This window comes from Paenibacillus sp. MDMC362, from assembly GCF_003269305.1.
Taxonomy (GTDB): Bacteria; Bacillota; Bacilli; order Paenibacillales; family Paenibacillaceae; genus Paenibacillus_AQ.
In genome coordinates this window covers 1-55980 of the sequence record NZ_QLYT01000065.1, presented here as the reverse complement: position 1 = coordinate 55980, position 55980 = coordinate 1, and the positions used below count along the sequence as shown (strand labels likewise).

General features: G+C 50.0%; 50 protein-coding genes and 1 other annotated feature. All 50 genes read right to left on the bottom strand.

Annotated elements, in window-relative coordinates; all coding sequences use genetic code 11:
* Positions 1–358: 358 nt before the first annotated feature.
* Positions 359–2077: a LysM peptidoglycan-binding domain-containing protein gene (locus tag DP091_RS27220; protein WP_113061217.1), complete on the bottom strand. Its 1719-nt coding sequence runs from the start codon at positions 2075–2077 to the stop codon at positions 359–361.
* Between the two features lie 163 nt (positions 2078–2240).
* A complete protein-coding gene (gene ilvE, locus DP091_RS27215; RefSeq protein ID WP_113061216.1) occupies positions 2241–3125 on the bottom strand; it encodes a branched-chain-amino-acid transaminase in 885 nt (294 codons plus the stop codon).
* Positions 3126–4013, bottom strand: a complete 888-nt coding sequence (pheA, locus tag DP091_RS27210; RefSeq protein ID WP_113061215.1) for a prephenate dehydratase — start codon at positions 4011–4013, stop codon at positions 3126–3128.
* A complete protein-coding gene (gene thrB / locus DP091_RS27205; RefSeq protein ID WP_113061214.1) occupies positions 4010–4978 on the bottom strand; it encodes a homoserine kinase in 969 nt (322 codons plus the stop codon). Before thrB ends, pheA begins: the two co-directional genes overlap by 4 nt.
* Positions 4975–6048 carry a threonine synthase gene (gene thrC / locus DP091_RS27200; protein WP_076323143.1) on the bottom strand — a complete coding sequence of 358 codons (1074 nt, stop codon included), beginning with the start codon at positions 6046–6048 and terminating at the stop codon, positions 4975–4977. Before thrC ends, thrB begins: the two co-directional genes overlap by 4 nt.
* Before the next feature lie 62 nt (positions 6049–6110).
* Positions 6111–7397 carry a homoserine dehydrogenase gene (locus DP091_RS27195; RefSeq protein ID WP_113061213.1) on the bottom strand — a complete coding sequence of 429 codons (1287 nt, stop codon included), beginning with the start codon at positions 7395–7397 and terminating at the stop codon, positions 6111–6113.
* A 54-nt stretch (positions 7398–7451) separates the two neighbouring features.
* Positions 7452–7889, bottom strand: coding sequence for an ACT domain-containing protein (locus tag DP091_RS27190; protein WP_009594028.1), 438 nt, complete (start codon positions 7887–7889; stop codon positions 7452–7454).
* A gap of 274 nt (positions 7890–8163) precedes the next feature.
* On the bottom strand, positions 8164–8817 hold the full coding sequence (locus DP091_RS27185) for a hypothetical protein (RefSeq protein WP_113061212.1): 654 nt from the start codon (positions 8815–8817) through the stop codon (positions 8164–8166).
* A gap of 47 nt (positions 8818–8864) precedes the next feature.
* Positions 8865–9617, bottom strand: a complete 753-nt coding sequence (locus DP091_RS27180; protein WP_113061211.1) for a hypothetical protein — start codon at positions 9615–9617, stop codon at positions 8865–8867.
* Between the two features lie 24 nt (positions 9618–9641).
* Complete coding sequence (locus tag DP091_RS27175) at positions 9642–10400, bottom strand: FlxA-like family protein (protein ID WP_113061210.1); 759 nt, start codon at positions 10398–10400, stop codon at positions 9642–9644.
* A gap of 20 nt (positions 10401–10420) precedes the next feature.
* On the bottom strand, positions 10421–11728 hold the full coding sequence (locus DP091_RS27170; protein WP_113061209.1) for an SPFH domain-containing protein: 1308 nt from the start codon (positions 11726–11728) through the stop codon (positions 10421–10423).
* Between the two features lie 288 nt (positions 11729–12016).
* Positions 12017–13327 carry a GTPase ObgE gene (obgE, locus tag DP091_RS27165; protein WP_071223403.1) on the bottom strand — a complete coding sequence of 437 codons (1311 nt, stop codon included), beginning with the start codon at positions 13325–13327 and terminating at the stop codon, positions 12017–12019.
* 13 nt (positions 13328–13340) lie between these two features.
* Positions 13341–14081, bottom strand: coding sequence for a Spo0B domain-containing protein (locus tag DP091_RS32125; RefSeq protein WP_258394709.1), 741 nt, complete (start codon positions 14079–14081; stop codon positions 13341–13343).
* A gap of 169 nt (positions 14082–14250) precedes the next feature.
* Positions 14251–14562, bottom strand: coding sequence for a 50S ribosomal protein L27 (gene rpmA, locus DP091_RS27155; protein WP_015734021.1), 312 nt, complete (start codon positions 14560–14562; stop codon positions 14251–14253).
* 17 nt (positions 14563–14579) lie between these two features.
* On the bottom strand, positions 14580–14912 hold the full coding sequence (locus tag DP091_RS27150; RefSeq protein WP_113061208.1) for a ribosomal-processing cysteine protease Prp: 333 nt from the start codon (positions 14910–14912) through the stop codon (positions 14580–14582).
* A 13-nt stretch (positions 14913–14925) separates the two neighbouring features.
* On the bottom strand, positions 14926–15237 hold the full coding sequence (rplU, locus tag DP091_RS27145; protein WP_113061207.1) for a 50S ribosomal protein L21: 312 nt from the start codon (positions 15235–15237) through the stop codon (positions 14926–14928).
* A gap of 161 nt (positions 15238–15398) precedes the next feature.
* Complete coding sequence (locus tag DP091_RS27140; protein ID WP_113061206.1) at positions 15399–16634, bottom strand: Rne/Rng family ribonuclease; 1236 nt, start codon at positions 16632–16634, stop codon at positions 15399–15401.
* A 117-nt stretch (positions 16635–16751) separates the two neighbouring features.
* Positions 16752–17615: a M50 family metallopeptidase gene (locus tag DP091_RS27135; protein ID WP_113061205.1), complete on the bottom strand. Its 864-nt coding sequence runs from the start codon at positions 17613–17615 to the stop codon at positions 16752–16754.
* Entirely contained in the window at positions 17608–18516 is a 909-nt protein-coding gene (locus DP091_RS27130) for a M23 family metallopeptidase (protein WP_113061204.1), read from the bottom strand. Before DP091_RS27130 ends, DP091_RS27135 begins: the two co-directional genes overlap by 8 nt.
* Positions 18517–18686: 170 nt before the next feature.
* Positions 18687–19481, bottom strand: coding sequence for a septum site-determining protein MinD (gene minD, locus DP091_RS27125; RefSeq protein WP_113061203.1), 795 nt, complete (start codon positions 19479–19481; stop codon positions 18687–18689).
* Between the two features lie 3 nt (positions 19482–19484).
* The gene (locus DP091_RS27120; protein WP_113061202.1) at positions 19485–20147 is read right to left on the bottom strand and encodes a septum site-determining protein MinC; all 663 of its coding nucleotides are present in this window, start codon (positions 20145–20147) and stop codon (positions 19485–19487) included.
* Between the two features lie 83 nt (positions 20148–20230).
* Complete coding sequence (gene mreD / locus DP091_RS27115) at positions 20231–20755, bottom strand: rod shape-determining protein MreD (RefSeq protein WP_113061201.1); 525 nt, start codon at positions 20753–20755, stop codon at positions 20231–20233.
* Position 20756: 1 nt separating this feature from the next.
* Positions 20757–21632, bottom strand: a complete 876-nt coding sequence (gene mreC, locus DP091_RS27110) for a rod shape-determining protein MreC (RefSeq protein ID WP_113061200.1) — start codon at positions 21630–21632, stop codon at positions 20757–20759.
* Positions 21633–21688: 56 nt separating this feature from the next.
* Entirely contained in the window at positions 21689–22723 is a 1035-nt protein-coding gene (locus DP091_RS27105; protein WP_071223413.1) for a rod shape-determining protein, read from the bottom strand.
* Positions 22724–22761: 38 nt separating this feature from the next.
* Positions 22762–23451 carry a RadC family protein gene (gene radC / locus DP091_RS27100; RefSeq protein WP_009593994.1) on the bottom strand — a complete coding sequence of 230 codons (690 nt, stop codon included), beginning with the start codon at positions 23449–23451 and terminating at the stop codon, positions 22762–22764.
* A gap of 85 nt (positions 23452–23536) precedes the next feature.
* Positions 23537–24148 carry a Maf family protein gene (locus DP091_RS27095; protein WP_113061199.1) on the bottom strand — a complete coding sequence of 204 codons (612 nt, stop codon included), beginning with the start codon at positions 24146–24148 and terminating at the stop codon, positions 23537–23539.
* Between the two features lie 25 nt (positions 24149–24173).
* Positions 24174–24416: a DUF4321 domain-containing protein gene (locus DP091_RS27090; RefSeq protein WP_113061198.1), complete on the bottom strand. Its 243-nt coding sequence runs from the start codon at positions 24414–24416 to the stop codon at positions 24174–24176.
* Between the two features lie 127 nt (positions 24417–24543).
* Positions 24544–25929, bottom strand: coding sequence for an SPOR domain-containing protein (locus DP091_RS27085; RefSeq protein ID WP_113061197.1), 1386 nt, complete (start codon positions 25927–25929; stop codon positions 24544–24546).
* A 212-nt stretch (positions 25930–26141) separates the two neighbouring features.
* Positions 26142–27518 carry a UDP-N-acetylmuramate--L-alanine ligase gene (murC, locus tag DP091_RS27080; RefSeq protein ID WP_113061196.1) on the bottom strand — a complete coding sequence of 459 codons (1377 nt, stop codon included), beginning with the start codon at positions 27516–27518 and terminating at the stop codon, positions 26142–26144.
* 6 nt (positions 27519–27524) lie between these two features.
* Positions 27525–28901, bottom strand: a complete 1377-nt coding sequence (locus DP091_RS27075) for a bifunctional folylpolyglutamate synthase/dihydrofolate synthase (protein ID WP_181469931.1) — start codon at positions 28899–28901, stop codon at positions 27525–27527.
* Between the two features lie 35 nt (positions 28902–28936).
* Entirely contained in the window at positions 28937–31606 is a 2670-nt protein-coding gene (locus tag DP091_RS27070) for a valine--tRNA ligase (RefSeq protein WP_113061194.1), read from the bottom strand.
* Positions 31607–31717: 111 nt separating this feature from the next.
* Positions 31718–32016, bottom strand: a binding site (T-box leader).
* A 247-nt stretch (positions 32017–32263) separates the two neighbouring features.
* Positions 32264–33622, bottom strand: a complete 1359-nt coding sequence (locus DP091_RS27060) for a LysM peptidoglycan-binding domain-containing protein (protein WP_113061192.1) — start codon at positions 33620–33622, stop codon at positions 32264–32266.
* A gap of 163 nt (positions 33623–33785) precedes the next feature.
* Positions 33786–34694 (bottom strand): RluA family pseudouridine synthase, encoded by a 909-nt coding sequence (locus tag DP091_RS27055; RefSeq protein ID WP_113061191.1) that lies wholly within the window; start codon positions 34692–34694, stop codon positions 33786–33788.
* The gene (hemL, locus tag DP091_RS27050; protein WP_113061190.1) at positions 34691–35986 is read right to left on the bottom strand and encodes a glutamate-1-semialdehyde 2,1-aminomutase; all 1296 of its coding nucleotides are present in this window, start codon (positions 35984–35986) and stop codon (positions 34691–34693) included. Before hemL ends, DP091_RS27055 begins: the two co-directional genes overlap by 4 nt.
* A gap of 36 nt (positions 35987–36022) precedes the next feature.
* A complete protein-coding gene (gene hemB / locus DP091_RS27045; protein ID WP_113061189.1) occupies positions 36023–37021 on the bottom strand; it encodes a porphobilinogen synthase in 999 nt (332 codons plus the stop codon).
* Positions 37022–37083: 62 nt separating this feature from the next.
* Positions 37084–38640, bottom strand: a complete 1557-nt coding sequence (cobA, locus tag DP091_RS27040) for a uroporphyrinogen-III C-methyltransferase (RefSeq protein WP_113061188.1) — start codon at positions 38638–38640, stop codon at positions 37084–37086.
* Between the two features lie 4 nt (positions 38641–38644).
* On the bottom strand, positions 38645–39601 hold the full coding sequence (gene hemC / locus DP091_RS27035) for a hydroxymethylbilane synthase (protein ID WP_113061187.1): 957 nt from the start codon (positions 39599–39601) through the stop codon (positions 38645–38647).
* 3 nt (positions 39602–39604) lie between these two features.
* Positions 39605–40273 (bottom strand): precorrin-2 dehydrogenase/sirohydrochlorin ferrochelatase family protein, encoded by a 669-nt coding sequence (locus DP091_RS27030; protein WP_258394708.1) that lies wholly within the window; start codon positions 40271–40273, stop codon positions 39605–39607.
* Positions 40273–41103 carry a cytochrome c biogenesis protein CcsA gene (gene ccsA, locus DP091_RS27025; RefSeq protein WP_113061186.1) on the bottom strand — a complete coding sequence of 277 codons (831 nt, stop codon included), beginning with the start codon at positions 41101–41103 and terminating at the stop codon, positions 40273–40275. Before ccsA ends, DP091_RS27030 begins: the two co-directional genes overlap by 1 nt.
* A gap of 18 nt (positions 41104–41121) precedes the next feature.
* A complete protein-coding gene (gene hemA, locus DP091_RS27020; protein WP_113061185.1) occupies positions 41122–42528 on the bottom strand; it encodes a glutamyl-tRNA reductase in 1407 nt (468 codons plus the stop codon).
* Between the two features lie 338 nt (positions 42529–42866).
* Positions 42867–43265 (bottom strand): adenosylmethionine decarboxylase, encoded by a 399-nt coding sequence (gene speD / locus DP091_RS27015; protein ID WP_006208786.1) that lies wholly within the window; start codon positions 43263–43265, stop codon positions 42867–42869.
* A 289-nt stretch (positions 43266–43554) separates the two neighbouring features.
* Positions 43555–44145: a non-ribosomal peptide synthetase module gene (locus DP091_RS27010; RefSeq protein ID WP_113061218.1), complete on the bottom strand. Its 591-nt coding sequence runs from the start codon at positions 44143–44145 to the stop codon at positions 43555–43557.
* Positions 44146–44359: 214 nt separating this feature from the next.
* Entirely contained in the window at positions 44360–45004 is a 645-nt protein-coding gene (gene yihA / locus DP091_RS27005; protein WP_113061184.1) for a ribosome biogenesis GTP-binding protein YihA/YsxC, read from the bottom strand.
* A gap of 17 nt (positions 45005–45021) precedes the next feature.
* Entirely contained in the window at positions 45022–47358 is a 2337-nt protein-coding gene (lon, locus tag DP091_RS27000; RefSeq protein ID WP_113061183.1) for an endopeptidase La, read from the bottom strand.
* 84 nt (positions 47359–47442) lie between these two features.
* Positions 47443–49152 (bottom strand): ATP-dependent protease LonB, encoded by a 1710-nt coding sequence (lonB, locus tag DP091_RS26995; protein WP_373456954.1) that lies wholly within the window; start codon positions 49150–49152, stop codon positions 47443–47445.
* A 734-nt stretch (positions 49153–49886) separates the two neighbouring features.
* On the bottom strand, positions 49887–50996 hold the full coding sequence (gene ispG / locus DP091_RS26990; RefSeq protein ID WP_009590416.1) for a flavodoxin-dependent (E)-4-hydroxy-3-methylbut-2-enyl-diphosphate synthase: 1110 nt from the start codon (positions 50994–50996) through the stop codon (positions 49887–49889).
* Between the two features lie 114 nt (positions 50997–51110).
* Complete coding sequence (gene clpX, locus DP091_RS26985; protein WP_113061181.1) at positions 51111–52376, bottom strand: ATP-dependent protease ATP-binding subunit ClpX; 1266 nt, start codon at positions 52374–52376, stop codon at positions 51111–51113.
* A gap of 14 nt (positions 52377–52390) precedes the next feature.
* Positions 52391–52981 (bottom strand): ATP-dependent Clp endopeptidase proteolytic subunit ClpP, encoded by a 591-nt coding sequence (gene clpP / locus DP091_RS26980; RefSeq protein ID WP_006208779.1) that lies wholly within the window; start codon positions 52979–52981, stop codon positions 52391–52393.
* Between the two features lie 275 nt (positions 52982–53256).
* A complete protein-coding gene (gene tig, locus DP091_RS26975; RefSeq protein ID WP_113061180.1) occupies positions 53257–54579 on the bottom strand; it encodes a trigger factor in 1323 nt (440 codons plus the stop codon).
* A 145-nt stretch (positions 54580–54724) separates the two neighbouring features.
* Entirely contained in the window at positions 54725–55564 is an 840-nt protein-coding gene (locus DP091_RS26970) for a hypothetical protein (RefSeq protein WP_113061179.1), read from the bottom strand.
* Positions 55565–55980 lie beyond the last annotated feature (416 nt).

The following is a 55980-nucleotide window of genomic DNA, read 5'->3' as shown; positions in this document are numbered from 1 at the left end:
CAACTTCTTCGTTACCGGCGAATCTCGTTCGCACCAGCAACTCTTATAATATATCATGTTTGTTTCGATAATGCAAGAGGTTTTTTTAGAAAGTTTTTTAAGTTCTTATTAAGTTCTTCAATACTCTCGTTGACCTCTATCCCATCGCAAACTTGCTGTTCGCGACTGGATTTATAATGTATCATATTTTTCGATTCGATAGCAATACATAATTTTTTCCAAATGCATCTCTTTTATAAATGGCAGTCAGCAATACCACATTACAATAGATTCATAGACAGTATGCCGGGCGAGCAAACAAAAGGGACCATGATGTGGTCCCTTTTGTTTAGCTATATCCGGTCTTCATGGATGAGTCTTACCCCTTGATCCAGGGATTGTGGCGCTTGCCTTTTGATGAACCTTGAGGCTTCCGTGATTTCTTGGCTGCTGTTCTTGTTTTATTGGCTTGCTGACGATGGACTTTAGCTCTCTCCTTGGCATTCTCTTCAATGGAAGTATCTCTGGAAACGGATGGTTCCTTATCATTCCCAACTTCACTGCCGACCAACATATTGGATTGCTCCGCTTCATATGGAGCCGACGCATTGAAAACCGAATCGAACGGGGTGTCGTTTTGCCGATCATTCCAGTTTGGTTCATATGGATTTACATATGGAGGATACGCTCCTTGAGTTCCCATGAGTGCGGACGGATGGCCGTATGTTCCAGCATTGTAGTCCATTCCACCCTGCCACGGTTGATATGGTACCGCCATGTCGGGTGCGTAATGCCCGTGTTGTAGGTACCCGTGTTGCGGCATATTGTGGTATGGAATAATTTCTCCCCCATGGCATCCACAAGGAGAGGGAACATAACCATATGTTGCCGCTGTATGCTGATGCTCAGGATATGGATGGTAATCGGAACCCACATTCCCTGTATATGATTCCGTGATCGAGAACTGGGAGTATTCCAAGCTCATGGGCTGTTCAGAAACACCCGGATATCCTGAAGGTGCATTTCCCCAGCCTTCATTATAGGATACAGGCATCGCTTCCTGCGGTATATGATGATATGGATGGACAGCTGTTCCGTATTCGGCCCCATGCCAATGTTTAGTTTCATGGCAACCACATGGTCCTTCATGATAACCACCGTATGGAGGCATCATAAATGATGGCGCCTCTTGAAAAGGAAATTCCGGACAAGGATGCGGCATCATATGAAGCGGCATCTCCGCGAACGGCGGGCATGGTTCGGCCATAGGGTGGATTGGATGAGGTAACGGCATGGTTTTGATAGGGTGCGTAAACTGCGGCTCTATTGGTTTATATGGCAGTTTGTAATCCGGTTTGTACTCTGGTTTGAATTCAGGTTTGAACTCCGGCTTGAATTCAGGCATGATTACAGGCTTTTTAAAATCCGGCAGGACATCCGGTTTCTTCACTTCTGGCAGGATCTCTGGTTTCTTGACCTCCGGCAGGATGACCGGCTTCTTGATTTCAGGTAAAATCTCCGGTTTGTGCTCTGGCTCGAATTTCTTAGGCTCCTCGGGGAATGGCGAAATCTCAGGCAGTTTCGGTAGAATCGGCGGCTCGGGCTCCTTAACTTCCGGTACAACCGGTGGCTGCTCGATCGGTGCTGTGATTTCTTCCTTCACTCCAGTGTAATCCTTGCTGCCCGGCTTCTTCTTGCCGGGGTTCGATCCACTTCCACTGCTCATCGAAACCCCGTCATCTGAGCCCGGCTCAGAATATACGCCTGATGAAGGGATGTTCACGACTTCCCCAACCAGCAGCGCATTCGGATTTTTAAGCTGCGGGTTGGCATCAATGATTTCCTTCAGGGTTACGCCCCATGCCTTCGACAGTTTCCAGAGGGAGTCCCCCTGCTTTACCGTATGCTTATGGATAATGGGTTGGCTGCCGCCTGGTACCGGAACAGGCTCTGTCGGTACTTTGATTTTGGCACCGACATCGAGCTTATTCGGATCCACCAGCTGTGGATTGGCATCGATGATTTTCGCTAAAGGAACGTCGTATTTTTTGGACAGCTCATATAGGGTGTCGCCTTCCTTGACGATGTGTATCTTCACGCCGCTAAAACCTCCTACACTCTTCTAGGCGTCATGTAATTCGCCCGCTTTCGTTACTACATCCTATGCACGGAATAGGCGATTGACATCCCTCTGGGCAAAAAAAATCCTTTCATCGACATGAAAGGATTTTTTAAGTCGTTTATTTAGCTGTCCTAAAACATTAGGTTTCCCATACTTTATAACCGTCTTGATCCACAATTTTGCGGAATTCTTCGAGCAGTTGAAGCGTAATTGGACCAGCCTGCCCTTTTCCGATCATCCGTCCGTCAATTTCACGAGCGGCGATGACCTCAGCTGCGGTTCCTGTAAAAAACACTTCGTCTGCTATATAAACGTCATGCATGCTGAAAGGCTCTTCCTTCAGTTTGATGCCGAGTTTATCGCATAAATCGATGATCGCCTGGCGCGTAATGCCTTCAAGCGCACCAAGGTAACACGGAGGCGTGGTGACCACTCCGTTTTTCACGATGAAAATATTGTCCCCTGAACCTTCCGTCACATATCCTTGTGCGTTCATCATGATTGCTTCATCCGCTCCCGCAAAGTTGGATTGGATCTTCACAAGAATATTGTTCAAATAGTTCAGTGACTTGATTTTCGGATTGAGCGCATCCGGAATGTTGCGGCGCTGGGCTACGGATACGGCCTTCAAACCGTTAAGATAAGCTTCTTCAGAGTAGATCGCCAGCTGTTCCACAATGATCAACACCGTTGGTTTAGGGCAGCGACGCGGGTCCAGACCGAGATTGCCCGCACCTCGGGATACTACGAAACGGATGTAGCCGTTTCGCATATCGTTACGCCGAATCGTCTCAGCCATAGCCTCCAGCAGCTCATCATATGCCAATGGGATGACTAAATCGATGGACTTGGCGGAATCGTACAGCCGATCCAAGTGTTCCTTGCACTTAAAGATGTTGCCGTTATATATCCGAATCCCTTCGAATATGCCGTCTCCGTACAGGAATCCATGATCAAAAACGGATACTTTTGCATTCTCTTTTGTGACGAATTCTCCATCCAGATAGATCCATTGCTCTGACATTTACTTAACCTCCATTTTCTCACTCTCGTACGCATAGCCCGGATAAGTACCCAGCACACGAACCAAACATCCCAGCGCTTCAATCTCTCCCATGGCGGCGACCAATAGAACGGAATCCGCTGCAGCCATGACATCGATGTAAAAATAGTAATTACCAAGCTTCTTCTTCGTCGGACGGGATTCAATCCGCGACAGATTCAGGCGCCGCCAAGCAAACGCCGAAAGCACCTGATGCAGCGCTCCCGGCACATCCTCTGGGAGGGTCACGAGAATGCTGGTCTTGATATGCTCCGGCGAACGGTTGACTAAAATCGGCTCGCGTCCGATTAATACAAACCGGGTGTAATTGTTATCATGGTCGGTAATACGCTCGGCAAGCACGTTTAATCCATGAGTGGCAGCGCCTAGAGTAGTGCCGATCGCCGCCCATCCCTTGCCGGGATTTTCCTTTACGATCTTAACCCCTTCCGAGGTGCTGCCTACTTGCTCCAACTCCGCCTGTGGCGCAGCCTTCGCGAGAAACTGCCGGCACTGGGCCGTTGCTACTTGGTGAGACCAAATTTTTGTGATTTTACTGTAATCCTTCGTACCGTCATTCGACTGGAACTCGGCAGCATTTCCGATCAGGTTCTGAATGGAAGGATAGACCCACTCCACCTGCATCGGCAGATCCACCTCATTGACCAACCAATCCATATGAAGGCTTACGGAACCTTCGATGGTATTCTCAATCGGAATTACGCTGTAATCGCTTTTTCCTTCTACTGTAGACATAAATACATCAGAGATCAGTTTATGGTGGACAAACTCCACCGGCTCACCGTTAAGGAGATAAAGTATCGCTTCATGAGATACCGATCCTGAGGGCAACAAGGCTATTTTTTTCATGCGGTAACTTCCCCTCTAATCATATCCAAAAAGGATCTATTGTTTATATCATCCAAGAGCTGGACGCCTTCGGCAACTGGATTCAACGGGTAGCATGAAGCCGAGATTCCTTCCGCCTTCATCGTCTCGATCAAATACGCGCTCAATTCTTCTACCCGCGAATCATTCCGATCCACCAACGCAATCATCGTCGGGCCCGCTCCGCTTAGCGCAATCCCCAGCGCTCCGTGGCTTGTCGCTTCGGCCAAAATGTGACTCATCCCTGGCACAAGCGGTACCCGATAGGGCTGATGAATCCGGTCTTGCATTGCGGCAGATATCAAGTCCAGTCTGCCTGTTGAAAGAGCCGCGGTCATCAAGGAGGACCGACTAATATTATATACAGCATCCGCTAAACTGACCTGGGCGGGCAGCGCTTCTCTTGCTTTGGATGTTGCCAATTCGAAATCGGGAATGACAACGAGCGTGCCGAGGTCCGCTGGAGGTTCAATACGTATATAATCCGCATGAGCTCCATCCCATACAGCCGTAATAATCCCTCCAAATAATGAAGCTCCCACATTATCCGGGTGCTTCTCAAGATTCGTTGCCATATCAAAAAGCTTGGAATCCGGCAGCGGTGAACCGATCAGCGCATTGGCAGCCGCCAGCGCCCCTACAATCGCCGAAGCACTGCTGCCAAGACCGCGGGTAAGCGGAATTTCGGAATACATGGAAATCTCGAGATCGGGAACGGCCTGTCCCGCTTCTTCAAATACCATCTGAGCCACCTTATAGATCAGGTTGCTCTTATCGGTCGGCAGACCGCCCATCTCATCACCATGAAGATGGAATACGGTCCGCTCCGACGCCTTCATCTCGATCCAGGAATACATAGACAATGCCATGCCGAGTGTATCGAATCCGGGTCCCAAATTAGCCGTGCTGGCCGGTACCTTCACCCGGACACCTTGGGACAAACTCATACCCGTGCAGCTCCTTCAAGCTTAGCGATAGCGTCCATTACAGCTGATTCCGTATCTGATACGACGAGCGGTTCGGCGTTCACGGTAGAAATGGCGATATTCGGATCTTTGAGCCCATGCCCTGTCAGCACACAGACTACGGACTCTCCACCTTTAAAATATCCTTCACGCTTCATTTTATAAACACCTGCGATGGAGGCAGCCGATCCTGGCTCGGCAAAAATGCCCTCACGCGATGCGATTTTGCGGTATGCTTCCAAAATTTCTTCGTCCGTCACATAATTAATCTGTCCGCCGGATTCCTCAGCGGCTGCAACCGCGGTTTTCCAGCTGGCCGGGTTCCCGATACGAATGGCAGTCGCTACCGTTTCCGGATTCGCAATAGGCTCTCCCTTCACGATGGCCATTGCTCCTTCCGCTTCAAATCCAAGCATTTTCGGCAGAGAGGACGATTTGCCCGCAGCATGGTATTCTTTAAATCCTTTCCAGTAAGCGGAGATGTTCCCTGCATTGCCGACCGGAATGGCCAGCACGTCCGGAGCTTTCCCCAACTGGTCGACGACTTCGAATGCAGCCGTCTTCTGGCCTTCGATTCGATAAGGATTCACGGAGTTCACAAGCGCTATCGGATGCTTCGCCGTAATCTCGCGCACGATTTCCAACGCGCGGTCAAAATTGCCTTCAATCGCAATGACCTTCGCTCCGTAAATCATAGCTTGGGCGAGCTTGCCCAGCGCAATATTGTTGTTCGGAATGATTACGATACAATTTAATCCGCCACGAGCGGCATAAGCTGCTGCTGCTGCAGACGTATTGCCCGTTGATGCGCACATGATGGTGCGGCTACCCTCTTCCATCGCTTTCGCTACAGCCATTACCATCCCGCGATCTTTAAATGAACCCGTGGGATTTAGCCCTTCAAATTTGAAATGCAAGTCAATTCCGAGTTCTTCGGATAGGTTCACGGCTTTGATCAGGGGGGTGTTCCCTTCCTTAAGCGTTAGAAGCGGAGTACGCTCATTCACAGGCAAATATTCTCTGTAGGTTTGAAGCAATCCTTCATACGGCATCTCTCTTGTTCTCCTTTTCTTATGAAAAAATTATATAGGTTTATTTAATGAGTTCTAATCCCTTATCCTTCAACACGATAAACACTTTTAATCCGGCGAATGACTTCCAGGCCTTCAAAATGATTCAATACTTCATCCATATTGGCTTTGCTCGCATTGTGCGTGACGATGATAATCTCTGCGTCCGGATTATGCTCGTTCGGCTGCTGGACAACGGATTCCAGGCTGACGTTATATTCGGCGAACACCTGCGTAATTTGGGCAAGCACACCTGCTTTATCGTCGACATGAAGCAAAATGAAGTTCTTATACATAATTTGCTCATCGGTTTTCAGTTTCTTCGGTTTGTAAGGAACGATGGCTTTAAGACCGTTGACGCCGAGCTTCAGATTCTTGATAACGGCAACCAGGTCCGCAACAACGGATGTAGCGGTTGGCATCTCACCTGCTCCGGCTCCGTAAAACATCGTTTCGCCTACAGCTTCTCCATATACATATACCGCGTTAAATACCCCATTCACGGCTGCAATAGGATGTCCTTTTCTAACCATCGTAGGCTGAACAGTAATGCTGAACTCATCGTCCTGACGCTCCGCTATACCCAGAAGCTTCATCTCATAACCCAAACGCTTTGCATAGGCGATATCTTCTTTGGTCACTTGCGAGATTCCCTTAACGGTGACATCCTGGAGCTCAACGTTCGTGCGGAAGCCAAGTGTGCCGAGAATCGCCATCTTGCGTGCCGCGTCCAATCCTTCAACATCGGAGGTCGGATCGGCTTCTGCATAACCCAGTTCCTGAGCTTCGGCCAGGACTTCCTCATACGATGCGCCTTCTTGACTCATCTTGGTCAGGATAAAGTTGGTTGTTCCGTTCACGATCCCCATTATCTTCATGATACGATCCGAGGAGAAGCCTTCAATCAGCGTGCGGATAATGGGAATGCCGCCAGCAACGCTTGCCTCGTAGAACACGTCGCACTGCTTCTCTTGCGCCTTGGCTAATATTTCGGCACCGTGGAGAGCCATCAGATCCTTATTCGCGGTAACGATATGCTTGCCGCGCTCAAGCGCTTCGAGAATATAGGTTTTCGTCTGCTCGATTCCGCCCATCACTTCAACAATGACATCGATCTCGGGATCGCGGATAACCGCCCATGGATCTTCCGTCAGTTTATTCTGATCCACATTGACACTGCGGTACTTCTCCAAATGTTTGACAGCGATACGTTCTATCGTAATCGGCGAACCGACCTGGCTGCTCAAATCCTCCTGATGTCCCTCTACGATGCGGACAACCCCTGTTCCTACGGTTCCTAATCCCAAAAGCCCAACTTTGACCGGTTTCATTAATACACTACCTCCTGTATCCCATCACATAGATATCTATTTAATTCGTCATAACTAACCTTGGCCTATCATCTGCACTCTTCTCACTCCAGCTATTCGCCTCAATCCGTCAAGCAGGTCATCCAACTCCTCATTCAGGCGGGAAACTTCGACGGAAATCACGACATTGGCGATTCCCTGCAGCGGAATACTTTGATGAATGGTTAACACATTCCCGCCTTCACCCGCTACCAGCCCCAGTACTTCGGATAGCATCCCCGAGCGATGTTCCATATCGATAGAAATCGTTACGATTTCATCACGTTCCAGTTGATTGATGGGATGGATTCCATCCTTGTACTTATAAAAAGCGCTTCGGCTGAGCCCAACCTGTTCAACGGCTTCATGGACCGTTCTAACGTCCCCCGATGCCAGCAATTTTTTTACTTGCATCGTCTTAACCACAGCCTCGGGAAGGATGTCTTCCCGGACCAAATAGTAGCGTTCCTTCACAAACGTCCTCTCCTCAAAGACTACTGTATTCGTATAGTGGACATTATACTGGATATACCATGTAAGGGCAATACATAAGTGTCCAGTTTTTTAGTTAACCCGATATTTATATGTCAACTCTATAGCCTATACTATATCGCAATTCAAACCGGAACACATCGATATTCACGTCAAAATTGTAAATGATGTGCAAGAAAAAGCAGTCTCCGGTATACGGAGACTGCCGATATAACATTCATGCTTTCGATTTGAGTTCAAACGCTCCGCGTGAAATCTAAGCTACAATGATCGTACCGCAGTACTCGCACTCTTTTTCCTCTTGGTGTGAAATCACGGTTCTTGCACCGCAGCCTGGACATTCCACAGACTTCGATCCAATATCCTGCTGAATCTCGGCTGGCTTTACTGACGCTCTATGCAATGAAGTGATCATCAGCACACCATTCTCAATCTTTCCGTAAGGCAGCATCCGCTCCTTGATCATAAAGTTCAAATCGCGGATCACATGGGATGGAGTTTGATTCGCTGCAATCGCAATATGATCGATGTAAATCAGACGCCGCTGCAAAACGGCCTCTGCGTAAATTCTCAACAGCTTTCGGAATTTCTTGTCTGCCAGGTCAGCAGCAACAAGCAGCAGCATGGCAGGGACTAATAGGCACAATGCCATGGCTAAATTGTCGTCTAAGAACTCCTCGCTCGTTTCGCTCGCCAGTAAAATGATCAGTGAGGTCATAATGTACGTCCCGAACAACACCCATCCGATCAGCCTTGCGTTTCTTCCCCTGTAACTGTGATGCTGTTGTGTAGGTAAAATACGAAACGCGGCAATGATCAACGCTAATGGAAAAAACACATACGTCAAGCCAATAATAAAGTAATCGAATTTTGAAAATTGCGATTTAAAAGGCTTTATTGGAAAGCTCATACCACGATCTCCTCAATGTTCTTTCTTAATCGGACGCACAACTAAAATTAAGCCACGATCACCGAACCGCAATACTCACATTCTTTTTTCTCCAAATGCGTTACGACCGACCTTGCCCCGCAGCCCGGACATTCCACGGACTTCGGCCCTGGATCGGGCTCCGCTTCGTATCGGGTTATCGGCGGTGGTTCAGCCGCAACTTGACCTAGTGAATATTGCACTTGCTGCCCGCTGCGCGAAACAAATTCTCCTTGGAATGAAGACGGGGATCTCCTCTGCAAGGAGGGGATGATGACAACTCCGTTGTCCAGCTTTCCATTAGGCAGCATATGCCGTTCAAACATGAACGTGATATCTCGGACGGCATGGGCCGGCTTTTGCCTTGCCTCTCGAGCGATATGGACAATTTGGACGAGCCCTCTTTGCATTATGGCATTCGAATAAAATTGCAGCAAACGGTTGAATTTCTTATCTTCTTTCTTACCGATCCACAGTATGATGATGGCTGGAACCAGTATAATAACGCCCCATACGATGGAAGCGGAATAGAGGCCGTCGACATCTTTATCATCAATAGTGGCGAGGATCATAAGCAATTCAATGATTCCATAGGTTATGACCAGAACCCACCCGAAGAGCCGGTTGTTTCTTCCCTTACAGTGGTTATGACGATGGGTGACAAGCACCCGAACAGCCGCCAGCACAATGGCCAGCGGAAAAAATAGAACCGCCAGCGCAATAATGAAAAAATCCATGGTCGTGAACTTCTGTTTAAAGCGCTTCAGATCAGACGCTCCCATATTCTATCCCCTCTATCATCTGCATTAGGTTGATCCCGCTTTCGCCTTCAGAAGTTCGGTGTTGCGATCCTGTACCGTTCTCAGGATATCACGGATGATGTGAACGGTTTGCTCTGCCAGCTCATCGCGTTGCTCTGCTTGCGTCTCCCCGATCAACGCCACTTGGTCCTCCAACAATGCGATTTTTTGCTGGATCATATGCTCCACTTCATATAAAGAGGTATGCGTGATAGGATCGCTATAACGAAGCGTTTCCTCCAGCTCGGCCATCTGCCGGTCTAACGAATGAATGTTCTCTCCTGGCATCTCACCTAGTTTCCTTCGGATTCCCCCGATCCAGGCCACCGTCTCTTTCTGAACCGCCAGATGATCACTTTCCTTTCGTTCATGAGCTCCTGCATATTTTCCCGCCAGAGCTATCAGTCCCAAAACCACCGAGAACCCCAGGAAGGTTATAAGATGAATCATAAGATACGAAGATTCAGGCAGCTTAAATAAATACCCCAGCAGAATGACCTCCAGCAAAACGGAAATGGCATAGACTCCTATAATGACGCCCGAAGCAATATAAAAAGGAGCTCCTGGCGAAGCCGCTTTTCGCCGGTGGACAACAAAACCGATAAAGACGAGAATGGCCGCCTCGGCGCATCCGAGAGCGATGCCCGATATCCAAGCATTCAGCTGAACGATCCCTCCGATCAATCCGAACAGAAGGATGGTTAAGACCGAAAGCACTGCCGCAGCCAGCCATAATCCGTTTCGACTTGTGGTTCTTGTACTCACTCTATTCCCTCACTTTCGCTTCACATCAATTTATGTCCGCACTCCATGCAAAACTTCTGACCCGGTTTGATCTCATGATGACATCCAGGACATGTTAGCGCATGGCTTGACCCGCAGTGCGGGCAAAACTTGGCTTCCGCATCCACCAGTTCACCGCATGCCCTGCAAGGCATAGGAAGCACTGCACCGCAATCCGGACATTCGACGGCACCGGCGGGGTGGTCATGGCCACATTTAGGGCATGCATGGTAAGGGTCACCGCAGTGAAGGCAAAACTTGGCATTCGGAGGCAGTGGCTGCCCGCAATCGTTGCATTGAAGGGTTCTCGTCAGTTCCTCCTCTGCCTGTACCTGAAGCGATTGTCCGCATCCCGAACAGAATCGCGCTTCTTCCGCGCTCAGTGTTCCACACTGGGTACATGCCTTTTGTTGGATATGGGGCTCATTCTTTCCTGGATCCTTCGAACCCTCAAACATTTTCCCCACGGTCTCGTACATCGGACCAACCATCCCAAGTCCCATACCCAGTCCGGTTCCCATGACCGCTGCCGGGCTGCCGGGATTCTTTGCCGCCCCCTCCAGCGTATTAAAGGTTCTTTCTTGATGATAGGTATATCCGATGATGTCCATCTCCGCTTTCTTTGCCAACGCTTCCTTGATTCGAACAGCTGCCGGGTCGTTCTCCGGTATGTTGATGGAATCCACATAGAAATTCAACAGGGTAATCCCCATTTCTTCGAATGAGGGCGCAATCGCTTCCATGATATGCTTCGATATTTCCGCTATGTAAGCATTGATCTCCACAACGCTGATTTTTTTGCGAACGATATAGGAGGATATGATTTCTGTTATATTGGACATCAGTACACCGCGATAATATTTAATCAGTGTGCTTTGGTCAAAAGTCGGCAGTGTGCCAACCATGGTCGCCAGAAACTTTCGCGGATCGCTGATCTGTACGCCGAATTGGCCGAAAGCCCGGACCGATACGATGATATTGTATTTTGGATCTTGCAGCTGGATCGGCGAGCTGGTCCCCCATTTCACGTCCAGCGAACGAAGTTTGTTCACAAACCAGACTTCTGCCGTAAAGGGAGACTTCCCGCCGAATGGAAGATTGATCACATTGGATAATATCGGTATATTCGCCGTACTCAGTGTATGCCGCCCAGCCGAGAAGGAATCCAGGGCTTGACCACCCTTATACAGAATTGCCTCCTGTGTCTCATGAACAATGAGTTGGGTCCAAGTGCCTAACTCCTGATTCGGATAACGCCAGGCGAACACATCCGGCGGTCCTTCGTATCTTACAACTTCAATAATAGCCATAGTTCTACTCTCCTTTATACACCGTTCCTTCCATCCTGATAGTCTATGGAAAAGGACTATTGTACTACCATTGTATACGATTTACCCGATATGTGGATGCAAAATTTGGAAACCTACGCGGAAAAAAGATATCTCTGAACAACTTCATAGCAGGTGCCATGAACCACAAAGCATGTTTACATTGATATCGATTCACGGGTACACAACTTCCTCTCATAAAAAAAATACCGCCCAGCCTGCTGTTAAACAGACCTTGCGGTATTTTCCTACAAACGTATTTTCTGCGCATTAATAGTAGCTGCTGCCTTCAACAAATTCAAATTCGAAATCACCAATTCGTACAATGGTGCCTTCTGTCGCGCCTCGTTTCCGAAGCTCTTCATCGACGCCCATATGACGCATCGTTCTTGCAAGCTTCAGAATGGCATCATGCGAATTCATCTGCATCCGTTTCAGCATCCGCTCAATTCGCTCGCTATGCACCACATACATCTCATTATCCCTAGTAACGGTGAAGGAGTTGTCGTTCTGCGCTTTGAATTTATAAACCTTGCGCTCGGAAACCTCGGATACTTCTTCAATGGCCGGCTCGTCCGGAATGCTCTCCAGCACATCGATCGTGCGGTAAAGAAGTTCCTGAATACCCTGACGGGTCAGCGAGGAGATTGGCATGACCTCGATGTCCGGACGAATCTCTTTCAGTTTCTCTTTGAAAGCCGCTAAATACTCTTCGGCCTCCGGCATATCCATTTTATTAGCGGCTACGATTTGCGGCCGTTCGACCAGAACCGGGTTGTAGAGCCTGATTTCATCATTGATTTTTTCCCAGTCCTCAAACGGATCCCTTCCTTCCGTGCCTGCCATATCCACGACATGGACAATGACACGTGTTCTTTCCACGTGCCGGAGGAATTCGTGACCAAGTCCTACGCCTTCATGAGCACCCTCAATCAAACCAGGCAGGTCAGCCATGACAAAATTGCGACCGTCTCCAACCTCAACAACTCCCAAATTCGGCGTTATGGTCGTAAAGTGGTATGCGCCGATTTTGGGCTGAGCCGCAGATACGACGGACAACAAGGTTGACTTGCCTACACTTGGGAACCCGACGAGACCTACATCAGCCATCACTTTAAGTTCCATGGTTACGTAACGCTCTTCGCCTTCCTCGCCGTTCTCGGCAAGCTCAGGTGCCGGATTGTTCGGGGTAGCAAAGCGGATATTTCCTCGCCCTCCACGGCCTCCTCTGGCAACAACTACCTGTTGACCGTGACGGGTCAAATCGCCAATCACCTCACCGGTATCGTCATCCGTTAAGATGGTACCCGGCGGGATACGGACAATCATGCTATCCGCATTGGCACCATGCTGACTTTTATTGCGGCCTTTTTCCCCGCGCTTGGCCTTGAAATGCTTCTGGTAACGGAAATCCATCAACGTCCGCAGTCCTTCGTCCACCCGGAAAATCACGTCGCCGCCCTTACCGCCGTCGCCGCCGGCAGGACCGCCTTCAGGAACGTATTTCTCTCGACGGAACGCAATGAGACCATCACCGCCGTCTCCGCCTTTTACATATACTTTTGCCTTATCTACAAACATGAAATCACCTTCCTCAAGTCACAAACGGCAAATACAAACGATACGAGGCCTCCCCCGGATCCGTTTGTTCTACCCGAATGCCTCTGCCTTTTACGGATTGTTCAATCTGAAGCTTCAAGCTGTCCGGGTCTCCAAAGGATCCTTCTCCTTGTGCCCATACCATCAGCTCTTGTTCTTGCTGCATAAATGTTAATGTTAACTGCCGGGTATCCCCCCAAGACGCTTTTCCGCTCAATTGAAAAGCTCTCACCGTTTGAATGATAGCTTCGGTAAAAGACTCCGCCGTTTGTGGCGATACTTTGTCTTCCAGTTGCACCTGGTCCACAACTTCAACGTCGAGCTGCAGATTATTGCTGTACGTACGGTATGAATGTAAATAAAAAACCAGCGAAGGAATGCCCAGCTTAGAGATTCTGCTTTCCGTCGCCATCCTGTCCTTTATTCTTTCCACAGAACCCGCTGTTTTATCAAGCTTTCCAAGTTGAATGTAGCCGTACAAAATTTGAAGCTCATTCATCCAATCATGACGATGGTGATTCAGCATCTGAATCGCCGTCTGCTCCACATTCCGAATGATGGCTTGCTGCCTACGCTCCTCCGATTTCCGGACAAGCCAAGCTCCGCAGGCAGACGCAGCGATAGCCCAAACCGTTAACACTGCTCCTGCAGCCAAAGTCGGTTTCCATACCATCCATGCCACGGGTATTACGGAGGTTAACCCCGCCCCAGCTGCTATCCATTTCCAGGATTTCATCGCTTCTCCTCGTCTTTCAACAGCAATTGGTTACATTCACCAAATCCCAGTATATCATAGACCTTCAGGACGGTTCATCCCCTGGATGATGATCTTTGCGTTATTTACAAAAAAAGAAGCCCCGGCAACGATGCCGAAAGGCTTCCTCTGTATGCAGCATAAGAAACAATTAAGCTTCTACTGCAGCCGCTACTGGAGCGACATCAACCGGGTAGACGCTCACTTTCTTGCGATCACGACCCCAACGTTCAAATTTCACAACGCCGTCAACTTTCGCAAACAAAGTATCGTCTTTACCGATACCTACGTTCGTGCCTGGATGAATTTTCGTTCCGCGTTGGCGAACCAAGATGCTGCCGCCAGTCACTGCTTGACCGTCTGCACGTTTCACACCAAGACGTTTCGATTCGCTATCGCGACCGTTCTTTGTGGAACCTACACCTTTTTTCGATGCGAATAACTGAAGATCCAATTTCAACATGTTGTCTACCTCCTTCTTCAAGTAGTCAATTCCTGTATTCTTATATACTTGCCGTATGAATCGGCAATTCCCTGTAACATAACAACCATGGATTCGAGAAGCAGTTGAACTTGTCCCGAGACGGAGTCGTTTGCCGTCGGCGGAAGATTCGCACTAAGAAAGCCGCCCTTCATCTGGGTCTCCATAACAGTTCCGGTTAACGCTTCAATGGAATTGACCGTTCCCACTGTAATGCTGGAAACTCCAGCACATACAATATCTTCTCCAGGATCGGCATATCCCGCGTGCCCCGTTACCTTAAAGCTATGGATCCGTCCATCACTCCCGCGCAGTACTTGTACAGTAATCAATTACCGCACCTACTTACGCTTGGATTTTCTCGATGGTTACTTTAGTGTAAGGTTGACGATGACCTTGCTTCTTGTGGTAGTTCTTCTTCGGCTTGTATTTGTATACAACGACCTTACGGCCTTTACCGTGCTTCTCTACCTTTGCAGTTACAGTCGCACCGGAAACAACCGGCGTACCTGTTACCAACCCGTCCTCTTTGGATACGGCCAGTACACGGTCGAAAGTCACGCTCTCGCCGTCACCTGCAGTCAGCTTCTCGATGAACAATACGTCGCCCTCTTGAACTTTGTATTGTTTACCACCTGTTTCGATAATAGCGTACATTTGCTTGCACCTCCCTATGTCTCAGACTCGCCTAGTATAAGGTGTCCGTCCTAAGCAGGAACGTCCTTGCTAACCCAACCGGAGCGGTTACAGCATGTGCAGCAAACCATCACTAGACACATACCCAATGATAATATCATATTCCATGTTCACCGTCAACATCATTGTTCGATGACAACGCCTCTGCCCCCGCAAGCCCCGCAAGGCTTGGCAAACGGGAGCGAAGAGCTTTCCCTGGCTTTTTTGCGGGTCATTTCCAGCAGTCCCAGCTTGGTCCAGCCCACCACAAAGCTCTTGGTGCGGTCCTTGCGCATTACAGCCTCCATGGCAGAAACAACCTGCTCCCGGTGCTCTTCACGATCCATATCGATGAAATCAACGATGATAATGCCTCCGATATCCCAGAGCCGCAAAATTCTTGCAATCTGCTGCGCCGCCAGAAGATTCGTCTTCAGCACCGTCTCCTCGAAATTATCACCACCGATATATTTGGCTGTGTTGACATCCATGATGGTCATGGCTTCCGTCTGATCAACAACGATGGTCACACCTTCCGGAAGCGTGATTTTCCTTGCAAAGCCGGCTCTCATCTGCTCGTCCAACCCGTAAGCTTGAAAAATCGGACTTCCTTCCGAGTAATATGTAACCTTAGGCTCCATACCGGGGACGGTTTCCTTCAGATAGCTTTTGGTCTCTTCGCCTTTAAGCTTGCTGTCGATCACAAGTTCGTCATGAAGCGGATCAAAGGCATCGCGGAGAAAACGCTGCAGCAGACCTAAATCGCGATGAAGCAGCGCCGGAGCAGAAGAAAACTCGGCCTTGTCGAGAATTCGCGCCCACTCTTTTCGCAGATACTCAAGATCTCCCTTAAGGAATTCCAGAGGCTCGTCCTCCGATACCGTTCGGATAATGATCCCCTCTTCATCCGTGCGAAGCTGTTCGCCGATACTCTTCAGCCTTGCTCTCTCCGCATCGCGTCCAATTTTCTTGGAGACGGCAACGTAATCCGCAGTCGGCATGTACACCATGCATCTGCCAGGCAGCGAAAAATGGGTAGTGACCCGCGCCCCCTTGCCGCCTCTCGGTTCCTTCATCACCTGCACGATCAATTCCTGGCCTACCGTTAGCAGCTCCGAGATGGACGGCTTCTGTTTGGGCTGCTTCTCTAAATGAGGATGGAGCACATCATCAATATATAAAAATGCATTCTTTTTCAGCCCGATATCTACAAAAGCCGCCTGCATCCCCGGCAGCACATTTACGACCCTGCCCTTATAAAAACTGCCGACTACACTTTGCTCACGACTCCGCTCAACGGCGAATTCCGCTAACCTCCCATCTTCGATGAGGGCCATCTGAATGGTCTCATGTTCACAATGAACTATCATTTGCCTCATGGCTTCACCCCTCAAATGGAAGACGATATTCTATTTTTTATCCTAACACAATCCCAGATGATTTGAATGGATAAAGAATCATGGCCCGCCCTGCGTCTTCCTCATGATGTTTACGATTTACGCATACCAGGGCGGACCATTTGATGCAAAATAAGAAGAAATCACATGCTGCTCCGGAACAACGGCAAGCAGGCTGCCTCGTCCGCTCATGACATAAATCAGATGATACTTCTCTCGTTTAAATAGACGCATAATATCATCCAAAGGTTTCGAAGAATCTGCAACGATTGGCTGCGCAGGACCGAGTCCATCCAAATTTCGTCCATAAATCTCGCTCCGATTGACCAAAAATCTTAAAAACCGGTAATGCACATTCCGATAGTCTTCAAAATTGGAATACGCTAAAAAGAGGCCGATCATCAGCACATTTAAACGGATACCGCCGCCGGAAAATAACGGCTGCAAGCCATATCCGATCATGATCAAGCTGCACAAAATGCCAGCGCGGGAAGCCCACAGCAAGGTCGCATGATATGGGGCGAGCAAGCTGATGACCGCTTGCAGCACTTTGCCCCCGTCCAGCGGAAGAATCGGAAGTAGGTTAAACAGCGCGATGATGAGATTCCCCTGAACGATATAAGACAACAGCTGCTCGTCTCCCCACCCCGCCCATCTGCACATCAGGGTAATTCCAATCATGATGACATTTTGCAGCGGACCCGCAAGCGCAATGATGATTTCCTTCATTGCAGTCATCCTGCCGTCATCTTCAATGACAGCAACGCCGCCGAAGGGCAGCATCTGAATGGCTCGTACCTTGAACCCCATCGCTGCCGCTGCGGCGGCGTGTCCCAATTCATGAATAAACACGATAATAAACAGGGTCAGCAATTCCAAAAAACGACCGGTGAATACGGAGGCCAGCATGACAATAACAAAGAGAGGATGCAGCGACAATACCGTTCCCTTAAACTTAATCAAACGGAATCACTTCCGCCGGATCGATACCTCGATCCCCCTCTTTCAGTTCGAAATAAAGGGAGGGCGGGCTGCCTGAGCTTGAAGACGCCAATGTGCCGACAATATCTCCACCTTGAACCCAATCGTTTACCTTAAGTCCCGTTTCTGCAAGCCTGCTGTATATCGCCTTTCTCTCTCCTGTATGCTGTATGAGAATGGAGATCCCATTCTCGGGATGTTCTTTAACCTCAAGCACGCGTCCGGTCTCTATACTCTTAACCGCCCGGTCCGCTAAAGAACCCCCTCCGGCTTCCAAAACGATGCCCTTCAGATCCACGGCAAAGGATTGGACCATCTTTCCGGAAAGCGGAGGAACTAAAGAAGTCCCGGCATTCACCTTCGTCGAGTGCTCGTCGGTTTGTCCAAAAATCGGAATGAAGGAAGGCGCGCTTCCAAAATGCTCCTCGTACCATACCTGGGCAGCCTGGAAATCCATCTCATGGCTCAGCCCCTCAACGATAAAAGCTTGCGTACGAAGAGCCCACGGCTGCTGAAACGAAAATACCCCCCATGCCAATCCAAACACCAGCGCACTGACGATGATACGGCGCACTAAGCCCGACAGAAACGAAGCTTTTCTTGGCGGTTCCTCTGGATCACCGGGTTCCGGCGCACCATACCAACCGCGGTGCCTTTGCTTCCAAAGCCGCTCGGGATCCGGTTCGCTCTCTGCAAGAAGCGGGGATGAATTCGACCTGTGCTCCTGAATAAAGCCTGTCTTGTGAAGACTGGGATGGGCAGGCTTTTTCTCGGGAACGGGCCCCCATGGCGACTTATCATGCAGCGCCGGTGACGATTCCCCTTCCAGCAGCTCGCGAATGCGGGCTTCTCTTCGGTTCTTAACTGAAGTTTTGATGTCCATTGTTCTTTCCCCCTTGGGGCTTGTTTTCTTACTCTATCCTATGAGGAGATGAAAGATATTTAGAACAAGCCCTATTGAAGAGGACAACAGAATGTATGCACATCAGAACAGCGTAGATGAAGCAAACAAAAAAACCGATGCCTCCCGGCACCGGTTCGTGTTAAAAGCCTTTAACCCATTCCAAAAAACTTTTTGAATTTGGTGAACATTCCTTTTTTCTGATGGATTTGCATCAGCGGAACGGTATCACCTAGGATACGCCGGGCGATGTTTCTATAGGCGATGGCTGCCTGAGAGTCCGGATTCATCACCGTAGGCTCCCCGATGTTGGCCGCTTTAATGACCATTTCGTCATCTGGCACGATACCAATCAGATCAATATTCAGCACCTGCAGCACATCTTCAATCTCCAGCATGTCGCCGGATTTCACCATGTTCGGACGGATCCGGTTAACTACGAGCTTCGGAGACTCTACATGAGAGCTCTCCAGCAAGCCGATAACCCGATCCGCATCCCGCACGGCCGCATTCTCAGGCGTCGTAACCACGATCGCTTTATCCGCACCGGCAATGGCATTCTTAAATCCTTGCTCGATTCCAGCCGGGCAATCGATAATGACGTATTCGAATTCCTTTTTCAATTCAAGTACAATATCCTTCACCTGATCCGGAGAAACGGCATTCTTATCTTTGGTCTGGGCTGCAGGAAGCATATACAGCTCATCGAAGCGCTTGTCCTTGATCAGCGCCTGGTTAAGTCGGCATCGCCCTTCTGCAACGTCGCACAAATCGTATATAATCCGGTTTTCCAGGCCCATCACGACATCCAAATTACGAAGACCGATGTCCGTATCAACCAGACACACTTTTTTTCCGAGCAGTGCCAAAGCTGTGCCGATGTTCGCCGATGTCGTCGTTTTACCGACTCCGCCTTTACCTGAAGTTACGACGATTGCCTCTCCCATGTTCTACACCCCTTTAAACACATTAAAATCCCGACCCAAACGTGAGATGTTGCTGATCTTATCGATCTCCATGCTACCGTCCTTCAAATACGCAAACTCCATGACCGTTTCCCTCGTCTCCCATTCATCCGGCGGTCTGCTGATCATCTGGGAGATACGGAGCTGGGTAGGAGCAAAATACGAAGCCGCTATAATCGCTTCCTCGTTGCCCTCTACACCGGCATGCGCGGTTCCGCGCAGAGCTCCCAGTATGTAGATATCACCGGTGCACGTTATGGTTCCGCCGGGATTCACATCGCCGAGGAACAAGAGATCGCCGTCATGATGCAGTACCTGTCCGGAACGCACCATCCCTGTCTTAAGCGTAAGCTTCTCCTCTGGTATGAGCTCCGACTCAAGCGGCGGGGATTCCACATTACGTATCAACAGATTGCCCTTTTGCTTCAATATGTCAAGAATCGTCTGCTTCTCTTCTTCGGAAATTTTCCGGGAACCCAGCTTCACATCCACATGAATGATAGGTCCGGTCAAAATATTCTGATGACTGTGCTCCAGCTTATAGCGCAGCTCGCCGAGCAGCTCCTCCAGCTCACACTGGTCATCAAGCAGGAATACCAGGCCATCTTTGATGCCCTTAATCGTTACATGATTGGATTTTACAGCCATAAGCCTGTCCCTCCCATCCCTATACATTTCGCGCTCAAACCTTCAAGTTCCTGCTAGTCTAGTAAAATGTCATAATGGAGGGTTCAGGATGCCTTCCTTCTCTGATTCTTCGTAACCAACTCAATCTGCTTGCGAAGAGGAACGTAAATCGCCAGAGCAAAGGCAAAATGAACAAGGAGATTGGGTAGCATATGATGAAGCAGCGACCAATTATAAGAAGTCGGATTGAGTCGAAACACCTTATATATGCCAAAAAGCGTACTGTCAAACAACAAGCTCCCCAGTATGACAATGGTCATCATCATGGGCAGCGGCGCCCGCGGGGACTTGAATACAAGTCCCACCAGATATGCGGATACGCCCATAGCAAACGAATAAGTGCCAATCATCTCGCCGTAATACACGATATCGTGAAGCATGCCGAATAGGAGTCCGAGCACCAGCCCCGTGTGGCGATGGTAATAAATCGATACAAAAAACAAGCAAACCAACACGAAATTAGGATAAATCTGAAGCTGCAGCGAGCTTGGCGTTAACCAGAAAACCACCGTACCCTGCAGGATAAACAGCACGAACAGCAGCAGAACCAGAACTTGTTTACGCGCCATCTTATTCCGGCTCCTCAGGCGTAAAGACAACGATCAGATACTTCCAGTCGTCAAACTTGGCCGCCGGCTCGATCGTAGCCGTTCTGCTTTGACCATATTGGCTGGTCTGAACGCTGAGGACCTTACCGATGATCATGCCCTGCGGTATAACGCCTCCTCGACCGGATGAAATGATCTTATCGCCTTTCTTGATTGGATCATCTTCCGAAATCCGCGTCATGAGCAGCGTGTTGGTCTTCTCATCGTAGCTCTCGACCACACCGAATGTTTTATCCTCTTTGCCGATGGCCGTTACCGAAATCGGCTGCGGATTCGGATCCTGGGCGTCCATTGTTGTCAACAGCTTCACCGTTGAGGTGAAATTGCTGACGTTGCTAATGATGCCGACCATGCCGTCCACTGTCGTGACAGACATTCTGGGGCGAACCCCATCGCGCGCGCCCAGATCGATAACAAGTGTCCGGTTATTGGGATCCGAATTAACACTTAGCACCTGGGCAGTACGGTATTCGTATTTGTAACGTTCCTTCTGGTTCTTAGTAAATCCAAGTACATCTTCAAGTTCTTCGTAATTAGCTTTCATCGTATTGTAATTAGCACTCTCTCGGGAATATTGGGCCACGGCTCTCCGCAGCTCCTCATTCTCTTCATAGATTGCCTTCATGTTCCGCACATCTTCAAAGAAACCCGCTATATAGGCAGCGGGCTTATAAAACACACTTTGCACAAAACCGACCGTATCCTTGACGAATTTTTCAGGCCAAGATAAAGAAGCTCTCGGGCCGAGCGTAAACCCCATAATAGCGATAAACGCTACCAGCCCGATGAGCATAATAAACAAACGCTTATTGCCTAGCAGCTTAAACAGTTGCAACACCCTCTAACTTACTGTTTTCTCTCCCAACATTAGGGGTTTACACTTCTATTCGGTTTCTACCGTTTAGAACGGACGGCAGAGCTGCTCCGGGATTTAAACAAGTGAATGTTCTCGAGCGCTTTACCTGTGCCAATGGCCACGCAATCCAGCGGATTCTCTGCAACGATCACCGGCATGCCGGTCTCTTCGGCGAGCAGCTTGTCCAGGTTGCGAAGCAATGCGCCGCCTCCCGTAAGCACGATGCCCCGGTCCATAATATCCGCAGCAAGCTCCGGAGGACATTTCTCAAGGGTAACCTTAACAGCTTCAACAATAGCGTTAATGGTATCTGCCAACGCTTCGCTAATCTCATCCGAAGTAATGGTAATCGTCTTCGGCAGACCCGTCACCAAATCACGGCCGCGAATTTCCATCGTTTCCACGGTCTCCAGCGGCATGGCGGAACCGACTTCCATCTTGAGCAGCTCGGATGTGCGCTCACCGATCATCAAATTATATTGACGTTTGATATAGGAGATAATAGACTCATCCATCTCATCGCCTGCAACGCGTACAGAGCGGCTGGTTACAATACCGCCAAGCGAAATGACCGCAACCTCGGTCGTACCTCCGCCGATGTCAACGACCATGCTGCCCGTAGGTTCCCACACAGGCAAATCGGCACCGATTGCAGCTGCAAAAGGCTCCTCGATCGTGTAAGCTTCGCGTGCTCCCGCTTGCTTGGTAGCATCTTCCACCGCACGCTGCTCTACCGCCGTAATGCCGGAAGGCACGCATACCATCACGTTCGGATGACGGGGGAATATGGAACGCTGCTTCTGTGCCTGACGAATAAAGTATTTAATCATCGTAGCCGTTGTATCAAAATCAGCGATGACGCCGTCTTTCATCGGACGAATGGCACGAATGTTCCCTGGTGTGCGTCCAATCATTTTCTTAGCCGATTCTCCAACGGCTTCAATGCTCTTCGTATCTGTACGCAGAGCAACCACTGAAGGTTCTCTTACGACAATTCCTTTCCCACGAACATAAACCAGCGTATTTGCCGTCCCCAAATCGATTCCCAAATCTTTCGTAAAACCACCAAACATGATGTATCTCCCTTTCTTCGTCAATCTGAACTATTATATTACATCAAGCCCCGTTCCTTCAAACTTACAAACGATCCGTCCCCAATGATCAGATGATCCAGTACGTCGATCCCGACAATCTGTCCTGCCTCCACTAAGCGTGCAGTCAGCGATATGTCTTCCGGGCTGGGCGTCGGATCTCCGCTAGGATGGTTATGTGCGCACACCAGGGATGCACTGCTGCATTTGATGGCCGCTCTGAACACCTCGCGGGGATGAACGATGGAAGCATTAAGGCTTCCCATCGATAACGTTTCCTGGGCAATGACATGATTTTTCGTATTTAAAAATACACAGACAAAATGCTCTTTCTGTAAATAGCGCATCTGTTCACTGAGCAGTTCTGCCGCGTCATGAGGACTGCGAATAATAACCGGCTCTACATGTCTCGATGCGGCCAAGCGCCGTCCAAGCTCGATGCCAGCCTTCAGCTGAACAGCCTTAGCGGTTCCAATTCCTTTGATTTGCGTAATTTCCTCAATGCTAAGATCAACGAGCTGCCGGATACCGCCTGCTTCCCCCAGCAGCCGCTGGGCTATATGTACGGCAGATTCCTGGCGGGTTCCGGTCCGAAGCAATATCGCCAGCAATTCTGCATGGCTTAAAGCGCTCGCCCCATATTGCATCATGCGCTCTCTTGGTCGTTCATCATGGGGGATGTCGCGCAGCAATAGCGTTGGCGACTCCATATATTCCCCTCTTTTCTAAGATTTAAATCAGCAGGTCACCGAAACTTCAGGATACCCCTACATTTCGAATGCCGTTGTTCTATATCTATGAATCGGTGAGTACATCCATCCCCATTTCAGACAGCATGTCCGACAGCAGAGAAAGCGGCAGGCCGACAACGTTAAAATAGTCGCCTTCGATTCCTTCCACGATGGTTGCACCCAAGCCTTGAATCGCATACGAGCCCGCTTTGTCAGCAGGTTCCCCGCTCTTTACATAAGCCGCGATCGCGTTATCACTTAACGATTTCATCTTTACGGTTGTCACACGGTGAGCGACCTTGGTACGACCAGATTCCCGATCGACACAAGCCACGCCCGTGTACACGAGGTGAGCCCGTCCTTGAAGCATGGACAACATCCTTGCCGCGTCGGCTTGATCCTTCGGTTTCCCGAGGACAAGATCATCGACAACTACAATCGTGTCGCTTCCCACAATGATACCATCTCCCGGATCATCCGTCAGCTTTCGGAGAACCGCTTCCGCTTTACGTAGTGCCAGTGACTCCACAATTCGCTCTGGCGACCACCCAGGCGGGGTGTCCTCGTCAGCTTCACTAGGCATAATCTCAAATGGGATACGAAGGGAGGCAATCAATTCCTGACGCCGAGGAGAGGTGGAGGCCAATATGATACGGCGGTTTCTCTTCTCATTCAAGGGGGATAATCTCCTTTGTCATGTCTTAGAGCCTGCGGTATAACCAGAGCGCTGCTATAATGCCAAGCAGACTGAGCAGGCAAAAGTTAAGTTCAAGGTTAATGTCATAACGAATAATGTCAAAATCAGCGCTAGGCGACCACTTAATCGGTGTAGATGACGTTAAAAACGACAAAGCCTTAACTGGTTGAAGCGCCTTGGCCAGCCATGTTCCCGTCAGCCACCCCAGCAGCAAAAACAAGATGAGCATTCCTTTGTTTTTCTTCATGCATCCTCTTCCCTCGCCATATTTTGACACCCTAATTATTATACGGTGAATCGATAAGCAATACAAACAGAAATCCGGCAGGGGGAACTATTTCCAGTTCCGAGCCGGATTTGACGTAAATTTGAATTTATAGGCCATCCAGGAGTTTCTTTTGGCCCATGACATAGTTCATCATGCCCGTTTGAATCTCCCACAAATGCCCCTTGGATTGATTTTTGTTATATTCGGAGAGCGCTGTGATCGAACTGTTCATGGATTGCTCCATCGCCGGCAGCACAGCCCCGGTCTCCGGACCCAAGCCGGCGGACAGCAGCTTCATCGATTGGATCCACTGCTGGTGCAGATTTGTAATTGCAGTCATACTCTCTGACGCCACCGCGTCCGCCTCCTGCTTCCCCAACAGCGATGCCGATAGCGTACTCAACTCGGACACGAGCTCTCCGCTTATCGTGAAATAGTCCGTCAGCGTCTGCTTCTCGCTCGCAAAGGCAGCTGATTCTATATTGGGCAGCGCGATTTCTCTCACGTATAATTCGACGCCTTCGGCTTTAAGCTGATTGCTGAGCAGCTTGGCCTGCTCACGGTCTGGAGATATGCCCGCATAAACACGGTTCTCCTCATCCAAATCTCCCCCAGCCGCAATACCGGACTGCAGCAGTTCCCCTTTCGCCTGCTCTGCCCGTTCCGGTGTGCTGAACACACCGTACTGAAGCATATAGAAGGTTTGACCCGGAATGTGTACTGCCGATTCAGTTGAACCGGGTGCGAGTGATGCCCCCGTTCCCCCGGAGGAGTCAGCCGGTGCTTGATGAACTGCGTCATTGCTTTCAAGCTGCCCCGATGCCGTATCCTCACCTGCATTGCCGCCGTTAAACATGGACAGCAACATATATCCAAACAGCAAACCCGTAACAACAGCCGCGGTCACGGATACAGCCATTTTCCAGAAGGAGGTAGGCTTGGGCGAGCGATAATAACCGTAATCATCGGCAGGTGACTCGTATAGATCCTTCTCGGGTCCGAAATCCCAATTCGAATCGTTTGCGCCGGGGCCCACTCTTCCGGAATACGCGTCATCATGAAGATCGTAGAGATCCTCAACCTCACGCATGTCGTCATATGTATCGACAGGATCAGACCCGTTACCGAACGCCCCGCCCTCGACGTGATCCAGACGTCTTCTTTCCTCAGCTAATCGCCCCTTGGACCGGGTATGACGCGAGGATCTCCATTCTTGTCCGTTCACATCCCGAGTGTCCTCCTCCCGGAGCGGCGGGACAACGCGCAGATGATCATGCTGCATGCTGCTCCTATGTTCGAACGAATTGCCCGCATCGGTAAACCGATCAGTCGTTGTGTCAAACTCGTCGAATATGCGATGACGGTCATCAACTTGATCATTGCGCCTTGCGGGAACTTCGTGATAGGAATCCCGTTCCTCACGCTTATGATCCTTGTAGCTGTCCTTCGGTGGATCCTGATCGAAACGAATCGTCATCCGTGCTTTATTCATATCCACACACCTCACTTGTCCTTCTACACCTAGCTATATGATCAAGCTTGGCAACTTATGAGTGTGCGTAAAACAAAACAAACAGGCTGATCAAGAAGGTATCTTGATCAGCCCGTGTTCTTCTTATCGAACCGCTGCTTTGCCTCCGTTCGAAGACAAAGCCCATGCAATCCCCTGCTGCAGCGAAGCAGCAAAGCATGCTTGCAATCCATTTACTTCTTGCCTTTAATAGACTCCGCTAAAGCAGCGCCGACCTTCCAAATATCGCCCGCACCCATCGTCAGAACCAGATCGCCTTCTTTTACGCGACCTTTGAGATCGCTCAGGACATCTTCCTTGGTAGGCAAATAGCGGGCACCGGCATTGCTGTTCTGGACAATCAGCTCCACCAGCTTACCGGAACTGATACCCTCGATCTGCTTCTCGCCGGCAGGAGAATAAATATCGGTGATGATCACCTCGTCCGCTTCCCCGAATGCGCGGCTAAACGCATCCAGAAGGAAAAAGGTCCTCGAATACCGCTGCGGCTGGAATACGGCGATAATCCGTTTGCCCGTAGCTTTGGCGGCACTGATCGTAGCCTCGATCTCCGTCGGATGATGCGCATAGTCGTCAATCACCAGAATGCCTTCAGCTTCGCCCAGCACCTGGAAGCGGCGCTTAGCTCCGTTGAACTTGACGATGGCCTCTACAATCGCTTCGAACGAGATTCCGCCTTTCATGCAGCATATCACCGTAGCCATGGCGTTGTAGACATTGTGTTTACCCGGTACGGACAATTCCACGGTACCCAGCTCCATGCCGTTATGAAGCATCGTGAAGCTGACGTGACGATCGCCGAGCACCAGATTCGTTGCCGTATACTCTGCATCCGCATGAATGCCGTATGTGGTCACATTGCATTTTAGGTCAGGCAAAATTGCCTGAATGTTGTTATCGTCCGCGCAAACCACGGCCGTACCGTCTGCCTTGATCTGGCTGAGGAATTGTACATAGGCTGCCTTGAGACGATTGAAATCTCCCTCGTAATTCTCCAGATGATCGGCCTCAATATTCAGAACAACGCCGAGCCAAGGGTGGTACTGAAGGAATGAACCGTCGCTCTCGTCCGCTTCGGCCACCACGTGCTCGCCTTCACCGGCTTTGGCATTCGTGCCCACGTTCATGATTTCTCCGCCGATAATAAATGTCGGATCGACTCCGCATTCTTCCATTACGAGCGCAATCATCGATGAAGTGGTTGTCTTACCATGCGCACCCGCTACGGCGACCCCTTTGCGTTGGTTCAGTAGACGCGCCAGCATCTGCGCACGGTGAAGGACAGGAATGTTCAGCTTCTCTGCTTCGACCCGCTCCACGTTGTCTTGGGACAATGCCGTCGAGTAAACCACAAGGTCCGCCCCCTGGACTTGCTCGGCGGTATGTCCAATGTATATTTTGGCGCCTTTGGCCGCCAGCTTTTCTGTCAATTCTTGCGATGCCACGTCAGAACCCGTGACTTTATAACCCATCTCCAGCATAACTCTTGCAATGGCGCTCATCCCGTAGCCGCCAATTCCTATAAAATGAACATGTTCCGATGTATTCAACAGATATCACCAACCTTTTTCAGAATCGGAAAGGCCCAGGAGGTTGGAACGCACGTCGGCAATCAGGTACAACGTGCCCGACACCACCCCAAGATCCTCCGCTTCCGTCCGTGACTTCAACTCTTCAAGTGCGTTTTTCCAATTTGGTTCTATGATGATTTGCAGTGTATGTTTGGCGTATTTCTCCCTTACCTGCTCTACGATGTCACCAAGCGCCTTGGCGTCCAGTTTCTTCCGGAAATCCGGTTCAGTCAGGATAAGCGTATCCACTATTGGCAGTATATGCTGCAAATACGATTCATGATGCTTATTTGCCAGCATTCCCATCATTAAGTTCAGTTTTCGATACTTATAGATCTGCGGTAAGCTTTTAGCCAAGGTTTCAGCCCCTTCGGGGTTGTGCGCACCATCGAGAACAATCCGCGGGGACGACTGCACTTGTTCCAGTCTTCCCGCCCAGAAAGTATCCTTAAACCCTCTACGCAATTCTTCATCATCCACGATGAAAGCCATATACTGGCGAAGCACTTCCAGCGTCATCATCGCAAGCGCGGCATTAGCGCATTGGTGCTCACCCTGCATCGAGATGTCCAGATCCATGTCCCGGAACGGGCCCTTAAAACGAAAAGTCTGGCTTTCTTCGTTCCCACGCAGCCGCTCATAAGAGAACTGTTCATCTACGAGATACAGACTTGTACGGTTTTTGACTACCGTTTGTTTCAGAACATCGACTGCCTCCGGCTGAGTTACCGTGCTCACCACAGGAACTCCTGGCTTGATAATGCCAGCCTTTTCCCTGGCGATCTCCTGAATGGTATCACCCAGGACGTCGGTATGGTCCATTCCGATATTCGTGATCACCGAAATGATGGGATGAACGATATTGGTCACGTCCAGACGACCGCCAAGTCCCGTCTCCCATACCACCACGTCCGGATAAGATACCTCGGCGTAATACAGTATCGCAAGGGCGGTGGACACCTCAAACATGGTGAGCGATCCGAGCCCGGAGCCCGCAATTTCGGCTACAAGCGGTTCTAAGCGATTAGCGAGTTCAAGCAGCGTCTCTTCCGGTATGTCCTCGCCGTTATACTGAAACCGATTGGTAAACTTCGTAATATAGGGGGACGTGTAGGTGCCAACCGTGAAGCCCCCTTGAAGCAGAACCTTCGTTAAAAAAGCGCATGTGGAGCCTTTTCCATTCGTTCCGGCCACGTGAATAAATTTTAATCGCCGCTCCGGATGGCCGAGCAGCTCCATCAATCGCTGTATTCTATCCATGCCCGGGCGGATTCCAAATGGAATCAACCCGTTGATCCAAGCTACCGCTTCCTCATAGGTATGGAACGGAGCTGCCACTGCAGCTGCCGAATGATCAACCATCGTTCTCACCTTCTGGTCCAGAATCATCTTGCCCTTTAGCCTCTCAATTCTTCGATGCGCGCAATCACTTTACTGCGTTTGTCCGAGTAATCCGCTAGCTTCGCCCGTTCTTCTTCAATCACCTTTTCGGGTGCTTTCGATACGAAACCAGGATTGTTCAGCTTCTTCTCCACACGCTCGACTTCGCTGTTCAAGTGCTGAATTTCCTTCTCCAGGCGCGTGATCTCCTGAGCGATATCGATCAACCCGGCAAGCGGCAGATACATTTCAACACCTGTTACCACGGCGGTCATTGCCTTATCCGGAGCCTCAAGCGCAAGGGAGGATTGATACTCCGACGTGTTGCAGAAGCGGCGAATATAATCCGCATTGCGATCGATGATGCCGGCAATTTGCTCGCTTACCGGCTTCAACTGGAGTTCCACTTTTTTGCTCATCGGTACATTTACTTCCGCCCGGATGTTACGTACAGCACGGATAACATCCATCAGCAGGTTCATTTCGGTAACGGCTTCCGCATTCTCGAATGCCTCATCATAGGCCGGCCATGAAGCCAGCATCACCGTCTCGCCTTCATGCGGCAAATGCTGCCAGATCTCTTCAGATATGAACGGCATGAACGGGTGGATCAAGCGCATCGTGCGGTCCAGCACATAGGCAAGCACCGACTGCGTCTTTTTCTTAGCGGCTTGATCCTCGCCGTACAGAGACAGCTTAGCAAATTCAATATACCAGTCACACAGATCATCCCAGATGAAATTGTAGAGCAGTCGACCGGTTTCGCCAAATTCGTAGGCATCAATTAGACGCGTAATGTCCCGGGAAGTTTCGTTCAAACGATGCAAAATCCAACGGTCGGCCGTTCCCAGTTCTCCGGAAATGTCGATATCCGCCGCAGCGAAGCCCTCCAGGTTCATGAGCGCAAAACGTGACGCGTTCCAGATCTTGTTCGCGAAGTTACGCGCTTGTTCCACACGTTCCCAGCGGAATCGAAGATCCTGACCCGGCGTACTGCCAGTCGATATCATATAACGCATGGCATCTGCGCCATACTGTTCAATAACCTCGAGCGGATCGATGCCGTTGCCGAGCGACTTGGACATCTTGCGGCCTTCGCTATCCCGAACCAGACCATGGATAAGCGTATCTTTGAACGGCATTTGATCCGTAAATTCAAGCCCTTGGAAAATCATCCGCGAAACCCAGAACGGAATAATATCATAACCCGTTACGAGAACGCTTGTCGGATAATATCGTTTGAAATCCTCGCTGTCCAGATTCGGCCAGCCCATGGTCGAGAACGGCCACAATGCCGAGCTGAACCAGGTATCCAGCACATCCTCATCCTGTCTTAGATCGTCCTTGCCAAGCTTCGCGCGCGCTTCCTCTTCATTCATGGCAACAACCACTTCGCCCGTGGATTCGGAATACCAGGCCGGAATCCGGTGGCCCCACCATAATTGACGAGAGATGCACCAATCGCGCACATTCTCCATCCAATGCAGGTAGGTTCTCTCGAACCGGTCAGGCACGAAGTTTACGCCCTTGCCGGATTTCTGTGCAGTAACGGCTGCTTCCGCAAGCGGCTGCATCTTAACGAACCACTGCGTCGACAAATACGGCTCGACAACGGCGCCGGATCTTTCGCTATGGCCAACCTGATGAACATGATCTTCGATGCGAAGCAGCACGCCCGATTCCTTCATGTCGCTAACGATCTGCTTGCGGCATTCTGCACGATCAAGACCCTGGTACTTGCCGGCAAATTCATTCATCGTCCCGGATTCATCCATCACGGTGATTTGCGGCAGATCATGTCTCAGACCCATTTCGAAGTCATTCGGATCATGGGCCGGCGTAATTTTAACCGCTCCGCTGCCGAAATCCTTCTCCACGTACTCATCGGCAATCACCGGAATTTCGCGGCCGACAATAGGCAGGACCAATGTCTTGCCGATCATGTCTTTATAGCGCTCATCTTCCGGATGAACGGCTACCGCCGTATCGCCAAGCATGGTCTCCGGGCGGGTGGTTGCTACGGTAATGGAGCCGCTGCCGTCTTTGAGCGGGTATTGCAAGTGGTACAAATGGCCGTTGACCTCTTTGTACTCCACTTCGATATCGGACAAAGCCGTGCGAGCAGCCGGGTCCCAATTGATGATGCGTTTTCCGCGATATATAAGCCCCTTATCATAGAGCTTGACGAATACTTCCCGAACCGCTTCTGACAACCCCTCGTCGAGCGTGAAACGCTCTCTGGAGTAATCGAGGGACAGGCCGATCTTGGACCATTGGTCACGGATCGTATTCGCATATAAATCCTTCCATTCCCACACTTTCTCCAGGAATTTTTCGCGTCCCAGATCGTAGCGGGTAACGCCTTCTTCGCGAAGCTTCTGTTCAACCTTGGTTTGCGTGGCGATGCCCGCATGGTCAGACCCCGGCAGCCACAACGCATCATAACCCTGCATCCGCTTTACGCGAATCAGGATATCCTGCAGCGTAAAGTCAAGGGCATGGCCGATATGAAGCATTCCCGTAACGTTTGGTGGAGGAATAACAATCGTATACGGCTCCGCGTCGGGGCGTTTGCCAGCTTCAAAGAAGCCGCCTTCCTTCCAGTACGGATACCATTTTTGTTCGGCTGCCTTCGGATCATACGTCGTCGGCATGTCTAACTGGGATTGGTTTTGTTTTTGATCCATATTTTCGTACCTCCGATACTGTTAATCAGTTTTGCCAACCCGTAACGTTTTAGCCTCCGGGCGTGGCCATGGATATCCATGTTTGCGTGAAACAAAAAAAGCCCTTCGTCCTCAAAGGACGAAAGACTGTTCTCTCGCGGTACCACCTTTGTTTCGCGCTTATAATCATTCATGAATCGCGTCCTCCCATAAAGAACATGAAAGCCTGCAATCAAGCACGACACTTTACGCAGATAACGGCTGCGGCCGGCGAACTCTAACCAGGGTAGCGATCGATCCCTACTCTATCTCAAGTCCGCAACTCCGGGGCGACTTCGGCAAGTTGGTTCCTGCGGAATCTCACAGCGCTTGATAGCAATTCCGCTCTCTGAAGGCCATACCTTCCTACTCTTCCCGTTCAACGTTGTTCTAGCTTTAGGAATACCTGTACATATACTATTCAAATATACCGTGGTTGTTGCATATAGTCAATATTTCGAGTGTTTCCGAACGATTTAGACATCATACCTGCCGATCCAAATTAATTCCATTACGCTGTAAAAAGAAGCCCGGCTCGTCCGATTCCCCTCTTCTTCTCACCGATTCCCCGCCAAACACAAAAACAGGCCAAGGATATCCTACCTTGACCTGCTTGTTCTTATGCGATCGCTACGCTGATTATTGGGGAATGTATAATACCTGGCCTTCTTCCACATTCTGCTCGGACATGCGGTTATATAACAAGAGCTCTCGCGGCGTCAGCTGATAACGCTCGGCAATCACATCGAGTGTCTCCTCACGCTGCACAATGCACATCCGGACCTTGCGGAAAGGCGTTTCCTCACGGCGGTTACCCAGGAACAGACTTTTCCACTCCACGTCCTCGGCCGTTGCGGAGTCAACCAATTCCTCCGTTTCTTCTGCCTCGTCCCGAGCGGCTTGCTCCTGATCCTGAACCGTTCTGCTCGATTGAAGCAACGAAGAGAAGCCTACGCCCGATGCGCTGGTTGTGCTGTTGTTCTTCGTGTTGAAGGCCACCTTTAACTCCGGCTTGGTCGGAACCTCCTCGGCTTTAATGGAAACCTCTTCCGTTATATCATCCATATCCTCCGAAGGGACTTCTTCCTCAGCGAAAACCGGCTGGACTTCCTCCGTTTCCGGTGATTCCAGTACCGGCACGGCTTCCACTTCTTCGCCCTTACGCTCAATGACACCCGGAAAACCGGCTGTCGGATCTTCTTGCTCCGGCTCCGGCTGGACCGCAGCCCGTTCGAATTGCCATACACTTGGAATCGACGACTCAGCTGCCTGAGCTTCCGTCTCATTATGTAAGGCATATTCGACCGTATCCTGGGCTTCAGACGCATTGGAAATGCTTGTGGTGCCGTCTGAGTCCTGTGAATCCCGTGTTTGGTTCTCATATTGCGCCCAGGATGCGAGATACTGCTGTGTGCGCGCATCCGTCCCGGACGCTTGGGCTCTGATCTGAGCCTCGTTGAAGTAAGAAGGCGAAGTCGAGTTAGAATCTGCATGAGCTCCGCCGCCATGAAGCTGGTCGTACGGGTCGGCTGCAAACTGCTGCTCCCCGTTCGAATACAAATCAGTCGCTTCAGGAGCATGTACCACTGTGAATTCCTCATTGGCCCATACTTGGTCACGGGCTCCCGGAGCCGCCGCCTGAATTCCTTTGAGCGACAGAACCCCTGTAATGTTCAAGCTGCGCTTGGATAACAAATCCACGTCAAAATTCTCGATTTCGACCGCGATGTCATCCAATGATGATACCCGGTTCATCGGGACCGTGATTTCAACCGGGATCCAGTGTTCGAGCGGCTCCGTCTCTCCTGCTTCGGTGTCACCTTTATACAGGCCTGCAAGAAGCAGATGACCCCGAAGCGTGGCTTGGTCCTGCTGACTGATCACCTGAATATGCGGGATCAACTCCGCCTCTTCCAATTCTTCGATTCCCGGCAAATCTTCCGTTAAATTAATACGCTCGTAAATATCGAACCGCAATCCGTAGGACTGGTCAAACACGGGAATGTCCTCCTTTTTGGCATATACTATCCGTGATCTGTTATCACGGCATGAGCCTAAGTTTTGCCACTCAATTTATCTATATGCCGAAAATAGGAGAGCATGACTTTTTTGCGAATTGTGCGTGAAAGTTACAGGTTTATTCAGGATCTCGCAAATTTTCTTAACGGCCCGATGTCTCTATGATTCGCTCTCTTAACTCCATCAAATCCAGAGGCCAGGGGGCATTCACTTCAATATCCTCGCCCGAGAAAGGATGAGTGAAGAGCAGACGTTCGCCATGCAGCGCTTGGCGGGGAAACGCCCCTGGTCCTCCGTATAAGGAATCTCCCAGAAGCGGATGTCCCATATGACTTAGATGCACCCGGATCTGATGCGTCCGGCCGGTTTCCAGTCGAATTTGCAGCAGGCTGGCTTTCGGATACACCTCGGATGATAGAATATGCGTGATCGCAGCCTTCCCGGTTAATGAAACTCTCCGACGGCTTGAATGATTGCGGTCTTTGCCTATCGGCAGATCGATTCTCGTCAGATCCTGAGAGACCCTTCCTTGAACGATAGCCGCGTATATCCTGACGATCTTCTTCTCCCGCATGTCCTCGTCAAGCTTTAGCTGCGCATATTCATTCTTGGCGTACAGGACGGGACCTGTTGTATCCTTATCCAACCGATGAATATGCCGGACTGCCGTATGGATGCCTTCGGCTTCGTAATATCCGGCAACCACATGATTCAGGGTCGTCTCGCGGCTCTCGTTGTCCGGATGGACCTCCATTCCGGCCGGTTTGTTCACGACCAGGCAGAAATCGTCCTCATACAATACATCAAGCTCCTGCCATCTCGGTTCGATACCGTAATCCCGGTAAGGAAAAAGGACCAGCCGAAGCCGATCCCCTCTCCATTGTATCCCCTGTTCATGACGAAGCTTACGATACAGCTTCTCGGGCATACCGACCGTTTCCATAAGCCACTTGGCAGCGGCTTCGTTCCGATCCGAATGGCTTAATAGCGCCTTGCCCGGCGTCATCTCCAGCCATTCGCCGCGTTTGCTCCAATTCCCCCCGTAACTCATAGGCTTTTGAAGGCGTTGTAGTTGGCTTCAATCGTAGCATCGATATCTTCTACCGTATGAGCGCCTGAAATAAACATGCCCTCGAACTGGGAAGGAGGTACGCTGACTCCCTCCTGTACCATCGCTGCAAAATAACGACGGAAGCGATCCAGATCACTAGTCTTGGCCGTATCGAAATTGACGACAGGCGTATTCGTGAAGAATGGACATACCATGGAGCCGATCCGGTTAATCGTAAGCGGGATACCGAATTCCTGAGCGTTACGCTCAAATCCTGCCTGTAGACGGGCTCCCCGCTCCTCCAGCTGTTCATAGACGGCAGGCGTCAGCAGCTTCAGGGTGGTGTAACCAGCCGCCATGGCGAGCGGATTACCGCTTAACGTTCCTGCTTGATAGATCGGTCCTGCCGGAGCAATCTGATCCATCAGCTCACGCTTGCCCCCATAAGCACCGACTGGCAAACCGCCGCCAATCACCTTGCCCAGGCATGTCAAATCCGGTGTAACGCCATAACGTCCTTGCGCGCAGTTCAGGTCAACGCGGAATCCGGTCATCACCTCGTCAAAAATAAGCACGCTGCCATAATCAGAAGTGACCTTGCGAAGACCTTCCAGGAATCCTGGCTGTGGAGGGACCACGCCCATATTGCCTGCCACGGGCTCAACAATAACGGCTGCAATCTCTTCGCCGAAACGCTCGAAGGCAAGCTGTACCGATTCCAGATCGTTATAAGGAACCGCTATGGTGTTGGAAGCAACGCTTTCCGGCACACCCGGACTATCAGGAAGTCCAAGCGTAGCGATGCCCGATCCCGCTTTGATCAAAAGGCTGTCAGCGTGGCCATGATAGGAGCCCTCGAATTTAATGATTTTGCTGCGTCCTGTATAACCGCGCGCTAGACGGATCGCACTCATGGTTGCTTCCGTACCCGAATTCACCATCCGTACGACCTCGATCGACGGCACGCGTTCACAGACGAGTTTCGCCATCTTCGTTTCCAATAGAGTTGGAGCACCGAAGCTGGTCCCCTTGGCAGCTGTCTCCTGAAGCGCTTCAACAACCTCAGGATGCGCGTGACCCATAATCAGCGGCCCCCAGGAACCGACATAATCGATAAAGCTGTTGCCATCGATATCATATACCCGGCTGCCTTCTCCGCGATCGACATATATCGGGGTTAGTCCAACAGACTTAAACGCACGAACCGGGCTGTTAACACCGCCTGGAATATATAACTTCGCTTCTTCAAAAGCAGAACGCGACAAATCTTCTTTTCGCAAATCTTGGCTCATCGTATGCACTCCTAACTCTTTCATCGTTAATAACTACTAGCTGCGCATCCAGCGTGCTGCGTCCTTCGAGAAATACGTAATAATAATGTCCGCACCGGCACGCTTCATCCCGGTCAACAGCTCCATCACAATCGCCTGCTCACTGATCCATCCCTGCTGAGCAGCCGCTTTGATCATGGAATACTCACCACTCACGTTGTATGCAACAATCGGCAGATCAAACTGGTCTCGCAGCAATCTGACAACATCAAGGTAGGCCATAGCCGGTTTCACCATCAGCATATCGGCGCCTTCCAGCACGTCCGTCTCCGCCTCGCGAAGCGCCTCTCTCACATTAGCCGGATCCATCTGATATGTTTTGCGGTCGCCGAATTGCGGAGCGGAATCGGCAGCCTCACGGAAGGGTCCGTAAAAGGCCGAAGCGTACTTAACCGAGTAAGACATGATCGGCACATTGTAAAATCCGGCTTCATCAAGACCGGAACGAATGGCTTGGACAAAACCGTCCATCATATTGGAAGGTGCAATAATATCGGCTCCCGCTTTGGCTTGGGAAACCGCTGTACGAACGAGCAGCTCCAGCGACTCGTCGTTTAATACATCGCCGCAGGTGTGGCCGTCACGCTCAAAGGTATGCACCATCCCGCAGTGGCCGTGGTCGGTAAATTCGCATAGGCACGTATCAGCAATCACCAGAAGATCGGGATGCCACGACTTAATGAGACGGGTAGCCTCCTGGACAATCCCGTCATCCGCAAAACCGGATGTGCCCACGCTGTCTTTCGTCTCGGGAATTCCAAATAGGAGCACAGCAGGAATGCCTAGACTTACGATTTCGTCGACTTCCTCTTTCAAGGTGTCCAGCGAAAAATGATAGACGCCCGGCATGGAGGAAATCTCGGATTTCACACCACTGCCATAGGTCACGAAGATCGGCTGAACCAGATCCTCCGTATGAAGCACGGTCTCGCGGACCATGCTGCGAATGCCGGCATTTTGACGCAGCCGACGATGGCGTATGATTGGAAAACTCATGGCGTATACCTCCCAAATGATGTAATTTCGACTTCGTTCACGTATATAAGAAATTATGGATATTATGGCGCAACACGGCGTGGATCGTTCTCGTTCCAAATGCACAAGGCCTTAACCAGACTGTCGACCGTCGCTTCCTCGGCGAGCAGGGATACGTGCAGTCCGGCTTCTTCGGCCGTCTGCGCGGTTAACGGTCCGATGCAAGCAATCGTCGAACCTTTCAACAGTTCGACTGGATCTGCAACGCCCATCCCTTTCAGCACCTTCAGCAGATTGGTTACCGTTGATGAACTGGTGAACGTTACGGCGTGAATGCCCCCATCTTTAAGCAGCTTCAGCAGCTCATCATCGTCTCCGCCGCACAGTACGTTCTCATAAATCACGGCTTCCATCACGTGCAGTCCCATTTCAGTCAGCTTCTCTGGCAGCCACTTGCGTGCCAGATCGCCGCGAGGCAGCAGCACACGCTGACCGGGCTGGAGCTCTGAGCCGTAAGCATCGATAAGGCCTTCCGCCTGGTAACGCTCCTTGATAACTTCAGCCACGACACCGTATTTTCCAAGAGCATGGGCTGTTGCGGGGCCAACCGCGACGATGCGGGCCGAGGCTAAGGCGCGAATATCGCGACCATTCTCCTTCAGGTGGCGGAAAAAGAATTCGACTCCGTTCACGCTGGTGAAAAATACCCAGTCATACGTACTCAGCTTGTCCAGTGCTTGTTGAATTTCGGTAAGCCTCTCACTCCTGAAAGGCATGACGGTTTCGATGACGGGAAACTCATAAGGCTCTCCCCCCAGCTCTTCGATTTGGGATACCAATGCACTGGCCTGGCTTCGCGTCCTCGTGACCAGTATTCTTTTGCCGAAGAGGGGCAGCCGTTCCGCCCACTTCAGGTGCTCCCGCTGAAGCACCACCTGTCCAACAACGATGACCGCAGGCGGCTGAAAATCCGCTGCCTTGACTCTGTCCTCGATGTCCGCCAGTGTCCCCGTCAGCGTATCCTGCTCCGCCCGGGTTCCCCATCTAATAAGAGCCACCGGGGTTTCCGGTGGTCGACCGTGCTTGATCAGCTGATGACTGATATAACCGATCTTGGCCACACCCATCATGAAAATCAAAGTCCCCGTAGCATTGGTAACCTTGTCCCATTGAATCATTCGATCCAGCTTTTCGGGACTTTCGTGGCCGGTAATTATCGATAAAGACGAAGCATGGTCACGATGCGTCACCGGAATCCCGGCATAAGCCGGAACACTGATCGCCGAAGTGATCCCCGGCACGATCTCGTACATGACCCCATGACGGTATAACAGCTCCGCTTCTTCACCCACTCTTCCGAAGATCGTTGGATCGCCGCCCTTTAAACGAACCACCGTCTTGCCTTCCAGAGCATAATCAACCAGCAGCTGATTGATCTGCTCCTGTTTCATCGTATGCCGGTCCGGAAGCTTGCCTACATAGACCTTCTCCGCTCCGGGTTTCATCCATCGCAGCAGCCGAGGACTGGCTAATCGGTCATACACTACGACATCCGCTTTTTCAATGCATTCCTTGCCTTTAATCGTAATCAGGCGTGCATCGCCCGGTCCTGCTCCCACCAGATAAACCTTGCCTGCCATACCCTCAGCCCCTAACTTGTGCCAGTATCTTCTCCGCTCCTTTAGCTTTCAGCTTTTCAGCCACTTCCACTCCGAGCGATTCGGGGTCGGTTCCTTCGGCGCTTTCCTTCAGTATGATTTCGCCGTCAGGTGAACCTACCATTCCAGTTAATTGTATAACGTTTTGTTCTCCGCGGGAATCTCCGGCATCCACATTCTTCAGGACGGCGTAAGCCCCGATAGGCACCTGGCATCCTCCGTTCAGCTCGCTTAGAAACTTGCGCTCCGCCGCAACGGTTCGTGCGGTAACCTCATCATTATAAAGAGAGAGCAAATGCAGCAGGTCAACATCGTTTTCGCGGCATTCAATTCCAAGTGCGCCCTGGCCGACGGCTGGCAGGCTAATTTCAATCGGCAAGTACGACGTGATCCGGTCCTCCCAACCCATACGCTGAAGACCGGCGGTCGCCAGAATGATGGCCTGAAATTCACCGTCCTCCATTTTGCGAATGCGAGAATCGATATTCCCCCTAATCCATTCGATCTGCAGATCCGGCCGGTAAGCCTTGAGCTGACTGGACCGGCGCAGACTGCTTGTTCCCACCTTGGCACCTGCAGGAAGGTCATCCAGCGTTGTTCCTTCTTTGGAGATCAGGCAATCACGAGGGTCCTTTCTTGCCGGCACCGCGCCGGACACCAAACCCTCTGGCAGAACGGAAGGCATGTCCTTCATGCTGTGAACCGCCATATCAATCTCGCCGTCCATCATCGCCTGCTCGATTTCTTTGACAAACAATCCTTTGCCGCCTACCTTGGAGAGGGTAACATCTAGTATGCGGTCGCCCTTCGTGATGATTTTTTTGACGGAGAAGTCATAGTCCAGACCGTGCTCCTTGGCTAAACGCTTTAAGTCATCAATAACCTGTCCTGTCTGTGTCAGTGCCAGAGCACTTTGTCTACTGCCAACTACGATTGTGCGCATCTTTCATTCCTCCTGATTATTCGCAATCCACTGCTTGATCTTGTCCTCACTCCAGGGCACATAACCTTCGCGGCGAATCTCTCCGAGCATATCCATGCGGTACGCCTTGAGCAAAAGCCGCCTGCGTGCTTCAGCGGACTCCACTTCTTCCCTGATCATCGAACGCATCCTATATAAAAAATCCAAATAGTCCTCATACTCAGGCCCGAACTGGTTGTCGAGCTCGTCGCGTATCTCGCGTGCGACCATCGGCCCTGCTCCTGATGTGGATACAGCCAGCGTAAGCCTTCCCCGTCGCAGCACCGTCGGGTTGATAAACGTTCCGGCCTCGCCGTTGCTGGCCACGTTCACCAGTACGCCAAGACGATCGGCATCCTCCGCTATTTGCAGATTCAGCTTGCTGTCATCCGTTGCCGCATGGACCATAAACGCGCCTATCAGATCGTCTGATTGATACTTCCGCTTCGTCCATCGAAGAGTCTGCTCTTTCGCCAAACATTGAAGTTTCTCGCTTCGTAATAAGGGACTTACAATATGTACGATTGCCCCGGCATTCAGCAGGGTGACGGCTTTACGTTCCGCCACCTTGCCGCCGCCGACAATCAAGCATAAACGTCCCCTGCAATTCAGCATAACGGGTACATAATGGTCATCACACGCCATTTTTGCCATCACACTCCTGACCAACTATGGAAAGCGGACCACGTATTGAGAAAGAAGTTCAGAATAATAAACCCATATCCGATTAAAGCCCATATGGCCGCTTCCCTGCCGGACCTTCTCCACAAGCGGCGTTTGATGAAATAAACCAAATACATCGCAAGAGCCGTCAATGTAGACAAAACCTTGATGTCCAAAAACAGGGTCCACCGTCCAGCCATGGCCACTGACATCACGGCCAAGATGAGCGACATGACCAGAATAATCGTCCCGGCCATCAGCGCTTTATATGAATAAACATCCAGCTTCTCCAGACTTGGCAGCCTGCGCATCGTATCATTCCATTGCTTGTGCTTCAGTTTCCGGTGCAGGAACATATAAATCGCCGCAAATACGGCCCCGACGGTCAAAGCGGCGAAGCTGATACTCGCCAAGGCAATATGAATAAGCAAGAGACGATGTTCCGTCTCCCAACTGTGCAATGCATTGTCCCCCGCCGTGAACCATAGACGATTGACCAGCATGACGCTAAACCCGACGAGGTTCATGAGCAGGACGGCAAATTCCGACCGTTTCATATACGCCAGGGCAATCGAAGTGATTGATATGCAGAACGCCAGCAGGAACAGGAAATCAAACAGCGTAAATACCGGAAAGTGAAAATGTCCGCCCTCCATCGCTCTGATGCCGATTCCCGTGAATTGTAACAACGCCGTAATAACAAGAAGCCCTGTGCCTATCCGCTTCGCCACCGGATTGCGTGAAACGCAATCCGAGATATAAAACAGAAGGCTCAGGGCATAGATACAAATGCCGGTGATATAAATTAAGTTTAACAGCATGGGTTGTACTCACCCTCCTCAAAGGGTGGCTGGGGCCAGAGACACCTTGAGCGGTTTCTCTTCTGCCTGCTGATCTACAGCATTCTTCGACCGTTCAGCTTTAACGGGTGCAGTTATTTTCTTGTTGCGGCTGCGGGATTCCTGCTCATTCTCATGGATCAAGCTTTCCAGCGCAAAGATTTGTGAAAAATAATCCAGTGCTTCACCGCCCTGCTTGCCGCCCGTCATTTCCTTAATCCGGTTAATGGGATCATGCATCATCTGGTTAACGATGCTCTTGGTCAAACGACGGATGACTTTTCGCTGGCGTTCATCCAGTTCCGGAAGCTTGTTAAACAAGCTTTCCATCGTTTCTTCATGAATGGCATTCGACTTCTCCTGCAAGGCCCGAATCGCCGGTCTGACACCAAGCGTCTTCAGCCATGTGTGGAATGCATCCATCTCCTCTTGAATCATCACTTCAATCTTCGCTGCTTCCGCCCGGCGCATTTCCATATTGGTCTCTACGATGCCTTCCAGATCATCAATATCGTACAGGAACACGTTGGAAACTTCCCCAACCGCCGGATCAATGTCCCGTGGCACAGCAATATCAATCATGAACAACGGGCGGGACTGGCGTTTCTTCATGCTCTCTTTCACCCGCTCCGCGTTCAGAACATATTCATTCGAACCCGTTGAGCTAATAATGATATCCACGTCATTCAGCAAATTCTTGGCTTCGGCAATGGTGCATGGCGTCCCTTTGAATTTGCTTGCAAGTTCCTCAGCACGGCTAAGCGTACGGTTGGCCACGATTACTTCAGCGGCACCGTTGGCATAAAGATGCTTTACGGTAAGTTCGCTCATCTTGCCTGCGCCAAGTATCATCACTTTTTTATCGTTAAAAGCCCCGAAAATTCGTTTACCCAGTTCCACCGCTGCATAGCTGACAGAGACGGCACTCTCTCCGATCGATGTCTCCGAATGAGCCCGCTTGCCGAGCGTAACGGCTTGCTTAAACAACATATTGAACCAAGTACCCGTGGCATTCTGCTGCTGCGACGTCAAAAAAGCATGGCGCACCTGTCCCAGGATCTGCGTCTCTCCAATGACCATGGAATCCAAACCGCAGGTAACCTTAAACAGATGGGAAATCGCTTGTTCGTCTTCATATATATAGAGGTGCTGTGTAAATTCTTCACGATTAATGCCGAACCACTGTTCCATAAAACTGCGGATAAAGTAGCCGCACATATGAAGGCGGTCTACCACAACATAAATCTCAGTTCGGTTGCAGGTAGCGACAATGACGCCCTCCAATACGCTCTTGGTCGAATTAAGCTGCTCTAACGCCTTGGGCATGTCTTCTTCCGAGAATGTAAAGCGTTCTCTGACTTCCACAGGCGCCGTGCGATAGTTCAACCCAACAACGACGATGTGCATTGCATGTTCACCTGCCTATTTCTCCGAGTAGTTTTGCCGTTCACAACGGACTTCCTTGACCTTGTTCATTATATCACAGTATGCTGAACAGCCTTGTCTATTTTATGAAATGTTTATGAAATCCCCATACTTCTTCGTTCCATTCATGAAGCTTTCTACCTGTTTGATCGCACCTTACTATTGTGGATATAGAACAGCTTAGATATACGTGTTATTTAGCACGAAATCTCATTTCAGAGAACGACTGCCTGGAATTCCGCCGACCCCCTCATGTTCTCAAAATAAATAACCATGGAAAAATCCATGGTTATCAGTATACGCATTTTTTAGAAGGCTGGTTAAACGAGTTCAGCCTGTTTCATCTCAGGCGTTTCCACGGTCATTTCGCCGAGTCCGCGCACGAGTTTCTTGGCATAACATTTTTCAGGTTTCAAAGCGGATACCAGATAGTCAATAGCCAACTGCGGATCTACTGTCTCCCCGCAGGTATAACAGTCAATCGCAGCAAAACCTCTCTCAGGGTATGTGTGAATCGAGAGATGGCTTTCCGACAGCAACACCAGCACAGTCGCACCTTGTGGTTCAAACTGCTTGGATTGGACGGACAATACCGTTGCTCCACATGCTTCAGCGGCTTCCACCATCTGAGCTTGTAAAAATTCTGCACTGTTCAATAGTTCAAAATCGACTCCCCAAGTATCAACAGCAACGTGTCTTCCGAAAGTTGAGTATTCCATCTTCCGGGTTCCCCCTTCCTAGGAATAAAATGTTTGAAAATTTCATCCGCTAGGACCTACGTCATTCACTTCCCGAGGGAATAATCTCTCGCAACATTACATGTCCTGAGTGAATCCTGGTTCCTATATTCTTTTCAACGAGATTAAAAATAACATCTATGACGCTTAAATGCAACACCTTTTTCGAAAATAACCCATAAATATTTTACAGCTCAATATATGTTCGTCTGAACTACTTGGTGTCATGGCTCCAATAATAAAAAAAGCTGCCCTGTTAAGGGCAGCCTCCTTAGGCTTCTAGCACGAATAGGCGTTGATTAAACTGTCGCAGCCGCTCATCTATCGTCTTCGTAATAAGTTTATCATTCCCTGCTGCAATCCGCTGGTCCAGAAGCACGTTAATATGATGCTGGATGGATTTGATCTCTTTCTCTGCTTCATTGCTGTTGAAGAGTCGCTGCAGCTCTCCTGCCGTATTCTTGTACTCATAAATGACAATGCTGTCGTTCCCGGCGACTTGCGTAATTCTGTGCACCGTTCCCGCATGGTAGTCGTAGCTCATCGTAAAGCCGCGATAAATCCGATTCACTTTACCTGATCCCTTAAAAGCCGCAAACAATTTGCGCACGGCATTTGTCAGATGGGGAGTAACCAATCGGCACGACAGCTCACAGACGTACAAGCCATTCTTGCGTTCAAAGGGCAAATGAACTTCTTCCCCGCTTTCATCTTCGAGCACGAACTCCTGCTCTCCGCTATCCATGACTTTTACCCGGTTAGTAACCCGGAAAGCTTGGGTATATTGCAGAAATTGATCCATTTGAATATCCGTCATTTGCATTGTGGCATTAACATATTCTGTGGCTAACCGCTGAGCCATAAAAATCTCCCTCAATTCTTTTAACTTACTACCATTATACAGCAGATCCAAGCGGTCTTTCCTGCCGTTCGAACGAGAATATCCATCATATTTCATAAAAAAACGGAATTAGCCGGAATCAGAGCGATATTTCCCGCAAGATGCTCACTTTCCTATAAAGAATACACCGATTCCCTATATTACCCTCGAAAAAAATATCACGAAATGAACCGGATCAGGATTGCTCTTTGCCTTCCGTTTCCGAATCCAAATAAGTCTCTTCCTCGTCATCCTTTGTCCCCATGTGGGACTCCATGATTGCCCATAACTCATCTTTACCCAAACCGAGCTCGGATGAAAACATGACAAAAGAGTGATAGGGTTTGAAGCCGAGTGTCTCCTTCACAATCTTTACATGCTTCTGGCGGCGTGTTTTCGGAATCTTGTCCGCCTTGGTTGCGACCACGCATACCGGCCGGTTATAATGCTGCAGCCATTCATACATGCTGATATCGTCTTTTGAGGGTGGGTGACGCATGTCCACGATTAATAATACAAGCTTCAGTTCTTCCCGGCTGAGTAAATATCTCTCAATCATTTCGCCAAATGCCGCACGCTGAGTCTTGGATACCTTCGCATAACCATAGCCGGGGAAATCGACCAGATACAGGTCGTCATTCACCCGATAATAGTTGAGTTGCTGGGTTTTCCCCGGTGTTGCACTGGTACGGGCCAGGTTCTTACGGGATATCATACGGTTAATCAGTGATGACTTGCCCACATTGGAACGCCCTGCCAGAGCAATTTCCGGCAAGGCGTCCTCAGGATATTGAGCAGGTACGACAGCACTGATGACAAACTCGGCTTTCGTAACTTTCATAATTTAGACTTTCCTCTCTAGTGCACTCCCGCTTGTTCAACGAGCGCATGCTCCAGAACCTGATCCATATGGGATACCGGAACGAATTCAACGTCGTTCTTCACGCTGTCAGGGATATCACGCAAGTCACGTTCGTTATCCTTAGGGAGTAATATTTTTTTGTAGCCGGCACGGTGGGCTGCCAGGGATTTTTCTTTCAAGCCACCAATCGGAAGAACGCGTCCCCGAAGTGTAATTTCCCCCGTCATGGCCACATCACGGGCTACATGCCGTTTGGTTAAAGATGAGATAAGAGCCGTCGCAATGGTAATGCCGGCTGAAGGACCATCCTTTGGAATGGCTCCTTCCGGGATATGGATATGGACATCCAGCTTCTCGTGGAATTCGGGATCAATGCCCAGTTCTACCGCTTTCGAGCGGGTAAAACTGAAGGCGGCTTGAGCCGATTCCTTCATCACATCGCCAAGCTTACCCGTCAAGGTCAGCTTGCCGGTACCAGGCACCACGGTTACCTCAATGGTCAATGTTTCGCCGCCCACTTCCGTCCATGCAAGCCCTGTTACCGTGCCGACTTGATCTTCAAGCTCGGCCATGCCATAGCGAAACTTCGGAATACCGAGATATTCCTTAATATCGTCAGCCTTAATCTCAATGGATTCCGATTGATTGGTGACGATCTGTTTGGCGGCTTTGCGGCACAGCGCAGCCACTTGCTGCTCCAGATTCCGCACCCCGGATTCACGGGTATACTCCCGGATCACCTTCATGAGCGCTTCCTCGTCCAGAATCAACTGCTCCGGCGTCAGCCCATGTTCACTCTTCTGCTTGGGCAGCAAATAACGATTGGCGATCTGCAGTTTCTCCAGTTCCGTATATCCTGGAATGTACAGTACTTCCATCCGGTCCAGGAGCGGTCTTGGAATGTTGTGAAGCACGTTTGCCGTCGTGACAAACATGACGTTGGACAGATCAAAAGGAATCTCCACGAAATGATCGCTGAACGTATTGTTTTGCTCAGGATCGAGCACCTCGAGCAGGGCGGAAGACGGGTCACCGCGGAAGTCGGATGCCATCTTATCGATTTCATCCAGCAGGAACACAGGATTCATCGACCCCGCCGTTTTCATGCCTTGAATGATGCGTCCCGGCATGGCCCCTACATAAGTGCGCCGGTGGCCACGGATTTCCGCCTCGTCTCTTACTCCGCCTAAAGAAATACGAACGAACTTGCGCTCCAGAGAGCGGGCGATGGACCGGGCCAGTGATGTTTTACCGACCCCCGGAGGGCCAACCAGACATAGAATAGGCCCTTTCATCTTTTTCACCAGCTTTTGCACCGCCAGATATTCCAGCACGCGCTCCTTCGGCTTCTCGAGACCGTAATGATCCTCGTCCAGCACTTGCTCCGCTTTGACGATGTCCAAATCATCCTCAGTCATGTTGGTCCAAGGCAAAGCCAAAAGCCAATCAACATAGTTCCGAATCACGCCGCCCTCAGCAGAACTCGCCGGCATTTTTTCGAGTCGGTCGATTTCCTTCTCCACCTTCTCGTGTACGCGCTCCGGCAGTTCAAGCTCCTGAAGCTGACTTCGGAGTTCCTCTACTTCCCCGGAACGGCCTTCCTTGTCGCCTAGCTCTTTCTGAATGGCCTTCATCTGCTCGCGCAAATAGTATTCCTTCTGGGTCTTCTCCATTTGCTTTTTGACCCGCTGGTTAATCTTCCGCTCCAGCTCCAGCACTTCACGCTCGTTATTCAGTATATCTAGAAGTTTCTCGAGCCGTTTGCGAACATCAATTGTTTCGAGAATTTCTTGCTTATCCTTGATCTTCAGTGACAAATGACTCGTGATGACGTCTGCCAGTCGACCCGGCTCATCAATATCGGAAACGGCCGCCAGTGTCTCTGGTGTCACTTTCTTCGACAGATTGATATAATTCTCAAACTGAGACAGTACGGTTCGCATTAATGCGGAAACTTCAGGGTCATGATTTTCTTCTTCGGGAAGTTCCCGAGCGATGACCTCATAGTATTCCTCTTGATCCGTATATTCAATAACTTCCGCCCGTTCCATACCCTCCACTAGCACACGTATGGTACCGTTGGGAAGCTTAAGCATCTGGCGTACATTCGCAACTGTGCCAATCCGAAAAATATCATCCTGCGTCGGTTCTTCAATGTTCACTTCCGATTGAGAACATAGGAGAATCAAATTGTCTTCAACCATCGCCTTTTCTAAAGCCTTTACCGACTTCTCCCGGCCTACATCCAAGTGAAGCACCATGCTTGGATAGACCAAAAGACCTCTCAAAGGCAGTAAAGGAAAACGACGACCTTTGGATTTACTGGGTCCCATCGCTTTCGCACCTCCAATGGCTCTCAATGTTGACACTGTTCCTATTTTATCAAATCTGCGTATAAAAAACCAACCATACGAAGCTTAGCATCCTCCGGCGTCCGTTATTTTACCGTTACGCGGAGGCGTCGCCTGCAGCAATGAAGCGGAAGAGGCTGGAAACACCTCGTTTGCAGGGAGCTGTACAACCTCCGGAGCGAACGATCCGCCAAAAATATGGCCGAATACTTCGTCCACCGATTCGACCGGAATGACCCGCAAACCGCCGCTCAAATCCTGAAACAGCGTCTGCCAGTTGTCCTTAGGGATGATCACGCGGGTCGCGCCTGCCTGGAATGCTGCCTCCACTTTAGCGATGACCCCGCCTATCGGTTTTACTTTTCCATGAATGCTCATCTCGCCTGTCATGGCGACTTTGTTATCGACTTCAATCCCTTTCATGGCCGAGACGATCGCAGTAGCCATCGCAATACCCGCGGAAGGGCCGTCAATCGGCGTTCCTCCAGGGAAATTGATATGCAGATCATAGTTTTTCGGCGTAAAGCCCATCGAACCCAGCACGGTTAGGACATTCTCGATCGAGCCTTTGGCCATACTCTTGCGACGCAGCTTGCGTGAACCTCCGCCAAATTCCTCTTCATCCACAACCCCGGTGATATTGTAGGTACCCCGGCCCTTCTCGACAGGAACCGCAGATACTTCAATTTCAAGCAGTGCCCCCATATTCGGGCCATATACAGCCAATCCGTTGACTACGCCAATCTGAGGCTTCTCCGGTATTTTCCGGTCGGGCCTTGGCTGAAGCTGGCTGCTGCTGGCTACCCATTCCACGTCCGCGGCCCGCAGCGAATCCCGTTTCTCCGTCAATGCAAGACCGGCAGCCAATTGAATCATATTGACCGCTTCCCGCCCGTTAGAGCAGTACTGCTTCACCACTTCAACCGCTTCCGGCGCAGCATTCAAACCAATTTTCTGAATGGCATCCTCTGCGATCCTACCGATCTCTTCAGGCAAAAGCGGACGGAAAAAAATCTCCATGCAGCGTGAACGAAGCGCAGGAGCAATCTCTTCGGGCGAACGTGTCGTAGCACCCACCAGACGGAAGTCTGCCGGAAGTCCATTTTGAAAGATATCGTGTATATAGGCAGGGGTATTGGCATCCTCAGAATTATAATATGCACTTTCGAGCAGCACCTTGCGGTCCTCCAGCACTTTTAAAAGCTTATTCATCTGAATCGGATGCAATTCCCCAATTTCATCAATAAAGAGGATCCCGCCATGGGCCTTGGTCACCGCTCCCGGCTTGGGCTGAGGAATGCCTGCAACCCCCATAGCTCCGGCACCTTGATAAATCGGATCATGAACAGACCCGATGAGTGGGTCGGCAATCCCGCGTTCATCGAAGCGAGCCGTCGTGGCATCGATCTCTGTGAATTTCGCGTCATATTTAAACGGAGACTGCGGGTTCTTCTTGGCTTCCTCCATCACCACGCGTGCGGCTGCCGTCTTCCCGACTCCCGGCGGTCCATATACAATGACATGCTGGGGATTTGCGCTGCATAAAGCGGCCTTTAAGGCGCGCAAGCCGTCCTTTTGACCCACGATGTCATCCATCGTTTGCGGCCTTGTTTTCTCAGCGAGCGGTTTCGTTAGCGATATCGACCGGAGTTTACGGAGTTTGTCGAGCTCCTTGCGCGATTCCCGATCCACCGCTGTTTTGCTTGTCTTCTGCCCGCGCAATAAATTCCAAAAATAAATGCCGATGATGACCGCAAAAAACAGCTGCACCAGCATAATCACGATACTTAAATTCACAAGTCATTCCTCCTGTACTCCATTATGTCTTCATCCAAACGTTAATACATGGTAGTATTGCCGATTCCTTGGATGGTAAAACGCTGGAGGGGGAACAAATTGTAAAAGAGGGTGATTTAATCAGGATGCGCTGACAAAGTAAAAGTATCAAAATGGATGGAAGATAATTTAGTGAGACCATTCAGTGAGACGCTCCAGTAAGACGCCGGGTGTGACGCTCCGCGTACGTATCGTTCCTCCGATCGCTGTTGTTTCCGAATTTCATGAATGACGAGTATCAATGTAGAAATTCGGAAACAGCTTATCCTTCCGATGCGAGTTTTCCTGCGGAAAATTTTCAGCCGAACGCATCCGCTTCTCCGAAATCGATTCGTCCGCTCCGCTGATGCGACGTCAGTTATCCTTCTTCATCGTGGGGGTGGGAGTGGGTAGGGCTGAGCTTCATAAAAAGAAGCTCAATAAAGAGCAAGATATAGTTAGTGAAAAATACATTGGAACGGGCGCCTGCAAGTCTTACCGTGTCAGAAAAATAAACAGGTTAGGTTTGTCCTGATTGTCATCGCTACACTTTAGACCGTTCAAAGAAATTTTAAGAATATACCCTGCCATCTCTACTCCTACAAAACAACAAAACGGCAATCTCTTGTAGTCCAGAGATTGCCGTTTTTATATTAGAGATTGAAACTACCTATACGGAAACTTAGTTATCCAGCTTAAACCGTGGATTTGTGCTTGCGGCCCGGAATTTCGCCCGTCTCCTCGTACACCTTCACGATATGATCGATTTCTTTCTTAAGCTCTTCAACCATGGTCGCTTCCGGTACCTTACGAATCATCTCTCCGTAACGGAAGAGTAGACCTTCGCCACGTGCTCCCGCAATCCCGATGTCGGCCTCCCTAGCCTCACCGGGACCGTTAACGGCACAGCCCAGAACGGACACCTTAATCGGCACTTTGATCTTCGAGATGTACTCCTCGACCTCATTGGCAATGGAGAACAGGTCGATATCCAGCCGTCCGCAGGTCGGGCATGATACCAAGGTTGCCGCATCCGAGATCAGACCGAAGGATTTTAGCAGTTCCCGGCCCACCTTGATCTCTTCCACTGGATCGGCACTCAAGGATATGCGCATCGTGCTGCCGATTCCAAGGGACAATAATGCTCCAAGCCCGGCGGCACTCTTGACGGTACCCGAGAACAGGGTGCCTGCTTCGGTAATACCTAGGTGAAGCGGGTATGGTATTACTTCCGCGGCCTTCGTGTAAGCTGCAATCGCCATCGGTACATCAGAAGCTTTAAGCGAAACGATGATATCATGGAAATCCAGTTCTTCCAGGATCCCGATATGATACAGGGCGCTTTCCACCATGGCTTCCGGTGTCGGGTACCCGTATTTTTCAAGGAGATGATTCTCCAAGGAACCGGCGTTAACCCCGATCCGAATCGGAATCCCCTTCTCTTTGCATGCTTTCACGACAGCTTCGACCTTTTCACGCTTACCGATGTTTCCCGGATTGATCCGGACTTTATCGATACCGTTCTCGATCGCCATCAAGGCAAGCTTGTAGTTAAAATGAATATCCGCCACAAGCGGAATATGAATGCGTTTCTTGATTTCCTTAATGGCCGCAGCTGCTTCCTCATTGTTCACCGTTACCCGAACGATCTGACATCCCGCTTCTTCCAGACGGAGTATTTCGGCAACGGTCGCCTCCACATCTGCTGTTTTGGTGGTGCACATGCTTTGAATAATGACTTCGTTCTTTCCCCCAATGGTGAGATTCCCCACCTTGACGGGCCGTGTGTCTTGTCTCAAAAACATGGTACGATCTCTCCCATATAACGCCAAAGCTCCACTCCAGCAAAACCCAACTGGGTATAACTGGAAGTGGAGAATCAGCGTAGATTTATTCCACGTCTAATGTGCTAAAGCACATTAGGCGCTTTCTTCTTGTTTCTTGTCGTCTTCGTTACTTTTGGCTTGCAGTTCAGGGATCACTTTATCACGAACGACCTGCTCCGTAATGACGCAATCCTTAATGTCATCTCTGGACGGCACTTCGTACATTACGTCCAGCATGATGCCTTCAATGATCGAACGCAGTCCGCGTGCACCGGTATTGCGCTTAATGGCTTCGCGGGCAATCGCTTCTAGCGCGCCTGGCTCAAATTTGAGGTTTACGTTGTCAAATTCAAGCAGCTTTTGGTACTGCTTCGTCAGCGCGTTCTTCGGCTCGGACAGAATACGTACCAATGTTGCCTCATCCAGCGGTTCGAGTGTAGACACAACTGGCAGACGACCAACGAATTCCGGAATCAAGCCGAATTTCAACAGATCTTCCGGCAGAACCATCGTCAGGTATTCACCTGGCTTAAGATCCTTCTGGTTTTCTCCGGATGCATTAAAGCCGATAACCTTTTTACCGATCCGGCGTTTAATGTACTGTTCCAATCCGTCAAATGCTCCGCCGCAAATGAACAGGATGTTCGTCGTATCGATCTGAATGAATTCCTGATGCGGATGCTTGCGTCCGCCTTGCGGAGGCACGGAAGCAACGGTGCCTTCAAGAATTTTCAGCAGCGCCTGCTGAACCCCTTCACCGGAAACGTCGCGGGTAATGGACGGGTTCTCCGATTTACGAGCCACTTTGTCGATCTCATCAATATAGATAATGCCGCGTTCCGCTTTTTCCACATCATAATCCGCTGCTTGAATCAGCTTCAGCAGAATGTTCTCAACATCCTCACCCACATAACCGGCTTCGGTCAGTGAAGTTGCATCTGCAATGGCAAACGGCACGTTAAGAATTTTGGCCATAGTTTGCGCGAGCAATGTTTTACCGGAACCTGTAGGTCCGAGCAGCAAAATATTACTCTTTTGCAATTCTACGTCCTCAATCTTGCTCTGGGTGTTGATCCGTTTATAGTGGTTATAAACAGCAACGGAAAGGGATTTCTTCGCCTGATCCTGACCGATTACATATTGATCCAGAATGTCACGAATGTCGCGCGGTTTCGGAATATCCTTCAGATCCACTTCTTCCTCATGGCCGAGTTCTTCCTCAACGATCTCTGAACACAAGTCAATGCACTCATCACATATATAAACACCGGGCCCCGCAACCAGCTTGCGGACCTGCTCCTGCGATTTACCGCAGAAGGAGCATTTCAGCTGCCCTTTGTCATCGTTAAATTTAAACATGCTATTACCACCCCTTAAGATTTGGTCGGTGAAGACAGAACATCATCAATAATACCGTACGCCTTCGCTTCCTCCGCGCTCATGAAAAAGTCGCGGTCTGTATCGCGTTCGATTTTTTCAAGGGGCTGACCCGTGCGCTCCACATAGATTTGATTCAGCTTATGTCTGGTCTTGATGATCCAATCTGCATGGATTTGGATATCGGATGCCTGACCTTGAATACCGCCAAGCGGCTGATGAATCATCACTTCACTGTTCTCGAGAGCATAGCGTTTTCCTGGCGCTCCCGCAGTAAGCAACAGCGAGCCCATGCTGGCAGCCATGCCAACGCAAATCGTGGACACATCAGGCTTGATCAACTGCATCGTATCATATATACCCATCCCGGCTGTAACCGAACCGCCAGGGGAATTGATGTACAAAGAGATGTCTTTTTCCGGATCTTCCGCAGCTAGAAACAGAAGCTGGGCAATGACAAGATTGGCAACATCGTCATCGATCGCACTGCTGAGGAATATTATGCGATCCTTCAGTAATCTTGAGTAGATATCGTAAGATCTTTCGCCTCGACTGGTTTGTTCCACAACCATAGGTACAAGACTCATGCGACCAACCTCTTTTCCTTGAAAAATATACTACAGCGTTACAAAAGTTATTCTAACATGTTCAAAGCACGATGTCATTTTTTAACCCTGCTTACATTCTATGAACTTGCCAAGAATTATATCCTGCCAACTTGTCTCATTATGTATGTCGAAATTAATAACCAATTCATGTCACAATTAGTAGTAAATTGGCTATTCTTAGTTAAAAATAAGGCACGCATGAAATGTACGTGCCTTATCTAATGTGAGGGCAGCTTAACGCAGCTGCCTATTTATTATTCTTCAGTTGCTTCTTTTTTCTCAACAGGAGCGCCTTCTACGCTGTTTTCCAACAAGAAGTCGATTGTTTTGCGAAGAAGCAGTTCTTCACGAAGGCTGTCAAGGGAACCGTTAGCACCCAAGATGCTGCGGATTTCATCAGCAGGACGTTTGTACGTGTCAGCCATGTTCTCCAGCTCTTTGTTGATTTCCTCTTCAGATACTTCGAGTTTTTCTTCTTTTGCGATTTGCTCGAGCACGAGGTTGTTGCGAACGCGCTTGGCAGCATCGTCTTTCATTTGACCTTCCAGATCGGCATTCGTTTGGCCGGAGAAGCTAAGGAACATTTCCAGGTTCATGCCTTGCTGGCGAAGACGGTTGTCGAAATCGCGCATCATGTTTTGAACTTCAGATTGAATCATAGCGTCAGGAATTTCAACTTCAGCGTTAGCTGCTGCTTTTTCAACGGCTTCGTTCTCGCGAACGCCTTGCGCTTCTTGCTCTTTGCGAGTCAGCAATTGTTTCTTCAGATCTTCCTTGTACTCGTCAAGCGTATCGAATTCACTTACGTCTTTAGCGAATTCATCATCCAGCTCAGGAAGCTGCTTGCGTTTGATTTCGTGAACTTTCACTTTGAAGATGGCTTGTTTGTTAGCCAATTCTTCAGCATGGTAAGTTTCAGGGAATGTCACTTCCACGTCTTTGAAGTCACCAGTAGCCATTCCGATCACTTGGTCTTCAAAGCCTGGAATGAACGTGTTGCTTCCAAGCTCAAGGGAATAACGCTCAGCTTGTCCGCCTTCGAAAGGAACGCCGTCAACGGAACCGTCAAAGTCGATCACAACGATATCGCCAGACTGGGAAGCGCCTTCGTCAATAACGGTAAGCTCAGCATGACGTTGTTGCAGACGCTCAAGCTCTTCGCTCAGTTCCTCGTCGGAAACTTCAGCAGCTACTGCAGCAACTTCGATACCTTTGTATTCGCCAAGTTTAACTTCTGGTTTCACAGTTACTCTTGCTTTGAACTTGAAAGTTTCGCCTTTAGCGAATTGCTCGATGTCTACTTCCGGACGATCCACAGGGAAGATATCCGCTTGTTCTACAGCTTCGCTGTATACTTCCGGAAGAAGGATGTCGATTGCATCCTGGTACAAGCTCTCAACGCCAAAGCGCGCTTCGAAGATCGAGCGAGGTACTTTACCTTTACGGAATCCAGGTACATTTGCTTTTTTAGCTACTTTATTAAAAGCTTTGTCGAGGGCGGATGCAACGCGCTCCGCATCAACCTCAACGTCAAGAACGCCAAGGTTCTTCTCTATTTTTTCCCAAGTTGCTTTCATTTATGCTTTCCCCTCCAAAATAATTCACGTGGTCGACGCAATAATGTATCACGTACCGAATAACCACTATAGTATAAACAACATTAAATTCTTTTTCAAGGGCGAACCCTTATGCTACGATACCGTAAACGTTTTCCAACTCTGGCTAATCTTCCACGCCAGCTGCCACAAATTGCTTGAGAGATCGATAGGCTCCCTCATAGCGGAACCTCATGGTGTCCGTTATGCCGTAGAGCGGACGGATTTCCTCCTCATTGCGAAACCCTTTCAGACTCTCCGACACAATGTCATGCAGAGCAGCCGCCCATATGTCGAGCGTGGATTCTTCTTCATCCAGCATGGAATGGTAATCCTCGGTGCCGTAAATCGCCATGATGAACTGAGACCATAATTCCTGTGCAAAATAAAACAATGTCGGTTCATGTACCTCAGTCTGATCGGCAACTCGCTCCAAAATTCTCGTAATGGCGTCCGGGAAACCTCTCGGGTCCAGGGGAACCGTATCGATCTCAATCTCGACGGCTTCCTGCCCGCGATGAAGGCTCACATGCCCTTCCATCCCTCTTCTCCGCAGCGTTTGCAGCACCCGAAATTGCAGCAGCGGATGAAGCGGCGTATCATGCAGCCACTCGACCAAAATAGCATCGATCTCCGGACGGTCCAAATAAGCAAGCTGTTCCAGCGCCAAAATGGTTTGCTCCGTCAGCGGTCCGTTCATGACCGAAGCCAGCAGCTTGTCGGCATATCCGGCATCCTGGGCTACTTTATCCCTAACCATCTGCCTCGCCATGTCCGCTTCGTCCGGATCCTCCTCCTCGGGCTCTGCTTCGTTAACTGAACGGGGTACAGCCTGTTCCGGAAATGCAGCTTCAAGCCAGTCGAGGAGCGAATTCCACTCTTCATAATGCCGTTCATTCTGTCCGCCGCATTTCAGCAGAAAGCGCAGAACCTCCATTGCCTCACCGTAACGTTCATTCTCGAGCATAACCGTAAGCTGAATCTGGTAATAATCCAGCGTCTTCGGAAACAGGATGATGTTCTTGTCCTCTTGTTCTTGGGAGTAAGAGTCCTTGATAAGGACACCTCCTTTCTAGTCCTGTTTTTCGTATTCGTTGATTATAGCATATGTAATGCCAAGTTAAAAAAAAGGCAATCGTCCCTCGTGCGTTGCCGCATCCGGCAACAAGTTGACGACTATTTTTATATATTTCAGCTTATATTTTATCAATATAACCCGATATGCTGCACTCATAATCTTACAGTACTAATAATCTTTGCAGCTTAAAATAATGATTGAAATTTTTCCGCGTATGTGATAATATATTTTTTGCTTGAAAAATTCCTGTGTCCCAGTAGCTCAGCTGGATAGAGCAACGGCCTTCTAAGCCGTCGGTCAGGGGT

What these genes read in the sequence shown, in the direction of transcription:
- lonB (WP_373456954.1), bottom strand. Translation starts at nt 49,152, where the DNA reads ATGCTGGTGCAGCTGTTTTTTGCGGTCATCATCGGCATTTATTTTTGG.
- DP091_RS27195 (WP_113061213.1), bottom strand. Translation starts at nt 7,397, where the DNA reads ATGAAACCGGTCAAAGTTGGGCTTTTGGGATTAGGAACCGTAGGAACA.
- cobA (WP_113061188.1), bottom strand. Translation starts at nt 38,640, where the DNA reads ATGGCAGGCAAGGTTTATCTGGTGGGAGCAGGACCGGGCGATGCACGC.
- DP091_RS27070 (WP_113061194.1), bottom strand. Translation starts at nt 31,606, where the DNA reads ATGGATCAAAAACAAAACCAATCCCAGTTAGACATGCCGACGACGTAT.
- DP091_RS27170 (WP_113061209.1), bottom strand. Translation starts at nt 11,728, where the DNA reads ATGGCTATTATTGAAGTTGTAAGATACGAAGGACCGCCGGATGTGTTC.
- DP091_RS27130 (WP_113061204.1), bottom strand. Translation starts at nt 18,516, where the DNA reads ATGGACATCAAAACTTCAGTTAAGAACCGAAGAGAAGCCCGCATTCGC.
- lon (WP_113061183.1), bottom strand. Translation starts at nt 47,358, where the DNA reads ATGGGACCCAGTAAATCCAAAGGTCGTCGTTTTCCTTTACTGCCTTTG.
- hemC (WP_113061187.1), bottom strand. Translation starts at nt 39,601, where the DNA reads ATGCGCACAATCGTAGTTGGCAGTAGACAAAGTGCTCTGGCACTGACA.
- DP091_RS27180 (WP_113061211.1), bottom strand. Translation starts at nt 9,617, where the DNA reads ATGGGAGCGTCTGATCTGAAGCGCTTTAAACAGAAGTTCACGACCATG.
- DP091_RS27185 (WP_113061212.1), bottom strand. Translation starts at nt 8,817, where the DNA reads ATGAGCTTTCCAATAAAGCCTTTTAAATCGCAATTTTCAAAATTCGAT.
- mreD (WP_113061201.1), bottom strand. Translation starts at nt 20,755, where the DNA reads ATGGCGCGTAAACAAGTTCTGGTTCTGCTGCTGTTCGTGCTGTTTATC.
- clpX (WP_113061181.1), bottom strand. Translation starts at nt 52,376, where the DNA reads ATGTTTAAATTTAACGATGACAAAGGGCAGCTGAAATGCTCCTTCTGC.
- ispG (WP_009590416.1), bottom strand. Translation starts at nt 50,996, where the DNA reads ATGTTTTTGAGACAAGACACACGGCCCGTCAAGGTGGGGAATCTCACC.
- DP091_RS27120 (WP_113061202.1), bottom strand. Translation starts at nt 20,147, where the DNA reads ATGGCTGTAAAATCCAATCATGTAACGATTAAGGGCATCAAAGATGGC.
- clpP (WP_006208779.1), bottom strand. Translation starts at nt 52,981, where the DNA reads ATGAGTCTTGTACCTATGGTTGTGGAACAAACCAGTCGAGGCGAAAGA.
- DP091_RS27075 (WP_181469931.1), bottom strand. Translation starts at nt 28,901, where the DNA reads ATGGTTGATCATTCGGCAGCTGCAGTGGCAGCTCCGTTCCATACCTAT.
- ilvE (WP_113061216.1), bottom strand. Translation starts at nt 3,125, where the DNA reads ATGTCAGAGCAATGGATCTATCTGGATGGAGAATTCGTCACAAAAGAG.
- radC (WP_009593994.1), bottom strand. Translation starts at nt 23,451, where the DNA reads ATGGAGTCGCCAACGCTATTGCTGCGCGACATCCCCCATGATGAACGA.
- minD (WP_113061203.1), bottom strand. Translation starts at nt 19,481, where the DNA reads ATGGGAGAGGCAATCGTCGTAACTTCAGGTAAAGGCGGAGTCGGTAAA.
- DP091_RS27090 (WP_113061198.1), bottom strand. Translation starts at nt 24,416, where the DNA reads ATGAAGAAAAACAAAGGAATGCTCATCTTGTTTTTGCTGCTGGGGTGG.
- obgE (WP_071223403.1), bottom strand. Translation starts at nt 13,327, where the DNA reads ATGTTTGTAGATAAGGCAAAAGTATATGTAAAAGGCGGAGACGGCGGT.
- DP091_RS27140 (WP_113061206.1), bottom strand. Translation starts at nt 16,634, where the DNA reads ATGAGGCAAATGATAGTTCATTGTGAACATGAGACCATTCAGATGGCC.
- rpmA (WP_015734021.1), bottom strand. Translation starts at nt 14,562, where the DNA reads ATGTTGAAATTGGATCTTCAGTTATTCGCATCGAAAAAAGGTGTAGGT.
- thrC (WP_076323143.1), bottom strand. Translation starts at nt 6,048, where the DNA reads ATGCCGTATGAAGGATTGCTTCAAACCTACAGAGAATATTTGCCTGTG.
- DP091_RS27105 (WP_071223413.1), bottom strand. Translation starts at nt 22,723, where the DNA reads ATGTTTGGTGGTTTTACGAAAGATTTGGGAATCGATTTGGGGACGGCA.
- hemB (WP_113061189.1), bottom strand. Translation starts at nt 37,021, where the DNA reads ATGAGTTTTCCAATCATACGCCATCGTCGGCTGCGTCAAAATGCCGGC.
- rplU (WP_113061207.1), bottom strand. Translation starts at nt 15,237, where the DNA reads ATGTACGCTATTATCGAAACAGGTGGTAAACAATACAAAGTTCAAGAG.
- pheA (WP_113061215.1), bottom strand. Translation starts at nt 4,013, where the DNA reads ATGAAAAAAATAGCCTTGTTGCCCTCAGGATCGGTATCTCATGAAGCG.
- speD (WP_006208786.1), bottom strand. Translation starts at nt 43,265, where the DNA reads ATGGAATACTCAACTTTCGGAAGACACGTTGCTGTTGATACTTGGGGA.
- yihA (WP_113061184.1), bottom strand. Translation starts at nt 45,004, where the DNA reads ATGAAAGTTACGAAAGCCGAGTTTGTCATCAGTGCTGTCGTACCTGCT.
- DP091_RS32125 (WP_258394709.1), bottom strand. Translation starts at nt 14,081, where the DNA reads ATGAAATCCTGGAAATGGATAGCAGCTGGGGCGGGGTTAACCTCCGTA.
- thrB (WP_113061214.1), bottom strand. Translation starts at nt 4,978, where the DNA reads ATGAGTTTGTCCCAAGGTGTCCGGGTGAAGGTACCGGCCAGCACGGCT.
- DP091_RS27085 (WP_113061197.1), bottom strand. Translation starts at nt 25,929, where the DNA reads ATGAATAAAGCACGGATGACGATTCGTTTCGATCAGGATCCACCGAAG.
- hemL (WP_113061190.1), bottom strand. Translation starts at nt 35,986, where the DNA reads ATGAGCCAAGATTTGCGAAAAGAAGATTTGTCGCGTTCTGCTTTTGAA.
- ccsA (WP_113061186.1), bottom strand. Translation starts at nt 41,103, where the DNA reads ATGCTGTTAAACTTAATTTATATCACCGGCATTTGTATCTATGCCCTG.
- DP091_RS27010 (WP_113061218.1), bottom strand. Translation starts at nt 44,145, where the DNA reads ATGGCTCAGCGGTTAGCCACAGAATATGTTAATGCCACAATGCAAATG.
- hemA (WP_113061185.1), bottom strand. Translation starts at nt 42,528, where the DNA reads ATGCACATCGTCGTTGTTGGGTTGAACTATCGCACGGCGCCTGTGGAA.
- tig (WP_113061180.1), bottom strand. Translation starts at nt 54,579, where the DNA reads ATGAAAGCAACTTGGGAAAAAATAGAGAAGAACCTTGGCGTTCTTGAC.
- DP091_RS26970 (WP_113061179.1), bottom strand. Translation starts at nt 55,564, where the DNA reads ATGCTCGAGAATGAACGTTACGGTGAGGCAATGGAGGTTCTGCGCTTT.
- DP091_RS27055 (WP_113061191.1), bottom strand. Translation starts at nt 34,694, where the DNA reads ATGAGTTACGGGGGGAATTGGAGCAAACGCGGCGAATGGCTGGAGATG.
- DP091_RS27030 (WP_258394708.1), bottom strand. Translation starts at nt 40,273, where the DNA reads ATGGCAAAAATGGCGTGTGATGACCATTATGTACCCGTTATGCTGAAT.